Source organism: Alcanivorax sp. 1008 (genome assembly GCF_020667895.1).
Classification (GTDB): domain Bacteria; phylum Pseudomonadota; class Gammaproteobacteria; order Pseudomonadales; family Alcanivoracaceae; genus PGZG01.
The window spans coordinates 1-57,671 of record NZ_JAFMPS010000007.1 but is presented as its reverse complement, the minus strand read 5'-3'; the positions used below and the strand labels follow the sequence as shown (position 1 = coordinate 57,671).

General features: G+C 55.1%; 53 protein-coding genes (1 of these 53 running past the window's edge). 23 read left to right on the top strand and 30 right to left on the bottom strand.

Annotation, left to right across the window (positions count from 1 at the left end):
• The 4 genes in view from J1C54_RS09855 to J1C54_RS09840 are tightly spaced (at most 35 nt apart) and all read left to right on the top strand, a layout consistent with a single transcriptional unit that may run on beyond the window.
• A protein-coding gene (locus tag J1C54_RS09855; RefSeq protein WP_229146961.1) for a MotA/TolQ/ExbB proton channel family protein crosses the window boundary here: on the top strand, nt 1–53 show its final stretch. The gene continues 664 nt to the left of window position 1, outside the view; 53 of the gene's 717 nt are visible here — the last part of the coding sequence; its start codon lies beyond the left edge, outside the window; it ends in the stop codon at nt 51–53.
• 35 nt (nt 54–88) lie between these two features.
• A complete protein-coding gene (locus J1C54_RS09850; protein ID WP_229146960.1) occupies nt 89–610 on the top strand; it encodes a biopolymer transporter ExbD in 522 nt (173 codons plus the stop codon).
• Nucleotides 607–1,116 carry a biopolymer transporter ExbD gene (locus tag J1C54_RS09845; protein WP_229146959.1) on the top strand — a complete coding sequence of 170 codons (510 nt, stop codon included), beginning with the start codon at nt 607–609 and terminating at the stop codon, nt 1,114–1,116. Before J1C54_RS09850 ends, J1C54_RS09845 begins: the two co-directional genes overlap by 4 nt.
• A complete protein-coding gene (locus J1C54_RS09840; protein ID WP_229146957.1) occupies nt 1,113–2,054 on the top strand; it encodes a TonB family protein in 942 nt (313 codons plus the stop codon). Before J1C54_RS09845 ends, J1C54_RS09840 begins: the two co-directional genes overlap by 4 nt.
• A gap of 73 nt (nt 2,055–2,127) precedes the next feature.
• Here J1C54_RS09840 and J1C54_RS09835 read toward each other — a convergent pair whose 3' ends face one another.
• Complete coding sequence (locus J1C54_RS09835) at nt 2,128–2,706, bottom strand: elongation factor P hydroxylase (protein ID WP_229146956.1); 579 nt, start codon at nt 2,704–2,706, stop codon at nt 2,128–2,130.
• 16 nt (nt 2,707–2,722) lie between these two features.
• On the opposite strand from J1C54_RS09835, the gene J1C54_RS09830 reads away from it, so the two are divergent.
• Complete coding sequence (locus J1C54_RS09830; protein WP_229146955.1) at nt 2,723–4,096, top strand: MATE family efflux transporter; 1,374 nt, start codon at nt 2,723–2,725, stop codon at nt 4,094–4,096.
• Nucleotides 4,097–4,204: 108 nt separating this feature from the next.
• Entirely contained in the window at nt 4,205–4,912 is a 708-nt protein-coding gene (locus J1C54_RS09825; protein ID WP_229146954.1) for a hypothetical protein, read from the top strand.
• Here the strand turns inward: J1C54_RS09825 and J1C54_RS09820 are convergent.
• Genes J1C54_RS09820 through J1C54_RS09810 form a run of 3 tightly spaced genes read right to left on the bottom strand, consistent with a single transcriptional unit; the run spans nt 4,906 to nt 7,445 of the window.
• Complete coding sequence (locus J1C54_RS09820; protein WP_229146952.1) at nt 4,906–5,988, bottom strand: calcium/sodium antiporter; 1,083 nt, start codon at nt 5,986–5,988, stop codon at nt 4,906–4,908. The two genes, J1C54_RS09825 and J1C54_RS09820, sit on opposite strands and share 7 nt — an antisense overlap.
• Before the next feature lie 4 nt (nt 5,989–5,992).
• A complete protein-coding gene (gene tusA / locus J1C54_RS09815; RefSeq protein WP_229146948.1) occupies nt 5,993–6,235 on the bottom strand; it encodes a sulfurtransferase TusA in 243 nt (80 codons plus the stop codon).
• Nucleotides 6,225–7,445, bottom strand: a complete 1,221-nt coding sequence (locus J1C54_RS09810; RefSeq protein WP_229146947.1) for an MFS transporter — start codon at nt 7,443–7,445, stop codon at nt 6,225–6,227. The genes tusA and J1C54_RS09810 overlap by 11 nt, the downstream gene beginning before the upstream one ends.
• 93 nt (nt 7,446–7,538) lie before the next feature.
• Between J1C54_RS09810 and J1C54_RS09805 the strand changes: the two genes are divergently transcribed.
• Nucleotides 7,539–7,829 carry an antibiotic biosynthesis monooxygenase gene (locus J1C54_RS09805; RefSeq protein ID WP_229146946.1) on the top strand — a complete coding sequence of 97 codons (291 nt, stop codon included), beginning with the start codon at nt 7,539–7,541 and terminating at the stop codon, nt 7,827–7,829.
• A gap of 94 nt (nt 7,830–7,923) precedes the next feature.
• Nucleotides 7,924–8,580: a hypothetical protein gene (locus tag J1C54_RS09800; RefSeq protein WP_229146945.1), complete on the top strand. Its 657-nt coding sequence runs from the start codon at nt 7,924–7,926 to the stop codon at nt 8,578–8,580.
• A gap of 24 nt (nt 8,581–8,604) precedes the next feature.
• Here J1C54_RS09800 and purU read toward each other — a convergent pair whose 3' ends face one another.
• The gene (gene purU / locus J1C54_RS09795) at nt 8,605–9,498 is read right to left on the bottom strand and encodes a formyltetrahydrofolate deformylase (protein ID WP_229146943.1); all 894 of its coding nucleotides are present in this window, start codon (nt 9,496–9,498) and stop codon (nt 8,605–8,607) included.
• A complete protein-coding gene (locus J1C54_RS09790; protein ID WP_229146941.1) occupies nt 9,495–10,514 on the bottom strand; it encodes an AraC family transcriptional regulator in 1,020 nt (339 codons plus the stop codon). The genes purU and J1C54_RS09790 overlap by 4 nt, the downstream gene beginning before the upstream one ends.
• Nucleotides 10,515–10,733: 219 nt before the next feature.
• Between J1C54_RS09790 and J1C54_RS09785 the strand changes: the two genes are divergently transcribed.
• The 4 genes from J1C54_RS09785 to J1C54_RS09770 all read left to right on the top strand — a co-directional run bounded on the left by J1C54_RS09785 (nt 10,734) and on the right by J1C54_RS09770 (nt 14,301).
• On the top strand, nt 10,734–11,636 hold the full coding sequence (locus tag J1C54_RS09785; protein WP_229146940.1) for an SDR family oxidoreductase: 903 nt from the start codon (nt 10,734–10,736) through the stop codon (nt 11,634–11,636).
• A gap of 126 nt (nt 11,637–11,762) precedes the next feature.
• Entirely contained in the window at nt 11,763–12,131 is a 369-nt protein-coding gene (locus J1C54_RS09780) for a response regulator (RefSeq protein WP_229146939.1), read from the top strand.
• A 71-nt stretch (nt 12,132–12,202) separates the two neighbouring features.
• Nucleotides 12,203–12,775, top strand: a complete 573-nt coding sequence (gene folE / locus J1C54_RS09775) for a GTP cyclohydrolase I FolE (RefSeq protein ID WP_229146938.1) — start codon at nt 12,203–12,205, stop codon at nt 12,773–12,775.
• Nucleotides 12,772–14,301, top strand: coding sequence for a cryptochrome/photolyase family protein (locus J1C54_RS09770; protein WP_229146934.1), 1,530 nt, complete (start codon nt 12,772–12,774; stop codon nt 14,299–14,301). The genes folE and J1C54_RS09770 overlap by 4 nt, the downstream gene beginning before the upstream one ends.
• Before the next feature lie 7 nt (nt 14,302–14,308).
• Here J1C54_RS09770 and J1C54_RS09765 read toward each other — a convergent pair whose 3' ends face one another.
• The 4 genes from J1C54_RS09765 to J1C54_RS09750 form a co-directional block, all read right to left on the bottom strand.
• Nucleotides 14,309–14,611: a DUF6482 family protein gene (locus tag J1C54_RS09765; RefSeq protein WP_229146931.1), complete on the bottom strand. Its 303-nt coding sequence runs from the start codon at nt 14,609–14,611 to the stop codon at nt 14,309–14,311.
• Between the two features lie 44 nt (nt 14,612–14,655).
• Nucleotides 14,656–14,853, bottom strand: a complete 198-nt coding sequence (locus tag J1C54_RS09760; RefSeq protein WP_229146929.1) for a DUF6316 family protein — start codon at nt 14,851–14,853, stop codon at nt 14,656–14,658.
• 283 nt (nt 14,854–15,136) lie between these two features.
• Nucleotides 15,137–17,299: a 3-hydroxyacyl-CoA dehydrogenase NAD-binding domain-containing protein gene (locus J1C54_RS09755; protein ID WP_229146927.1), complete on the bottom strand. Its 2,163-nt coding sequence runs from the start codon at nt 17,297–17,299 to the stop codon at nt 15,137–15,139.
• A gap of 28 nt (nt 17,300–17,327) precedes the next feature.
• Complete coding sequence (locus J1C54_RS09750) at nt 17,328–18,539, bottom strand: acetyl-CoA C-acetyltransferase (protein WP_229146924.1); 1,212 nt, start codon at nt 18,537–18,539, stop codon at nt 17,328–17,330.
• A 227-nt stretch (nt 18,540–18,766) separates the two neighbouring features.
• Between J1C54_RS09750 and J1C54_RS09745 the strand changes: the two genes are divergently transcribed.
• Nucleotides 18,767–19,525: a glutathione S-transferase N-terminal domain-containing protein gene (locus J1C54_RS09745; protein ID WP_229146921.1), complete on the top strand. Its 759-nt coding sequence runs from the start codon at nt 18,767–18,769 to the stop codon at nt 19,523–19,525.
• Nucleotides 19,526–19,589: 64 nt separating this feature from the next.
• Here the strand turns inward: J1C54_RS09745 and J1C54_RS09740 are convergent, their stop codons facing one another.
• The 8 genes from J1C54_RS09740 to ccmA form a co-directional block, all read right to left on the bottom strand.
• Complete coding sequence (locus J1C54_RS09740) at nt 19,590–23,309, bottom strand: hypothetical protein (RefSeq protein WP_229146918.1); 3,720 nt, start codon at nt 23,307–23,309, stop codon at nt 19,590–19,592.
• Nucleotides 23,310–23,470: 161 nt separating this feature from the next.
• A complete protein-coding gene (locus tag J1C54_RS09735; RefSeq protein ID WP_229146916.1) occupies nt 23,471–24,877 on the bottom strand; it encodes an MFS transporter in 1,407 nt (468 codons plus the stop codon).
• An 83-nt stretch (nt 24,878–24,960) separates the two neighbouring features.
• Entirely contained in the window at nt 24,961–26,442 is a 1,482-nt protein-coding gene (locus tag J1C54_RS09730; protein ID WP_229146913.1) for a RimK family protein, read from the bottom strand.
• Between the two features lie 136 nt (nt 26,443–26,578).
• Complete coding sequence (gene ccmE / locus J1C54_RS09725; RefSeq protein ID WP_229146911.1) at nt 26,579–27,046, bottom strand: cytochrome c maturation protein CcmE; 468 nt, start codon at nt 27,044–27,046, stop codon at nt 26,579–26,581.
• A gap of 24 nt (nt 27,047–27,070) precedes the next feature.
• Nucleotides 27,071–27,250 (bottom strand): heme exporter protein CcmD, encoded by a 180-nt coding sequence (gene ccmD, locus J1C54_RS09720; protein WP_229146907.1) that lies wholly within the window; start codon nt 27,248–27,250, stop codon nt 27,071–27,073.
• A complete protein-coding gene (gene ccmC / locus J1C54_RS09715; RefSeq protein WP_229147125.1) occupies nt 27,250–27,993 on the bottom strand; it encodes a heme ABC transporter permease CcmC in 744 nt (247 codons plus the stop codon). The genes ccmD and ccmC overlap by 1 nt, the downstream gene beginning before the upstream one ends.
• 2 nt (nt 27,994–27,995) lie before the next feature.
• Entirely contained in the window at nt 27,996–28,643 is a 648-nt protein-coding gene (gene ccmB / locus J1C54_RS09710; protein ID WP_229147123.1) for a heme exporter protein CcmB, read from the bottom strand.
• 14 nt (nt 28,644–28,657) lie between these two features.
• Nucleotides 28,658–29,293, bottom strand: coding sequence for a cytochrome c biogenesis heme-transporting ATPase CcmA (gene ccmA / locus J1C54_RS09705; protein WP_229146905.1), 636 nt, complete (start codon nt 29,291–29,293; stop codon nt 28,658–28,660).
• 96 nt (nt 29,294–29,389) lie between these two features.
• On the opposite strand from ccmA, the gene J1C54_RS09700 reads away from it, so the two are divergent.
• From J1C54_RS09700 to J1C54_RS09665, 8 genes are all read left to right on the top strand, one after another.
• Nucleotides 29,390–29,824, top strand: coding sequence for a DUF4279 domain-containing protein (locus tag J1C54_RS09700; protein WP_229146902.1), 435 nt, complete (start codon nt 29,390–29,392; stop codon nt 29,822–29,824).
• Nucleotides 29,825–29,827: 3 nt separating this feature from the next.
• Nucleotides 29,828–30,289, top strand: a complete 462-nt coding sequence (locus J1C54_RS09695; RefSeq protein ID WP_229146901.1) for a CYTH domain-containing protein — start codon at nt 29,828–29,830, stop codon at nt 30,287–30,289.
• A gap of 111 nt (nt 30,290–30,400) precedes the next feature.
• A complete protein-coding gene (locus tag J1C54_RS09690) occupies nt 30,401–31,255 on the top strand; it encodes a CHAD domain-containing protein (RefSeq protein ID WP_229146900.1) in 855 nt (284 codons plus the stop codon).
• 86 nt (nt 31,256–31,341) lie between these two features.
• Nucleotides 31,342–32,166, top strand: coding sequence for a DUF6502 family protein (locus J1C54_RS09685; RefSeq protein WP_229146899.1), 825 nt, complete (start codon nt 31,342–31,344; stop codon nt 32,164–32,166).
• Nucleotides 32,163–33,710, top strand: a complete 1,548-nt coding sequence (locus tag J1C54_RS09680; protein WP_229146898.1) for a DUF5666 domain-containing protein — start codon at nt 32,163–32,165, stop codon at nt 33,708–33,710. Before J1C54_RS09685 ends, J1C54_RS09680 begins: the two co-directional genes overlap by 4 nt.
• 166 nt (nt 33,711–33,876) lie before the next feature.
• Nucleotides 33,877–34,734 carry a metal-dependent hydrolase gene (locus J1C54_RS09675; protein WP_229146896.1) on the top strand — a complete coding sequence of 286 codons (858 nt, stop codon included), beginning with the start codon at nt 33,877–33,879 and terminating at the stop codon, nt 34,732–34,734.
• Between the two features lie 89 nt (nt 34,735–34,823).
• A complete protein-coding gene (locus J1C54_RS09670) occupies nt 34,824–37,082 on the top strand; it encodes an acyl-CoA dehydrogenase (protein ID WP_229146893.1) in 2,259 nt (752 codons plus the stop codon).
• 86 nt (nt 37,083–37,168) lie between these two features.
• On the top strand, nt 37,169–38,065 hold the full coding sequence (locus J1C54_RS09665) for an alpha/beta hydrolase (protein WP_229146890.1): 897 nt from the start codon (nt 37,169–37,171) through the stop codon (nt 38,063–38,065).
• A 37-nt stretch (nt 38,066–38,102) separates the two neighbouring features.
• On the opposite strand, the gene J1C54_RS09660 is transcribed toward J1C54_RS09665, so the two are convergent.
• Genes J1C54_RS09660 through J1C54_RS09640 form a run of 5 tightly spaced genes read right to left on the bottom strand, consistent with a single transcriptional unit; the run spans nt 38,103 to nt 45,576 of the window.
• Nucleotides 38,103–39,257, bottom strand: a complete 1,155-nt coding sequence (locus tag J1C54_RS09660) for an alpha/beta hydrolase (RefSeq protein WP_229146888.1) — start codon at nt 39,255–39,257, stop codon at nt 38,103–38,105.
• A 7-nt stretch (nt 39,258–39,264) separates the two neighbouring features.
• Nucleotides 39,265–40,086: an SDR family oxidoreductase gene (locus J1C54_RS09655; protein WP_229146885.1), complete on the bottom strand. Its 822-nt coding sequence runs from the start codon at nt 40,084–40,086 to the stop codon at nt 39,265–39,267.
• A 47-nt stretch (nt 40,087–40,133) separates the two neighbouring features.
• Nucleotides 40,134–41,315, bottom strand: coding sequence for a lipid-transfer protein (locus tag J1C54_RS09650; protein WP_229146882.1), 1,182 nt, complete (start codon nt 41,313–41,315; stop codon nt 40,134–40,136).
• Between the two features lie 30 nt (nt 41,316–41,345).
• A complete protein-coding gene (locus J1C54_RS09645) occupies nt 41,346–44,342 on the bottom strand; it encodes an SDR family NAD(P)-dependent oxidoreductase (RefSeq protein ID WP_229146879.1) in 2,997 nt (998 codons plus the stop codon).
• A gap of 58 nt (nt 44,343–44,400) precedes the next feature.
• Entirely contained in the window at nt 44,401–45,576 is a 1,176-nt protein-coding gene (locus tag J1C54_RS09640) for an acyl-CoA dehydrogenase family protein (protein ID WP_370635641.1), read from the bottom strand.
• A gap of 185 nt (nt 45,577–45,761) precedes the next feature.
• Between J1C54_RS09640 and J1C54_RS09635 the strand changes: the two genes are divergently transcribed.
• Nucleotides 45,762–46,451, top strand: a complete 690-nt coding sequence (locus J1C54_RS09635) for a TetR/AcrR family transcriptional regulator (RefSeq protein WP_229146877.1) — start codon at nt 45,762–45,764, stop codon at nt 46,449–46,451.
• Nucleotides 46,448–48,187, top strand: coding sequence for an AMP-binding protein (locus tag J1C54_RS09630; RefSeq protein ID WP_229146876.1), 1,740 nt, complete (start codon nt 46,448–46,450; stop codon nt 48,185–48,187). The genes J1C54_RS09635 and J1C54_RS09630 overlap by 4 nt, the downstream gene beginning before the upstream one ends.
• Nucleotides 48,188–48,349: 162 nt before the next feature.
• Here the strand turns inward: J1C54_RS09630 and J1C54_RS09625 are convergent, their stop codons facing one another.
• From J1C54_RS09625 to J1C54_RS09595, 7 genes are all read right to left on the bottom strand, one after another.
• Complete coding sequence (locus J1C54_RS09625) at nt 48,350–48,766, bottom strand: hypothetical protein (protein WP_229146875.1); 417 nt, start codon at nt 48,764–48,766, stop codon at nt 48,350–48,352.
• A gap of 416 nt (nt 48,767–49,182) precedes the next feature.
• Nucleotides 49,183–51,453 carry a hypothetical protein gene (locus J1C54_RS09620; protein ID WP_229146874.1) on the bottom strand — a complete coding sequence of 757 codons (2,271 nt, stop codon included), beginning with the start codon at nt 51,451–51,453 and terminating at the stop codon, nt 49,183–49,185.
• A complete protein-coding gene (locus J1C54_RS09615) occupies nt 51,453–52,562 on the bottom strand; it encodes a hypothetical protein (RefSeq protein ID WP_229146873.1) in 1,110 nt (369 codons plus the stop codon). Before J1C54_RS09615 ends, J1C54_RS09620 begins: the two co-directional genes overlap by 1 nt.
• Nucleotides 52,552–53,187 (bottom strand): hypothetical protein, encoded by a 636-nt coding sequence (locus J1C54_RS09610; protein ID WP_229146872.1) that lies wholly within the window; start codon nt 53,185–53,187, stop codon nt 52,552–52,554. Before J1C54_RS09610 ends, J1C54_RS09615 begins: the two co-directional genes overlap by 11 nt.
• Entirely contained in the window at nt 53,187–54,596 is a 1,410-nt protein-coding gene (locus J1C54_RS09605) for a hypothetical protein (RefSeq protein ID WP_229146869.1), read from the bottom strand. The genes J1C54_RS09610 and J1C54_RS09605 overlap by 1 nt, the downstream gene beginning before the upstream one ends.
• 331 nt (nt 54,597–54,927) lie before the next feature.
• A complete protein-coding gene (locus tag J1C54_RS09600; RefSeq protein ID WP_229146867.1) occupies nt 54,928–55,968 on the bottom strand; it encodes an AraC family transcriptional regulator in 1,041 nt (346 codons plus the stop codon).
• 378 nt (nt 55,969–56,346) lie between these two features.
• On the bottom strand, nt 56,347–57,033 hold the full coding sequence (locus J1C54_RS09595; protein WP_229146864.1) for a hypothetical protein: 687 nt from the start codon (nt 57,031–57,033) through the stop codon (nt 56,347–56,349).
• Nucleotides 57,034–57,671: the final 638 nt, after the last annotated feature.

Below are 57,671 nucleotides of genomic sequence, written 5' to 3'. Positions count from 1 at the left end.
TATTCCGTCAGGTGGTGACTCAACAGGATCAACGTAACGGCGACGGTCAATAATCCGTCAACTTTCGTTAACCTGTTAAGGAGCCGGTATGCGATCAAGAAAGCGTACAGGGCACGAAGATGTCGAACTGAACATTACCGCCTTCCTCAATTTGATGGTGGTACTGATTCCGTTCCTGCTACTCAATGCGGTATTCGCCCAGGTTTCCATCCTGCAGCTGAACTTGCCGTCCAACGAGGAAGCACCTCCTTCGGACCCGGAAGAGAATAATAAGCCCGTACTGGAGGTTCTGATTTATCAGGACCGCTACGAGATTGGCGAAAGGAAAAGCGGCAAAATTGTCGCTATCGTACCCGTAGCTGAAGACGGCAAGCATGACCGTGAAAAGCTGCGCGGGTATCTTGCGGAAATCAAAGCCCAGTTCCCGGAAGTCACCAATATCACCCTGCTGTGTGAGGATGACACCGACTATGAGCTGATGATCTACACCATGGATGCGGTTCGTTACCGAATCGAGATCAATAATGGCATAGGCATCAAAAAAGAACTGTTCCCGGAAATCGGCATTGGCTCAGCGCCACCGGACGCTCGTCGTGGAGGTGATGCATGAAAAAGTCATCCCGCGGTAAGCGTATGGCCCGACGGCATGCACGCCATAAGGGCGTTGCAGTGCTGAACCTGACTTCACTGATGGATATCTTCACCATTCTGGTGTTCTTTCTGCTGGTTAATTCATCGAACTCCCAGCAGCCGCCGGATAACAAGGACATTGTTCTGCCTGAGTCCAGCGCCAATACGGTGCCTGGCGAGGTTCTGAAGATCCAGATCAGTGCTCGCAACATTCTGGTTCAAGACGTGGCCGTTGATCCGACTGCCGCCGAGAACGAAGATGGCGCCATGGTGATACCGGCCTTGGTTGCAGAGCTGCAATGGCGTGCGGATCGCAGTCTTCCAGTACTGAACGAAGATGGCATACCTGAGCGTGAGGTCATGATTCTGGCGGACCGCAAGGTACCCTATTCCACCATTCGCAATGTGATGGTCAGTGCCAACCAGACTGACTATTCCAAAATCTCCTTTGCCGTGCTGCAAAAGGCTGAGGAGGGCGTCGAATGAGCGAGAATAACAAGAAGCCTCTGATGATATTTGTCGATGGTCTGCTTCCTTGGGACAACCTCCCCGGGGATCGCCGTCGTCAGTGGATCATTTTGGCCGTGCTGGCATTACTGTGCCTGTTTTTCATCATCCTGATTGAGAGCACCACCATTCCGAAGAAGGACCGCAGCGAAGCGGAACAGATTCCGGAGCGGCTGGCCAAGCTGGTGATGGAGAAGAAAAAGGAAGAGCCGCCGCCACCGCCTCCTGAGCCGGAGCCAGAACCCGAGCCAGAACCTGAGCCAGAGCCAGAGCCTGAGCCAGAGCCGGAAAAGCCGAAGGAAGAGCCGACTCCTGAACGAGTAGAAAAAGCTCGTGAAGTAGCGAAGAAAGAACTGAAAGTGTTCGAAGATTCGCTCGCTGGTCTGCAGGATCTGGCGCCGGTCGTCAATCGCCAACCACTGCGCACTGGTGGTGCCGAGTCTGCCAAGGTCGAGCGCAATCTGATTACCAGTCGTGCCGGCAGCGGCTCGGGCGGTATTGCCGTGGCCAGCGTATCCAGCGGTGGCGGTGGCGGCGGCACTCTGGAAGGCGCAGAGGTTGCCCAGGTTGAGAGTAAGATTGCCACTGAAGCTGCTACCACCGTACGCAAAAATGCGGAGGGCAAAAGTGTCCGTACGGAAGAACAAATCCGTCAGACCTTTAACCGTAGTCAGGGCCGCATCAATAGCGCCTACCAACGTGCTCTGCGGCAAAACCCTGCATTGCGTGGGACTGTGGTGCTGACTATGACGATTGCCCCATCCGGTGAAGTGAGTAACGTGGTAATCAAGTCGTCTGAAGTGGGTGATGATGAGTTGGAGCGGCGTATTCTGCTTATCGTCAAATCGATGGACTTTGGTGCCCTGCCCGTGGAAGTCTGGACTGGCGACTATGCACTGAACCTGTTCCCCTCTTGATCCTTACCATTGCGTTGTAAACATAAATGCCGGGCTTGCCCGGCATTTATGTTTATCCATACACAACAAGCCGTTACCAATGCTCAAATACCTGCATCAGATGGGCAGGCCGCAGCTCTGAGCCGCGGTAATGCTGCGCCAGCACTTCACACCAACGTTTGCTTCTTCCCCGCAGACCGGTTTCCGCCAATAGCACAGCACGGTCCCATACCGCCTGTTCGAAGGGAGCAGGATCCACTGCCTCTCCGCTAAGATTATCCTGGGACACTCGGAAACGATGCCCTGCCGCGGCACAGAACAGTAACTCCAAAGCTTGCGGCTCCAACTCCACCCGTAAAAAGGCGGCCTGCTGCTGCGCATTACGGCCATCTGCCGCATACCAATAACCAAAATCCACTAGCTTTCGGCGAGCGGGCCCGGCCACACACCAGTGAGCGATCTCATGCAATGCGGAGCGAAAATAGTCCCGGGTATAAAAAATCTGCGCCGGCAGGCCATCACAGGCAGGCAGATACAAGGGCTCTTCCGCCTGACCAACCAGCCGGGTGTTTTCAGTCACCAGAAAACAATCAGCGAATAACTTTTCCAGCTCCACACTGGTTAGGGTGCGCTGCATTTCAGAGTCGCTTTGCGGTAAGGTAGCGCGCCTCATTCAGGAACCTCTTAACGTGAAAAGCCGTTCATCCCCACTACGCCAGGAAGCCCGCAGCCAGCTGCTACTGGCACTGCCAATTCTCGGTGGGCAACTGGCGCAAACCGCGAACGGGTTTGTCGACACGGTGATGGCCGGAAGAGTCAGCCCGGTGGATCTCGCTGCGGTCGCTGTTGGCGCCAGCATCTGGGTTCCGATCTACCTCTTTATGACCGGGGTGCTGATGAGCGCCACCCCCATATTGTCCCGTAAACTTGGCGCGCAAGCCTACCACCGCATCAATCCGATTGCCCAGCAAGGCTTGTGGCTGGCACTGGGTCTTGGCCTGCTGGCCGCATTGGCGTTGCGCAGTATGGCCCCCGTGCTGGCATGGATGGAGGTTGATGCTGCACTACAACCTAAAGTAGCGGGTTACCTCAGCGCACTCAGCTGGGGCATGCCCGGCGCCGCCATCTTTCTGACCTTACGCAGTTACACAGAGGCCATGTCTCACACCCGCCCGGTCTTGTGGATCAGCGTTATCGGCCTGCTGATCAATATTCCCAGTAATTACATTCTGATCTACGGCAAACTTGGCATGCCCGCTCTGGGTGGTGTTGGCTGTGGCTGGGCCACCTCGCTGGTGTTCTGGTGTATGGCCCTGATGATGAGCGGCTATATCCAACGCCACCCGGTATATGCAGCCGCCCGCCTTCACCTCAAGAAGACTCATATTGAAGCACGAACAGCCTGGTATATTTTCCTGTTGGGCCTTCCGGTCGGCCTATCGATTTTTTTTGAGGTCAGTATCTTTGCCATGATTGCTCTGCTGATTAGCAGCCTTGGCCCAACTGTCGTCGCCGGCCATCAGGTGGCACTTAATTTCACCGGATTGCTGTTTATGATTCCGCTCAGCCTGGCCATTGCCACCACTGTGCGTGTTGGCCACGGGCGCGGTCAGGGAAATATTGCTGCGGTACGGCTGGCGGTTAAAAGTGCCATGTTTATGACGGTGGTGATTGGCGTGGTCGCTGGTAGCCTACTGTTTCTGTTACGCCACCAGGTTCCCTGGCTGTACAGCAGCGACAGCGAAGTACGAGCCATCGCTTCCAGTCTGCTTCTGTTCGCTGCCCTGTACCAGCTGTCAGATGCCTGGCAAGTAACAGTCAGCGGTGCCCTGCGTGGCTTTGAGGACACTACGGTGCCCATGTTCATCACCCTGCTGGCTTACTGGGGAATTGGCCTGCCAGTGGGTTATGCGCTGGCCCTGACTGATCTGCTGGTACCAGCGATGGGGCCTGAGGGCTTCTGGGTCGGCTTGCTTAGCGGCCTCACCGCTGCAGCGCTGATGCTCAGCCTGCGCCTCGGCTATCGCCTGAAGACATTCTCAGCCACTGTTGGCGAACGCTGAGACTGCATAATCAGCCGCCGGTCCATGAAATGCCTGATACAGACTTGCCCGGCCGATAACTGCGGACTAGTGTGATAGTGTCATCTGCTGCTATTACCGGAGGTTCCAATGGGTTTCCGGCCACACTCAGCACCGCCTGGCACCACCTCGCATCACAATGTGGTGCCACTAACCCCGCGCCCTAAACCAGCAAAGCCCCGCATCGTAAGGATTTCCCCAGAGAATGATGGGCTCGAGCTGCTATACGCCAATGACCGCCACCCGGACACGCTGTTCTCCGTCCGAATTCTGTGCTGGGCGCTGCTGGATAACGATCAGGTAGTTGCCATGGTACCGTGGCTAAATGCGGTATCGTCCTGCGCTGATCTGGCAGACCCTCTGAATGGCCGCTGGCAGGGCTACCGTTTGCCGCACAGTCACTACCTTTTCACCGAGGTTCCCCAACATAAAGCGGATGAGCTCAGATCCGCAGTGAAATTTTTTGGCTCCGCCAATGCGAAACAGGAAGTGGTTCAGGAAATCCCTGACAGTATTGGCACCCACGCTGTGTTTTCCACGGACGGGTTTCAGAGCATTAATTTACAGGAGGTTATCAGCTGGCGTCTGTACGGCGATGGCCAGCTGCAAGCCATGGTGATAGAACCTGGGGAAGTAACCAACACACCAGTGCTCCCCGGAGATCCCTGCCTGCATGCGGCCCAGCAGCATGCCAGTTTCCGCTACTTTTTCCAGCATCAAGTGGCCAACCGGATAAAGGAAAGGGACCCGGATACTTTAGCAGCCATCTCCGTTCTGGCACGCCAGCGTGATCAGTGATCTGATGTACTGGCTTTCTCGGCACTGACGTAGCGAACAAAAGATACCATGGTGAACAAAATCGCCATTGGAATCAGTCCGCTGAGCAGCGACACCGACATCCACGAGGGGGGCGTGCCGCTGTTGTCGACCACCAACCAGCCAATGTAGGCGGCATAGCAAAGCAGGAAAAATGCTCCATTTGCCCGGGTCACTATGAAGCCCGCCCTAAAGATCGGCATACACAGCAATGCCACGCCGAGCATCACCGGAATATCCAGCGTCAGCGCAGCCGGTGCCACCGGTAGCTGGCCAAGTGAAACCAGCCCGGTAAAGCCAAGCACGGAAAGCAGGTTAAAAATATTTGAACCCACCACATTGCCCACTGCGATATCTCGCTCACCGCGCACCGCCGCGACAACCGATGTGGCCAGCTCGGGCAAGGAAGTACCAATCGCCAGCACGGTAAGACCAATCATCAACTCACTGACACCAAAAGCGCGGGCCAGAGAAACAGCACCCTCCACCAACATCTGGGCGCCAGCCACCAGCCCAACCAGTCCCGCCACCATCCATACAATATCCATGGGGATACTGCCGCCGGACTCCATCGCTCCTTCATATTCGGCTAGTACCGCCTCGCTTTTCTCGCGGCGGCTCTGGCGGATCAGAAACGTCACATAAAGCACGATGCCGCCAGCCAAGATGGCGCCGTCGGCCATACTTATACGTCCATCCAGAGCGAGCGTATAAAACAATACGGAGGCACCGAGCATGATCGGTACATCTAGACGTACTAACTGTTGATGTACCACCAGAGGCGCAACAACGGCGGACAGGCCAAGAATCAACAGAATATTGGCCACATTCGACCCAATGACGTTGCCCACCGCCAAGTCAGCCTGGCCAGACCAGGCTGAGGCGACGCTCACCGCGAGCTCCGGCGCACTGGTGCCAAAAGCCACCACCGTCAAACCTACCACAAGAGGAGTCATACCCAGCGACAGCGCCAGCCGTGAGGCCCCCTTTACCAGCCAGTCTGCGCCGAACACCAGCACCACGAACCCGCCAATAATCAAGCCTATATTCAGCAGCATCAACTCAGGCTCCCTTCTTGCGAATCAAATACCGAAACAGGTCGCCATCACGCTCCTGACTAACCAGTTTGTGACCCAGAAACTGACAGAACTTGGGCACGTCGCGCTCAGTGGATGGGTCCGTCGCCAGCATCTCCAACTCATCACCGGGAGCCATGGCCCGCACCCGGCTATGCAGCAGCATTACCGGCTCTGGACAAACCAGACCACGAGCATCCAGCTGATTTGCCGCATTACTATCTGTCATCTTTCACCTGCCCTGAGCGGCTCCAGAAAAGCGCCGGTATTATAGCGGCCAGTGCCAGTGCTGCGGCCAGCATAAAATGCAGCGAATAGCCGAAATAAGCCGCACTATAGCCGCTAAACAGAGTGAACAACCCCGCCGCCATCAGCATCACTGACGCCTGCACTGTGTAGTCTGAACCTTCGTGACCAGTTCGGCAGTTATCCATCATGACTGTGAATAGTGCCACTGTCGCCAAACCATCGGCGCATTGTTCAGCAATCGCCATGGTCCAGACCAGCGAGCTATGCGGGTTTTGCGCCAACCATGCCCAGCCCAAAAAAGCCCCAGCCTGAAGTATGGAGAAACTGACCAGCGCCGCCAGTCGCGATAGCTTCAGCAGCAGCAGCCCCGCCGCCGCCACTGCCGCCAGACCGGCCAAAGATGCTGCCAGGTCCAGCGCTGCCAGCTGGGCCAACGTCCAGTTCTGATCGATCAGAAACGGCTTGATCATGCGAGTGCCGAAGCTGTCGCCGACCTTGTAGATCAACAACAACACCAACCACCAAACCATTCCTGAGCGACCCCAGAAACGCCAGAGCTCGGCAGTCCACCAACGCCAGCTATAGGATATCGGTGCTGCGACGGGCTCCTCGGGCTCCGGATAACGGCTTAATGGGATCAGCAACAGCAGCAACGCGGCAATGGCCAGCCAAACCGTGGGCATCCAGCCAATTTCACCCACCAGCCAGAGCAGCACCGCGCCGCCAGTAAGCAAGCCAACCTTGTAACCGCCGGTCTGAACGCTATTGCCAATACCACGCAGAGCCGCAGGCAGCAGGCGCACCGCCAAACCATCGGTAGCAATATCATGGGTGGCAAAAAACAGGTTTAAAAGGAACAGTAGCGCCAGCAAAAGAACAAAAAATGGAACACTCAGCTCACTCATGGGCAGCAGCGACATGGCCGCCAAAACCATCACCGCAGCCAGCTGGCAGGAGATAATCCAACGCTTGCGATGGTTGCTATAGCCCTGCCCAAGGCGATCTACCCACGGCGCCCAGACAAACTTCAGCGCCCACGGCAAGGCGGCCAACGACAGCAGACCAATGTACTGCAGAGACAGGCCAGCATCCCTGGCAATGGCCGGCAGGGCCCGGGTTATCAAGCCAAATGGCAGCCCCTGAGCGAAGTACAGCGCTGCCAGCATGACCAGAAGCTTTCTTTGCGGCATGGATTCTGTCACTTGCGCTGTACAGCGCTCGCTCTACACTGCGGGTCAAGCATGGGTATCATGTCATTTACCTCAACATCAGGAAGCAGGCACGTGATTCGGGTATTGATTGAGCGACAAATCATAGAAGGTCTGGAACAACCTTACAGCAGTGCGATTACCACCATGATGCAGGCCATCGTGCAGGCACCCGGCTTCGTCTCAGGGGAGTCTCTGCGTGAACTGGATCGTCCCAACCACCATCTGGTGCTATCGGCCTGGTCAAGCCGTCATGCCTGGCAGCGCTGGGCCGTGTCTCGAGAACGCCAGAACGCCTTGGATGCGATCAGCCCGTTTATGGCAGAACCGGAGCGCATCACCATGCTCGAGCCGCTTTCCCGTTGATACATACCAAATTAGCCCGGTAACGCTTCTCATACACGCCGACCGCCAGGTTTTCAGTACAATCGCCGGGTATTCCGGCATTCCTGTGGACATCATGAAGAAAACTATCGGTATCGCTCTTCTGGCCCTGACACCGCTTGCTCAAGCCATTGAGTATCGGGAAGAGCTTGCCCCGCCGAATGTGGCCTTCTTTGTGGAGTTGCTGGGCACCCGGACTGACTACAATAATCTGGGCGGTGATGACGCGGGTGGCTTTCGCCTGCGCCTCGGTCTCGACCTGAAAGATGTCAAGGTTGGCGGCTGGATGCTGCGGGCAGAAGGCGCACTGAATCAGTTTGGACAGACCCGAAAAACCATCACATCAAGCATTGACCCTATCCCCGGAATAGATCCACCCAATGTTGACCAGATCATCGTTGATGTTACCAATCAATTACGCCTTAGCGGTATTGAAGGTGGCCTGCGGCTATACGACAACCGATTCTTTTACGTGCGAGGCGGAGCCTTCGTTTACAGCTTGAAGAGTCGCCGCGAGGAGACCCGTACCGACGTTGATATTAACGGCGATCCAATCAGCACCAATGAGCAAACACCTCAGGAAGAAACCATTTCAGGCATCGGTCCCTATCTGGGTGCTGGTGTAGAGTTCCAGCTAGTGGAATCCGTCAAGGGAGTGGCCGAATTCAACGTCTATCAGGCTGATGGCGAGATGCTCAACAACCTTAGCCTTGGTTTCCGCTTCAGCTTCTAGACAAGCCGGCTTAAGCGCTCTGGCTTATTTTACAAACACGACGGTCTTATTACCGTCGACAATTACCCGATCTTCCAAATGCCACTGCACAGCGCGCAGCAGCACGCTGCGCTCCACATCCTGACCCAGCGCCTTGAGCTCCTCCGCCGAGTGCCGGTGTGAAACCCGTTGCACGTTCTGCTCGATAATCGGCCCCTGATCCAGCTCATCGGTAACATAGTGGCTGGTTGCGCCGATCAGCTTGACGCCGCGCTGCCAAGCCTGCAGATAGGGATTGGCACCTACAAAAGCCGGCAAAAACGAGTGATGGATATTGATGATCTGCTGGGGGAAACGACCGACAAATTCCGGCGACAGCACCTGCATGTAACGGGCCAGCACAATCAAATCAACCTTGCCGTCCAGCATGTCCGCCATGGCAGCATAGGAATCCACCTTGGTATCCTTGCTCACCGGCACATGGTGGTATGGAATGCCGAAGCGCTCCACCTCTCCGCGCAGGTCCTCATGGTTACTAATCACCATTGGAATGGTAGCTGGCAAATTGCCGCGCATGGTGCGCCACAGTAACTCCATCAATGCGTGATCGTGTTTGGACACCAAAATGGCCATACGCTTCTTGTCGCTGGCATAGGACAGCCGCCAATCCATACGATATTTGTCAGCGACCCGGTTACGGAAATTTGTCTCCAGAGCATCCAGTGAGCAGTCCAGACCAGGGGTCTGAAACTCCAACCGCAGGAAAAACCGACCGCCATTAAGATCGCTCGAGTGCTGATCCAGATCTGTGATATTGGCGCCATGATGGTAAAGAAAAGTACTGACTGCACTGATGATGCCGGGCTGATCCGGACAGGTCACCAGTAGACGGGCTGTGGTAGCACTGGCCGGAGCTGCATCCATGGATTCCGATATCATGCAAGATCTCCGAAGTATTCACGCCGGTAAACGGAAGGCGTCTTACCGGTCCACTTTTTGAACGCCCGGTGAAAAGAGCTAGCCTCACTGAAGCCCATCAACAAGGCAATTTCATCAATCGACAGCTCAGGCTTGGACAGATAGTAGATCGAGGCATCCTTGCGGATGGTATCTTTGATCTCCTGATAGCTGGTATTCCCCTCTTTCAGACGCCGGCGCAGGGTCTGCGGTGTCATGTTCAGCTTTTCGCAAATTTCAGAAAAGTCGGGGAAGTTATTGCCATATTCCTTGGAAATAATGGCGCGAATCTGGGCTGGCAGGCCAACATTGTGAATGTTTCCTTCCAACAACTGGGCCAGCGAGTCCTTGAGGAACTTGGACAGAGAGATTTCGTTCTGTACCAGCGGCAGATCAAGGTAATCACGGCGAAACACCAGACGGCTGATGTCCTGTTCATATTCCACTGGGCAGTTAAACAGGGAACGGTAATCGTCTTCCTTGCCACCGCGCTCAAAATCCAGATCAACCCGCTCTGGCTCTACGGCTTTACCAGCCAACCAGCTCATAAAGCGCAGCGATAGAAATACCAGTGACTCGATAATCACTTCGCGAAAATCAAGACGTGGATTGGCGGTTACCCGCAGCTCTGCCATTTCGCCATCACGAACCAGAGTACAGCGCACATCAAGATCGAATAACTCGTAGAACTTCAAGCCACGCAAAACGGCCTTTTCAAGGCTGGAACAGTTGATCACCGCATGGGCCATCATGCTGAAGGTGCCTGGCTTGGATTTGCGCCCCTGACCAAAACCGAGAAACTCATCCTCTGTCTGCTGCATGACAGCCAGCATCAGGCGAATAAAGACCTCACGTTCGATGCGCGCATCCGGATCATCCAACAATGACCTGGGAATGCCCGCCGTCGACAACAGCGACGGGATATCCGCGCCGGACCGGGCTGCTCCCTGCAGCACCCTCACTACCTGACGAACAGCAATGTTTTTACGATGAATCATGGTCAGCGTTACCCGTACCCCGGAATAAGAATGCAGCCGTACTCGGCGTGCCGCCAATGATAGTTAATGTCAGCCAGATTGGCACATTGCGTCATTGAGAGGCCGCAGAGCGGCTCGAATAATGGCCCGACCTGCCGGTCATGTCCATGGATTCGTGGCTCTGTGTGCCTCAAGCACCCTTACCGGCTCTCAGGACAGCAGTAAACAACAGGAAATACTATGTCTGAACTCAGATTTGACGATCGTGTGGTAGTGGTCACCGGCGCTGGCAACGGCTTGGGTAAAAGTCATGCGCTGGAGTTTGCCCGGCGCGGCGCACGAGTGATAGTCAACGACCTGGGCGGTTCAGCGTTTGGTGACGGCGCCAGCAAGACGGCCGCCGATCAAGTCGTCGAGGAGATCGCTGCGGCGGGTGGTGAGGCCGTCGCTAACCATGACTCGGTTACCTATGGCGACCGGATAATCGAGTGCGCTCTGGATAACTTCGGCCGTATTGATGTGGTCATCAATAATGCCGGCATCCTGCGTGACAAGTCCTTTCACAATATGACCGAGGAGGACTGGGATCTGGTCTACAACGTCCATGTCAAAGGCGCCTTCAAGATCAGTCACGCTGCCTGGCCACACCTGCGCGAGCAGGAATATGGTCGGCTTGTCTTTACCGCCTCGGCCGCCGGCATCTACGGTAACTTCGGTCAGGCCAACTACGCCATGGCCAAACTGGGGCTTCATGGTCTGGCGCAAACCCTTGCCATTGAAGGGGCAAAGAAAAACATTGTGGTCAACACAATCGCTCCAATTGCTGGTAGCCGCCTGACCGCCACCATCATGCCGCCGCAGATCCTTGAACAGCTGAAGCCGGAGTTCGTGACGCCTTTGCTGGTAAAACTGTGCCACGAGAACCACACCGACACGGGTGGCTTGTATGAGGTCGGTGCCGGCTGGGCCGGCAAACTGCGCTGGGAGCGCTCCCGTGGCCACGGCTTCCCCATCAACTCCCCGCTCAGCGCAGAACAGATTGATGGCAAGTGGGCAGAGATCACCGATTTCACCGATGCGGACCACCCAGCCAGCGGCCAGCAAGCATTAATGGCGATTATGGCTAATCTGCAGAATAGCTGAACCGAGGCAGCAAATTAGCGCTGCTGAATAGTTCCACCTGACTGCGGTTTGCCGCTAGACTCAGTCAGACTGCAGACCAGCACCGGCAATCAGCATTGCTGAAAGATGCCGGCTCAGGGAATTGCCATGAATGTTCTGATTGTTGAAGACAACAAGCCCGTTAGCCTGTTGCTGTCTCGCATTGTCGAAGAAGCCGGACTGGGGTACGTGATAGCGGCTGACGGAGAGGCCGCACTGCGCCTGTTCAGTCAGCGCGATATCCGCATGGCCATAATAGATGTGGAGCTACCAGGCCTCGACGGCTATCAGGTGGCCCGGGATATCCGCAATCAGTCCCCTTCCCTGCCACTACTGATTATCTCTGGCAATAGCGGCGAATCCTGGCGGCAGCAGGCCTTTGATGCCGGCGCTGACCAGTTCCTTGCCAAGCCGGTGCGTCCCAGTGAACTCACCGCATTGCTGCATCGTTACTGCAGCATGCCAGCCTCAAGCTAGTCGCGGCAACGATTGACGCGTTGTTGATCAACTTCTGTTGATGATGGTCCGTCACCTGAAGGAGAGCCATCATGGCGCCACTGGATCACACCACATCCCTGCAGTCGCTATATCAAGACATTCTAATTCAACTGGGTGAAGATCCAGGCCGCGAGGGCCTGCTGGATACTCCCAAGCGAGCAGCCAAAGCGATGGCATTCCTAACCAATGGCTATCGCCAGAACCTTGAAGATATCGTCAATGGTGCTGTGTTCGCGTCAGACAACGACGAGATGGTGGTGGTCCGCAATATAGAGCTGTATTCACTCTGCGAGCACCATATGCTGCCATTCACAGGGGTTTGCCATATTGCCTACATCCCCAGTGGCAAGGTGCTGGGCCTGTCGAAATTCGCCCGCATCGTTGACATGTATGCACGACGCCTGCAGATTCAGGAAAATATGACCCACCAGATTGCCCATGCGGTCCAGCAGGTCACCGGGGCACTTGGCGTCGGTGTCATCGTAGAAGCAAGGCATATGTGCATGATGATGCGGGGAGTAGAAAAGCAAAACTCCTCCATGACCACGTCAGTAATGCTGGGTACGCTGCGCGAATCCGACGCAGCACGTAGAGAGTTTCTCGCCCTCGTCACCAATCGATGAGCCGTCTTGTTCTGGTGCTGGGCGACCAGCTCAGCGCCAGTCTTTCTTCTCTAAACGCCGCTGATCGACTCTGCGACACAGTTGTTATGGCCGAGGTACGGGAGGAAGCCAGTTACGTTCCTCACCACCCCAAGAAGATCATTTTCATGTTCTCCGCCATGCGCCACTTTGCGGCACAGCTGCGCCAACAAGGCTGGCAGGTGGACTACTACCCTTACCAGATGGGTCTTGCCTCCCTCTGTGATGCTCTACAGCAAAGTGCAGCAAACCGTCAGCCTCAGGAAGTGCTGATTACCCGCTGCGGCGAATGGCGCCTAGACCAGCAAATGCGTCAGCAATGGCCGTCGAAACTGGGCGTGCCCGTTACCCTGCTTGAAGACCAGCGCTTTCTCTGCAGTCACGCTGATTTCCAGCGCTGGGCCGCAGGGAGGAAACAACTACGCATGGAATATTTCTATCGGGAAATGCGCCAACGCAGTGGCCTGCTGATGACGGCTATGGGTGAGCCCGAGGGCGGGAGGTGGAACTTTGATAGCGAAAACCGGGCTCGATATGAGGGCAAACCAGCCTGCCCCGCTCCCCTTCACTTTGCTCCAGACCCAATCACCGCGGAGGTGGCTGAGCTGGTCAAACAGGAATTCTCACACCACTTTGGCGATGCAGAACCATTTGTGTTTGCGGTAACCCGTGAGCAGGCCCTGACCGCTCTGAGCTATTTTATCGACAATGCACTGCCATGGTTTGGTGATTATCAGGATGCCATGAGTCTGCATCATGACCACCTGTTTCATTCGTTGTTGTCGGTATACCTGAATGCGGGATTGCTCTTGCCTCTGGAGACCTGCCAGGCCGCAGAGCAAGCCTGGCGTGATGGCAAGGCACCACTGAACGCTGCGGAAGGGTTTATCCGCCAGATTCTCGGCTGGCGCGAGTATGTAAGAGGCATTTACTGGCTAAAAATGCCGGACTACTCAAAACAAAATGCACTGGCCAGCCAGCGGCCTCTGCCACCTCTTTATTGGGGCGCACCAACGCAAATGCGCTGTGTTAGCGAAGCAGTGCGAGCCACCCGGGAACACGCGCATGCGCATCATATCCAGCGCCTGATGGTGACAGGAAATCTTGCCCTGTTATTGGGTGTTGATGTGAAGGAAATCCATAGCTGGTACTTGGCGGTGTATGCGGATGCCTATGAATGGGTAGAACTGCCAAACACTCTGGGTATGGTGATGCACGCCGACGGCGGCATGCTCGGCTCAAAACCCTATGCAGCCAGCGGCAAGTACATTCAACGGATGTCCGACTACTGTAGTCAATGTCATTACAATGTGACCACATCAGAGAACAGCGATAGCTGCCCCCTGAACGCTCTTTACTGGCACTTTATCAGCCGCCATCAGGAACGTTTCTCACGCCACCCGCGTATGGCCATGATTTACCGCAACTGGCAAAGGATGGATGAAGATAAACGGAGAAGAATTTTTGCTCGCGGCGAGTGGCTAGTGGAGCACCCGGAAACACTATAACGGCGTTTCAGTGACCATCTGCTGGCCAACTTATTGGAACTTCCAATGGCCCCGGCCTGCTTTCCTCTGCACCTATCATCTCGTGATAAGCGGAGGCATGGTGCAGTACCGCACGCCGCACCTTCAAATGACTCAGGCGGCGACGGGCCCACTCCATTCCTGTGAAGCGCAACACCTCCCCCTGATCGTCACAGACCACAGCCCAGCCGTCACTGAGGGTGACTTCCACGGTATATAAACCGAGACCGAGGGAGCGAATTCTCAGCAAGGGGATGTCCACATTATCGAGACTGGAAATGAACACTTTCATGCCACGAGCTTGCACTCAGACATGTAGTGGTGACGTGAAAAGGCTCAAGGGTTCAGACCGAACTTAGCCCGCTCCTCAAGGGCACGCAGATAAAGCATCAGCTCCTGCTCTGCATCTTTGCGGCTATCAAACGGCCCCTTCAGCTGGCCCTCGCGAGTGGTGAAAAACCACTTGCCGCCCTCATTGAAGAACCGGTCGCTGTTGAAAAAGGTCTTGTTATCATCACCCTGACGCTTGCCCATCTTCAGCCCCCAACAGTTGTTATTCTTTCTTCTAGTCCGGCGCCCCAGACACCAGATATGTTTCGCAACGGCCCCATACACCGCATGGCTCAAGCCCAGCAATGGGCCTCGCTGTCAGCCGAGCTCGTCCCGCCATAGTGCTTGCTGTCTTCACGGCCAGTATGCAGCGATTCCCGTGGGCTCGGCAACCGGTCGCATGCCGTAGCAGGCCGGCCCCACTGTGACCAAAAAAAAGGCCGGGCATGCGTGCCCGGCCTTTTTTGTTTGCCAGAAAGCCACCAGATCAGACGAAAATCTCGCCCTTGGCAGCCTTGTCAGCTAGCAGCTTCGGCACGGCAAAACGATCACCATACTTAGCCTGCAGTTCATTGGCACGCTTGACGAAGCCGGCCAAGCCGCCCTCGTACTGGTTAATGAACTGGATTACGCCACCGGTCCAGGCCGGGAAGCCGATTCCGAAGATAGAGCCGATATTGGCATCAGCCACTGCTTCGATGACGCCCTCCTCGAAACACTTCACCGCCTCGATGGCCTCGACGAACATCAGACGCTCCTTCATGTCCTCGAAGGGAATGTCCTTGTCACCGCCAAAGGCATCTTTCAGACCCGGCCAGAGGCTCTTCTTGCCTCCTTCCGGATAATCGTAAAAGCCCTTGCCCTGAACTTTGCCCGGACGGCCCAGCTCTTCGACCATCTTCTTCATTACCTTCTCGGCGGGATGCTCAGGCATGGGCTCTTTGCCTTCGGCCTTGGCATCATCACGGGCCGCCTTGCCGATACGCAGTGCGGTTTCCATGTTGATCTCGTCAATCAGATTCAGGGTGCCCACCGGATAGCCAGCCTGCATGGCAGCCTGCTCGATGGACTGGGCACTCAGGCCTTCACCCAGCATGGCGATACCTTCATTGGCGAAGGTGCCGATCACACGGGTGGTAAAGAAGCCGCGGGCATCGTTAACCACGATTGGCGTCTTCTTGATCTGTTGCACGTAATCGTAGGTCTTGGCCAGCGCTTCCGGGCTAGTCTCCTCGCCACAGATGATTTCAACCAGCGGCATTTTGTCGACCGGGCTAAAGAAGTGAATGCCGATAAAATCCGCTTGACGCTTGACGCCCTTGGCCAGATTGGTGATTGGCAGCGACGAGGTGTTAGAGCCAAGCACCGCGTCCGGCTTGACCACGCCTTCAATTTCCTGAAAGACCTTGTGCTTCAGCTCAGTGCTTTCAAACACTGCTTCAATAACAAAGTCGACACCTTCGAAGTCCTTGGGGTCTGCGGTGGCAATAATGCGCGACAGGATTTCTTCTTTCTTCTCGGCAGTCATCTTGCCGCGGGATACTTCTTTGTCGAGCAGTTTGCGCGAGTAGTCCTTACCCTTCTCGGCGTTCTCGGCAGAAATATCCTTAAGCACGGCCACGGAGCCAGAGCGCGCAGTGACATAGGCGATACCCGCACCCATCATACCAGCGCCAAGAATACCGACCTTCTCAGCCTTGAACTTGGGCACATCTTTGGGACGGCTAGCACCTGCGTTGATAGCCTGCAGGTTGAAGAAGAACGCAGTAGTCATGTTCTTCGCAACCTGACCGGTAACCAGACTGATGAAATAGCGCTCTTCGATTTTGAAGGCGTTATCCACGTCCACTTGGGTACTTTCAACTGCGGCGGACATAATCGCCTTCGGAGCCGGGTAGTTAGCGCCCTTGATCTGCTTGCGCAGGTTGGCCGGGAATGCCGGCAGGTTCATGGCAAATGCTGGTACGCTCGGCGTGCCACCGGGGATTTTGTAGCCTTTAACATCGAACGGCTGCTGGCTCTTCGGGTTAGCCTTGATCCACTCTTTCGCCTTGGCAATCATCTCTTCCGGGGTATCGACGATCTCATCGATCAAGCCGACCTGCTTGGCCTTATCCGCCTTCATGCGCTGACCTTGCAGCAGCACATTCATAAGTGCGTTCTGCACACCCATCATGCGCACGGTGCGGACGATACCGCCGGCGCCAGGCAGCAGGCCCAGAGACACTTCCGGCAAGCCGAACTGAGCCTTCGGATTGTTCAACGCAATACGACGATGACATGCCAGAGCAATTTCCAGGCCACCACCGAGAGCGGTACCGTTCAGCGCAGCAACCACCGGAATACCAAGGGTCTCCAGCTTGCGCAGGTCGCCCTTGAGGATGCGACCACCTTCAGCCATCTTGCCTGCATCGGCCTTGGTGACCTTAATCAGGTCCTTCAGGTCACCACCAGCAAAGAATGTGCTCTTTGCCGAGGTGATGATGACGCCGGCGATGTCGGCTTTCTCTTTCTCAAGACGCGCCACCGTCTCGTTCATCGAGCGGGTGTAGCGCTCGTTCATGGTGTTGGCGGACTGCTGCGGGTCATCCAGGATCAGGGTGACAATGTTATCCGCGTCTTTTTCCCAGCGAATGGTTGATTCTGTCATTTCAAAATTCTCCGTGTCCGGTGGCCGCTCAGAGGCGCTCAACGATGGTGGCGATACCCATGCCTGCGCCCACGCACAGGGTGCACAGGCCGAAACGTTTGTTACGACGCTCCAGCTCGTCCAGCACGGTTCCGACAATCATGGCGCCGGTGGCGCCGAGCGGATGCCCCATGGCGATGGAGCCGCCATTGACGTTGGTAATGTCATGGCTGATGCCCATGTCTTTCATGTAGCGCATGGCCACGGAGGCAAAGGCTTCGTTGATTTCAAACAGGTCAATATCGCTGACTTTCATGCCAGCCTTGGCCAGTGCCTTGAAGGACGCTGGCGCCGGGCCGGTCAACATAATAGTCGGGTCGGCCCCGCTTACTGCGGTGGCGACAATGCGGCCACGCGGCTTGGCACCAATCTTGTCACCAATTTCCTTCGATCCGATCAGCACCAGAGTGGCGCCATCAACAATACCGGAGGAGTTGCCCGGGGTGTGGACGTGATCAATCTTCTCAACCCAGTGGTATTTCTGCAGAGCGACCGCATCAAAGCCACCCATCTCACCCATCATGGCGAACGACGGATTCAGACCAGCCAGCGTGTCAGCTGTGGTGCCAGCGCGTACGTGCTCGTCACGGTCAAGAACCACCAAACCGTTCATATCTTTAACTGGTACTACGGATTTGGCGAAGTAGCCTTTGTCCCAGGCCGCAGCGGCACGGTTCTGCGAAGAAGCTGCGAACTCGTCCACGTCACGGCGGGAAAAACCTTCGATAGTGGCGATCAGGTCGGCACCAATACCCTGCGGAATAAATCCGGTTTCATAGTTGGTCTCCGGATCCATGGCCCAGGGTGTACCGTCGGAGCCCATCGGCACCCGACTCATCACTTCGACACCACCTGCCAACACCAGATCTTCCATGCCTGAACGTACTTTCTGGGTAGCCAGATTCACAGCTTCCAGACCAGAGGCGCAGAAACGGTTGACCTGCAAACCAGATACCGTTTCCGGCAGGCCGGCCTTGAGCGCGGCAATCTTCGGCAGCACGCCGCCCTGATCACCCAGCGGCGACACAATACCCATCACCACATCATCAATCAGCGCCGGGTCCATGTTCGGGAAACGGGCCTTGATCTCATGAATCAGGCCTACCACCAGATCAATCGGCTTAACGGTATGCAGGGAACCATCTTTCTTGCCCCGGCCACGCGGGGTGCGAATCGCATCGTAAATATAGGCTTCGGTCATGGAGACGACTCCTCTCGCCTTATCAAAAGCTTGCAGAAACCGGCTGATGCCGGGGGAGGCGCTAGACTGCCTGAACCTCAGTCCGGCGGACAATGACAGGAATGCTCAAAGGGCTTGACCTTATAATCAACTCTGGTCACTAGCCCGGTTGCTGCTTTCCGGCCTGTTACGCCGTTGACCTTGCCGCCCCGCCCCTCTACCTTGCCGACATCCAACGGGAGACCTATATGAACCACGCCTTTGAAGTCGCCACCTCACTACTCGCCTCCGTTGCCGGCCAGGGCCGCGGCATCCGTATTGGCAGCGCCGGACGCCAGCCTGAGGAAATGCTGGAAATCTACGATATGGAAGGCTGCCCATTTTGCCGGGTAGTGCGTGAAGCCTTGACTGACCTCGATATAGACGCGCTGATCTACCCCTGCCCGAAGAATGGCAGCGTATTCCGGCCGCTGGTTGAGCGTCTGGGCGGCAAGCAGCAGTTCCCGTTCCTGTTCGACCCAAACACAGACGAGGCTATGTATGAGTCCGCCGACATCGTCGAATACCTATACTCAACATATGGCAATCAGCCGGCCCCCCAGCGCTGGAAACTGAAGGCCATGCGCACCCCGGCTTCTTTTGCCGCATCGGCATTACGCCGTGGCAGAGGCGTTCGAGCCGACGGCAACGTCCGTCAGGCAGAGCAGCCACTGGAGCTGTTCAGCTTTGAAGCGAGCCCATTTGCCCGTCTGGTGCGCGAGCGAATGACTGAACTTGAGCTGCCGCACATTCTCCGTCAGGTTGGCCGCGACCAGCCTGCCGACTGGCTTATGCCGCCAATGCGGCGAAAGCTTATGCCGGATTACCAGCCGACCCAGCGCAATCGGCAAGCCCTGATTGAGCGTGCCGGCCGTGTCGCGGTACCCTATCTGATTGACCCAAATACCGGGACAGAACTGTTCGAGTCAAAAGCGATTATTGAATATCTGGATCGCACCTACGGTTAATCCGCAGTTGCCTCCCATAAAAAACGCCGCATCATGCGGCGTTTTTTATCGTCTGTTGCCAATCTCAGCGCGCCAATAACTCCCCAGAGTCATCAAACAGAGCCAGTCCCGAACGCGGTGCGTCAACCACGCCACTGAGGCGGGTAAAGCCACCGGTTACCGAAATCAAACCATCGGCCGCCTGGACAGAGTATGGCTGAACAATATCGGCAGGATTCCAGTCAAGCAGGGCAGCCAGTGAGTCCAGCGCTGCCAGACCGACTCTTGGCTGTCCCGCCACCTGAGTAAAGTCACCCACCGCGTAGATCACATCATCCGCAGCGGATAGCCCGACAACGCTGCCATTTGCCCCGGGACTCCATGCCAGCAGACCACCAAGCGAATCAAACGCCGCCAGATTTTCCCGCGCAGTATCAGCAACCGCTGCTCCCGCATTGGCAAAGTCGCCGCCGACATAAATGTCGCCGTTGAGCAATGCCATGCTGCGCACACGGCCATCCACCGCTGGATTCCATCCAAGCAGATCTCCATCTGTATCAAACGCCGCCAGATAGGAGCGTGCAGTATCTGCAACACCGCCACCGGCTAAAGTGAATTGGCCACCCGCATATATAGCACCGCCATCCGCCAGCAAGACATCAACACTACCGTTGGCCCCCGGGTTCCAGACAAGCGGAACACCAGTCAGGTCAATGGCTACAAGGTTCTGGCGAGATAGCCCTCCAACGTCACTGAAGTTACCGCCGGCATAAATCACAGCACCCGCACTAAGCAGCGCATTGACCTCACCATCGGCGCCCGGATTCCATGGCAGCAAGGTGCCATCCTGACGATCCAGTGCGCCCAGATAAGCGCGCCCTGTGTCCGCCACTGACTCACCCATCTGATCGAAACGTCCGCCGGCATATACTGCATCACCGTGAACGACCAATGACAACACATCATTATTCGCTGCCGGCGCCCACGGCAGCAGATTGCCATCCGCATCAAAGGCAGCCAGACGTTCTCTTGGCTGCGCCGATGCACCGCGAATTTGGCCCGCCACGGTGACCACACTATTCTCTGTGATGAGAGCATCGACCTCACCACTTAAGCCGGGGTTCCAGTCCAACAAATTATCGGCTTCATCGAAGGCCGCCAATGAAGTACGCGACTGGGTACCATTGATACCGGTCGCCAAGCCATAATCACCGCCAAGGTAAATAATTCCATCGGACAGAACCACCGCATTCACCACCCCATCGACTGCAATCGCAGAGTCGAGCACGCCGTCATCCGCATCAATCACGGCAAAGCCGCCCCGTGGGCTGCCATCAATAGCAGTGAAAGACCCTCCGACCAGCAGCCGGCCATCAGCTTCCAGCAGAGCATTTACTGCCATCCCAGACGGACCGGTAAATGACCAAGAGCGCGACGGCAGAGAGAAAGTTTCAGAAAGTTCAAATTCCGCCAGCAGACTTTGGGGCTGAGTGTCACCATTAACGGTAACCGCTGTGAATTCGCCACCAACAACGAGCTGACTGTCAGTAATAAGCAAGGTATTCACGGGGCCATTGAAGGAGCCCTGCGCCTGGACTGCGGTCCCGTCCGACGAAATCAGGCCAATGCCACCGGCATCAACAGAGCCAATCATGGTAAAACTGCCGCCCACAAGAATGGCATCATTGAAAGTTGTGATGGCCCGAACCTCTCCGTTAACAACCGGTGCAAAGATGCTATCCAGCTCGCCGCTTTCATTAAACAAAGCCAGATTACTACGTGGGGCTCCTGCCTCGCCTGCTTCCGCCGCACTGCTAAAGAGCCCTCCAACCACCAACTGGAGACCGCTACTGTACAGCGATTTCACCACCGCCCCTGGACCGCCCACGGAGCTGGCCCAGTCCAGCAAATTTCCCGCACTGTCAATGCGGGCTAGGTTCTGGCGCGGCTCGCCATTTACAGAGGAAAACTGACCGCCGATGTACCAGCCACCTACCCCATCTGCGGCAACGGCGTAAACCACGCCATTAACATCCGGAAAGGCCAATCCATGATCTGGCAGCGAGGTAAACGTCGCAGACGGCAGGCTTAAAGCACCTCCAACATTCTGAATCACCCGGGCGAAGTTTCCGCCAACAAAACGCTGCCCCAGCGGGTCACGTGCCTGCGCGAAAACGGATCCATTCAGGCCCCAGCTACGCGGTACGAAGCTGGTCCATGCGCTAAGAACGTCATTAGCCTGCAAAGCGAGATATACGGGCTGCTCAGCGGTCAGGCCGTTGATAGTCAGCGGTGGCACCACATCAGCCATCAAGGTGGCACCAAACAACGCGTACTGATCCAGCACAGTTTCTGGGTCAGTAGCGATATATAAATCATAGGTTGTATCTGGCTGAGTCGGCCAATCAAGCTCAACACGGGTAGGCCCCTGAACCCGAACACTGATATCACCATCATGAAGGCCCTGCGACCAAGGTACTGATTCAGGTCTGGCCGAAAAAGATGCCGTTAATGTGGCACTTGATGTCACCACTCTATCGGTACGTTGCGGGGTCAAAAGGCCATCGCTCCAGCGAACGAAATCGTAGCCAGCCGTCGGCGCAGCCACGACTTCAGTGGCATCTTCACCGTAGAAAACCGTTTGCTCTGTATCGCCCGTGATGGTGCCACCGGTTTCTGCCTGGTACGTCAGCGTTAATTGTTGGCGCTGGAAGATCGCCGTAACAGTCAAATCCTCCGTAATATTAGTATCACTACGCTTAACCGGAGGCACATTTTCTGGGTCACTATCAACCCAACCATCACTCCAAGCGACAAACTCATAGCCAGTATCAGGGGTTGCAATGACCTCGCTGGAGTCAAATCCATAGCTAACCGACTGTTCCGCGTCTCCAGTGATAGAACCGTTTTCTCCAGCAACATATTTGACAGAAAACTTCTCCAAACCAAACCAGACTTCAACCTGACACACACCAGTCACAGCGCTGGCACTGATAATTGGCGCCGTGGTGTAAACAGTACCGTCCAAACTACCGCCACAACCGCGAGTGCTCTCCACCACATAGTTGGCATCCGGCACCATATTGAATTGCGCCACACCTCCCATGGGAACATCCACATAGTCCGGGCCAGCGGTTCCGCCAAGCGTTCTCTGACGCAGTAAAACTCGATACACCGGCGTCCCCTCAGGGGCGGCGCCAACGAACGGAGCATTCACCCATGCGGCCATTGAGTCCAGCCAACTGGATAAACCCGCGCCACCATTGATAGCTGCACGTGCTGCATCAAGATCAAAGAAGTAAAGAGGCACCGAGTCAGGCTCGGCGTTATCCGAAACGAAGGGGTCTTCATCCAGACCGAAAACATCAAACACCTTCTGCGCCGCTTGCTGCACAGAAAGCTCCGGGTCCGCATCAACAAGCTGTGCAATAAGGCTGCTGTAGGGCGTGACATGACAGCTTAGCGTTGCGCTATCTTCATCAACTGAGCAATAGGCACGCAATTGTGCCGAATAAGGGACACCATCAAGCGTGCCGCCATCAGACACCACTAGTAGAGGCGAGACCGGATTGGTCAGCTGTATACTAAAGTTGCCCTGCGCATCCGTGATGGCTGAACCAAGCACCGTGTCAGTCCCATCAGTAATGGAAACTGTGGCGCCAACCAGCGGACCATTAATCACCTGCCCCTGAACCACCACCAGAGTGTCTTCGTCAGCACCACCGCCGCCGCTGCCGCCGCCACAACTGATCAAACCAAGCATGCCCAACAGCAACAGCATGCTCCGCAAAATTCTGATAATCATTTGAACGATCCTCTGGGCTGCCGCCACAACGTCTGGGCGCAGTATTTCTATCGGGCATAGACTGCCACTGATCCACTATAGGAAATCCGCCTGAGGCATCCAAGACAAGGTACAAAGAGACAACAGAAACGCTGTACTCAGAAGCATTAGCTTTACCGGGATTAACCCCTGTTTCCCGGCTCATCGTTGGCCAATTCTATGGGGGAGACTCCTGTTTCCGGGAGCCCCCCCTCTGCAGCCCCATCCTCGGCCTGCACATACTCCTGATCAGGCAGCAACATCTCGATATGATCAGCAATATCCCAGTCCGCTGGCTCGCCGGGGTGATGAGGCTCGAACTCTTCGTTACGAGGGTCCAGCTCAACAATTACTGGTGAAGATACCGGCACTACTGGAGCATAGTCGCCCTGCTCGCCCAGCGGGACCATATCGGCCGCGCGGAAGCGGTATTGCACCGCAAGCGCGCCAACAAGTAGGCAAACAGAGATAAAGACAAACAAGGCCGCTGCGCCAAATACCCCCATCAGCCAGGCCCCGATCAGTGGGCCAGCAATAGTGCCAACGCCATAAATTCTCAACAGCCCGGCACAGGCGGCCACTAGCTGATCGTTGGGCAGCTGGTCATTGGTCAGCGCCACACTGACCGGATACATACTGGTGGCCACAGCGAAAAACAGACCACTAGACAGAAACATCAAAGGAGTAGAAACACTGCCAAAGAATGCCACTAACATAGCTGCCACGCTGCCCGCACCCAGCAGCCCTGCCAATACCGTCAGCCTGCCGAGGCGGTCCGATAACCAACCAGCAGGCCACTGCAGCAATATCGCACAAACCACCGAAAAGCCCATGTACCGTGATAGCTCAGCGGTATCCAGCCCTCCACGCATGGCGTACAAAGGAGCAAGAGAGATAAATGCACCTATCGCGATTCCGGCAACCAGGACGCCGGTAACCCCCGCCGGCGCATCGCGAGACAAAGCTCGCATACTGAGCACGGCAGTATGTGAAGGCGACATTGGCACCAAACCACGAGTCAACGACAGGGGCACCAGCGATAACACAACCAGAATAGCCACCACACTGAACGCCACCGCCTTGGTGGGATCACTGGCACCAACAAGCAGCTGGCCTAACGCCGAAGCCATATAGAAGTTAATCGTGTAGAGCCCTAACAGCTTGCCTCGGGACTCATTGGTTGCGCGGTCATTAATCCAGCTCTCTGTAACAGTCATCAAGCCGGCCAGACAGAAACCCATCACCAGCCGCATGGCCGCCCAGGCATACTCAGACACCCATAGTGGATGCAAAAGGGTCACCGCACAGGCAATCGCAGCATAGGTTGAAAAGGCCCGAATATGGCCGACACTGCGAATCACCGCACTGCCCCAGGTCGCCCCCATAACGAAACCAATGGAGTAAAACGCCAGAATCAAACCAATGGAGGTTTCGGCAAAGCCCTCAAACTCCAACCGCAGAGACACCAGCGTGCCCAGCATGGCGCTGCCACCAATTAGCAGAGCGATGCTGAGAAATAATGCCGCCAGAGAGAGAACCACGTTAACCATGGGCGGCAGTCTAACAAGGAGCCGCTGGAATGCCAGTGCAGCAAATCAGTCCGCAACAAATGCAAAACAAATTTTACCTTCCTCTAGACCGGCAAGCCGAGACGACGAGCCTCCATCCTGCGCAAGAACTCCAGCATGATCTGCCGGTATAGATCCTCGCCAAGCCATTTATCTTCGACTCCGGAGTCGATATTCGGGTTATCGTTGACCTCCACCACCACGACTCGGTCGCCGCTCTGCTTCATATCAACACCATACAAGCCATTACCCATCAATCGAGCCGCCTTGGTGGCAACACGCAAAACCTTGGCCGGAACCTCCTGTATGGCCATGGTTTTATAACCACCACTGACCGTTTTCCCTTGTGAATGATTGTATATCTGCCAGTGCCCCTTGCTCATAAAATACTGGCAGGCGTAAAGAGGCTTTTTGTTGAGCACACCAATACGCCAGTCGTAATCGGTATACATATACTCCTGAGCCAACACCACTGCACTTTGCTTGAAGTACTCCACCAGTGCGTTATCCAGCTTCTCAACGCTATCTACCTTGCTGATTCCTCGTGAAAAAGAGCCGTCAGGAATCTTTAACACTACGGGCAAGCCCAAATCTTCCACCAACGCCTCAGCGTCCACCCGGCTATCCTTGAACAGGAAACGGGTTTTCGGCACCGGCACCTTATGCGCCTGCATTAGCTCGGCAAAATAGATCTTGTTGGTGCAACGCAAGATGGACCCAGGGTCGTCCATGACCACCATGCCTTCCTTTTCTGCCTTGCGGGCAAACTGATACGTGTGATGGTCCAGCGCTGTGGTTTCGCGAATAAACAGGCCATCATATTCCGCCAGGCGGGGGTAGTCTTCTCGACCAATCAACTCAACATTGATGCCAAGTTCGGCTCCCGCTTTGATAAAGCGCTTTAAAGCAACCGGGTCAGACGGCGGCAGCTTTTCGTTCTCGTTGACCAACACTGCAAGATCGTAACGAAATTTTCGGCGGCTACTGGACTTACGCCATACCCGAGCGTTGAACGCCTCGATTGCTGCGGCGAAAGCATCCTCTTCCTTGCCCTTAAGCTGGTGCAAGCCGACGGATTTTACTGATTCGATATTCCACTCTTCGCGGCGCCGAAACTCGAGCTGCAAAATTGGTGCGGGCAACTGATCAAAAATCTGCCGGGCAAGCTCCTGAATGCCTTGATGCTCAGTCTGCCCGAAGTAAAGCTTTATAGAGAAACGATCCTTGGATTCACTATGCTTTTTCATTGCCTTGTCGAGGGCCGCATCAAAGGACTCAAAGTGAAGCCCGTAAAGAGACTTGCGCGACAGGTCGTTAACGGTCCGTACGGACGGAAGCACCCTGTGCCCACGAGCCTCTGCTAGCAGCGAGGTATAATAGCCGGGACTGAGGTAGCGGTAATTTCTGCACAAATTGATGACTTGCACCCTGCCCGGAGGAAACTGGGTGCCACCATCAAGATATTCATTGGCGGTCATCAAATGGCGCGCGGGGTAGTAAGCGGCCCAATCCTTGATATCCTCAACGACCAGAACGACGTGGGTCATATTGCTTCCTGTGGGCAACTTGGTAATAACGACACTTTAGCGGCTGAAGCAGTTTTATCGCCAGTGGTTAGAGAAAAAGACTGCAACGAAAAAGCGCCCCTGCCGGGGCGCCATAGCCTGCTTCGGCAAAGGCGGCTCAGTAGCCGTCTTTCTCGGCCTGCTCAGGCTTGGCTCCCGGATGCCCCGCCTTCTCCAGTGCCTGCTGTACTTCCGGCGGCATATAGAGCTCATCATGCTTGGCCAGCACTTCTTCCGCCTCAAAGTAGTCCTGCCGAACAAGTGTCCCGTTGGCAACAATGCCCTGCCCCTCACGGAACAGGTCAGGCAGTATCCCCTCGTAGCGGACCGTAAAAGTGCCGACGCCATCAGTCAGATCAAATAGCACACCAAGACCATCCTTATCACGTCGTACCGAGCCGTCCACCACCAGCCCACCGACCCGCATCTGGGCACCCTCTGGCGCCTCACCGCTGACAATTTGTTGGGGCGTATAGAAAAGATTGATGTTCTGGCTCAATGAATACAGCACCAGGCCTACGGCGATGCCCAGACCGGCTAACACACCGACGATAATCAGCAACCGTTGCTTGCGAAGCGGGTTCATTCAGTTCCTCCAGTCATGCAGCCGTTACAAACTGCCCTGATCCCGTCGCGCCAACCGACGGATTTCGTTCAACACCAAACGCTGACGCCGATACGCCAACCACATATTAGTGGCTATTAGCAGTGCAGAAATCCCGTAGGCAGACCAAACAAAAGGCCCATGAGTTCCCATCTGCAGAAAAGCAGCAAAAGATTCAAAGTACATCACACCAGCTCCTTCACCCATGCGCTCTTACGTTCGCGCCAAAGCAACTCAGCGCGAGCTCGCCACAGCACCGAAACCGCGAACAGCAAATAAATGCCAAGCATGCTGATCAGCAACGGGGTCAGCATCTCTGCCGGCATGGTGCTACCCCCGGTTAGCTTGATGGTGCTGCCCTGATGCAGGCTCTGCCACCACTCCACCGAGTATTTGACGATCACCACATTGATCACACCCACCACAGATAGCAGACCTGCAGCACGGCCAGCCTGGCGAGGGTCCGGAATGGCATTGATTAACGCCATCACACCGAGATACAGAAATAGCATGATCAGCATGGAGGTCAGGCGTGCATCCCAAACCCAGTAAGTGCCCCATGTGGGCTTACCCCAAATTGCCCCGGTAATCAGGGCAATGGCCGCAAGCACAGCGCCAAAGGGAGCAATCGCCTTGATCATCACTTCGGCCATTTTCATTCGCCAAACCAGATTCACCAACCCAGCCACACCCATTGCGACATAACCGAGTAATGCACCACCAGCTGCCGGCACGTGAATAAAAATAATTCGATAGCTATTGCCCTGCTGATAGTCCTCCGGCGCAAACGCCAGCCCCCATACCAACCCGACGGCCGTAGTAAGCAGGGCTATCGGCCATAACCAAGGCAGCAAAACCTCACTAAACCGATAGAAGTAACGGGGCGATCCGAGCTGGTGATACCAGCGTGTCAGGGTTTTCCAGACCATCATCAATTTCCCGAACTGATTCGTAAACCGGCCGCCACCGCCGCCGGCGCCAGAGTGAACGAGGCCAGCATCATGGCACCGAGCAAAGCCAGAACACCGGATACCGGTAAACCTTTTGCGGCGTAGCTGACCACCCCGGCACCGAACACCAGCACCGGCACGTATAGCGGCAGCACCAGTAATGACAACAGAATACCGCCACTGCGCAGAGATACCGTCAATGCCGCACCAATGGCGCCAATGGCAACTAATGTGGGCGTACCCAGCAGCACCGCGATGAACAGCACACCGATTGCCTGCTCCGGCAAATGCAACATATAACCGAGCAATGGTGCCATCACCACTAGTGGCAGCCCGGTCAGCATCCAGTGCGCCGCCAGCTTGGCCAGCACCGGCACATACAGGCTCTGCGGCGCAGTCAAGAGCTGCTCCAGCGCGCCGCTATCGTGGTCGGCACGAAACAGCCCATCCACTGACAGCAATACCGCCAGCAACGCCGCCACCCAGACCACTCCCGGAGCCAGCGTTGCCAGCAACTCAGGCCGTGGCGACACTCCCAAGGGAAACAGCGCCACCACCATGACGAAGAAAAAAAGCGGGTTGATAATTTCCGCAGGACGTCGCCATGCCAGCAACAGCTCCCGCTGCATGGTCGCAGTAAAACTCACCTTACCTCTCCGCGGCCGTCGCCGAGCCGAATCTGACGCGCGTCACCGTTAACCCTGTGGTGCGAGCTATACAGCACCAGCGCGCCAGCATCTGCCAGCTCTCGCAAGCGCGCTTCAATCAACGCCACGCCATCGACATCCAGAGCAGTAAAAGGTTCGTCCAGCAACCACACAGACTTGTTTACCAACCAAAGCATAGAAAGCGCCACGCGGCGGGTCTGACCAGCAGACATTTGCGCCACTGGCACAGTTTCATAGCCGGCCAGACCCACACGGGACAGCGCTTGCTCGGCCTGAGCCACGTCAAGAACACACTGATGCAGAGCCAACCACCAACGCAGGTTTTCCAGCGCTGTCAGTTCGACTCTCAGCCCAGGGCGATGGCCAATAGTGAGCAGCTGCTGACGGGGATCCTGCCCAGCGGAGCGGGCCGCCGGCCAATCCACGTGCCCGGAGAAGTCACCATGCAGGCCGGCAATAATACGCATCAAGGTAGTTTTGCCAGAGCCGTTCGGCCCGGCCAACTGCCATACCTCTCCAGCCCGGGCAGCGAATGACAGGCCATCAAACAGGACACGATCGTCGCGTTCGCAGGTCAACTTGTCAGCTTGCAACAACGGCAGGTCGGTCACGGCGTTCCGTATTGGCAGGATTCAGAGGGCGCGAAGTATAGCATGAGGTGTTACCGTATCCTGCTGTATAAAACAGGACCCGGCAGGGGCTGCGGGATGACTGAACATCATGTTTACTTTGCTGTATTCGGCTACCAGGACGAGCCTCTGGCTATTACCCTGCTGGCTGGCCGGGAACCGGATGAGATCTGGCGTAAGGGCGAGAGCTATTCCGCAGTTCTGCCGGAGGCAACGCGCACCGAGAACCGATGGATTATCAGTAGCGGTCTGGACCACTACGCCAGTCATAGCGATCACTTTGAGAAACTGATACTAAAACTTGAGCGGCTCGGCCCGACATTACAGCAGCTACAGCAGCGCTATCGCTGTGGCGTTGGCGTGTCACAGTACTATTTTATGGATGATCCGGCGTTCTATTTGCCGGACCAGCTGATCTCCCGGTTTCGCCAACTTGGAATCCACGTCGCATTCAACCAGCTGGCACTGGACAATAGTGGCGACGACACTCTGCCAGACAACCATCTGGAGTGAACCATGGCCACAGAAATCGAGCGCAAGTTTCTACTGCGTGAAACTGCATTTCTGGAGAATCTGGAAGGTCAACGGATCTGTCAGGGCTATCTAAGCCACTCTCCTGAAGCCACCGTGCGGATTCGCCTGGCGGGAGATCAGGCCTTTCTCACCATTAAAGGGCGCAGCACCGGTATCCGCCGGGCGGAGTTCGAGTACCCGATCCCGGCCGAGGATGCTCTGGCCATGCTGGCCCTTTGTGGTCAGGGCCGCATCGACAAAACCCGCTACCGGGTCAAGGTCGGCAACCACACCTGGGAAGTGGATGTGTTCGCCGGAGACAACCAGGGGCTGATAGTGGCAGAAATCGAACTGGCCAGTGAACAGGAAACCTTTGTCAGCCCAGACTGGCTGGGTGAGGAAGTCAGCGATGATCCCCGCTACTTCAACAGCCAGCTAAGCCAGAAACCTTACCGCAGTTGGTAATATTGCTACTGTCATAAAAGTTTCTTTTGATGCCAATGCATGCACCGGGCAAGGTTGCCCCCGTAGGGATAAAGGTCCGTGCGAAGGATTCGCCCGCAGCGAGAATACGTAATGTCCAAATCCGCGATTGAGCCCCTTGTCCAACACGCCTTGCAGGTTCACGACGATGTCTCCGAAATGCTCGCTGACGATGAGATACTCGGAGATGACGTCATTCATGGCATCCGGGTGGCAAGCAAGGAACTGCGCGCCCTGTGGCAAGTGATCAAACCTCTGCTTGATGACAATCGTGCGAAACAGTCTATTAACGAACTACGTGATGCAGCGGCCACTCTGAGCGAAGCACGTGATCGCTATGTCATCATCCAAACCCTTGAGCGCCTTTGCCAGAAAGCGCCAAGCAAGGATGCCCGTAAAGCCTTAACTGCCACTCTGGACAAGCTCTGCAGCCAGAAGCAAGAAGCAGACCGCGGCACCGCAACCGCGGCACAGCTGCATGAGTGCTGGCAACAAGACAGGCAGCGCTGGCAATCTCTCGACATTAGTGTGGATAGCAACATACTGCTCGCCGAGGGCTATGGCCGACTCTATCGCAAAGCCCATAGACTGACCCGCACAGCACTGCGTAGCGACGATATTCAGCACTGGCATGCACTGCGCAAGTGGACCAAATACCTGAGCCTGACCCTGCCCGTCTATGCCCAATCGGCAAAACTTGAACGGCTCACCGATGACATCACCCGGCTTGGCAAGAAGCTTGGTCGACTGCACGATCTCGACCGTCTGCTGCTAGCAGTGAATGAGCTTGACTGGACTGATGATGACCCCGAGCGAGGTGCCTATGTCTCGCATCTGGTTCGTCGGGAAATCGGCAATGTGGTTAGTCAGTGCAGTAAACTTGCGAAAGCTCTGTTCAACGATGAGCCACGCCAGTTCGTCGTAATGGTGAAACGTCTACGCCGTTAATCCGTCAGGAGTCGCTTGACGGATGAACCACCGGTCATCAGATTCGCCTTGCATCCAGCCATAAGGTTGGTCATATTTTCCCAAATATGGAAAATACAACCTCTACTATCCTGCTCGCACTGGCCCGACTGCTACGCCCGATCGTTCGGGTTTTGCTGCATAACAAGGTGTCCTACGCGACCTTCGACCAGATCGCCCGGCAGGTATTTGTCGAGGTGGCAGACCAGCATTTTCGTCTTGATGAGCGCAAGCAGACCAACAGTCGCATTGCCGTAGTTACTGGCCTGTCGCGTAAGGAAGTACTTCGTATCAAGCGTGAGCCGGAGCTCACAGACCGTGATCTGGGCAAGCAATTTCACCGCGCGGCACGGCTGGTCTCCACCTGGAACAACGAAGCACCGTTTGCCAGCCAACCAGGCCAACCCAAGGTGCTGCCGTTTGACGGCCAGCCTCTATCGTTTAGCGCTCTGGTAGACCACTGTGGCGGCGACCTGCCACCGCGGGCCGTACTCGACGAGCTGGCCCAAGCAGGCATTACCAGCATTGACGAACAACGTCAGGTTACCCTGCATGCCCGCAGCTATGTCCCTGGCCGTGATGAAGCACAGATCATGAGCATTCTCGGTACCGACGTAGGCGATCTGGCAGAAACCATTTCCTACAACCTGAATGCGCCGCCGGGCGGCAGCCGCTTCCAGATGAAAGTCTCCTATAACAATCTGCCGGTAGAATCTCTCGACCAGTTTCATCGCTTGGCCTCAGAGCGAGGTCACGAGCTATTGGTAGAGTTTGACCAATGGCTGCGTCAGCGCGACCGTGACACCAATCCTGCCGTTCAGGGCACTGGTCAGGCACGCGCTGGAGTCGGGATCTATTACTTCCAGTCCCTTCCGGAGGAGGGACAGCAATGAGCTTCAAGTGCCTTTCCTCAACTGTTCTCAGCAGCCTGCTATTGATGCTGGTGGGATGCAGTGACCCAGGCTCCACGCGGGTCACGGAGGGAGGCATCGGTGGCTCCGGTGACGGCGACGTGGCTGAGGGTGGTATTGGCGGCTCTGGCTCCGGCACCACTACGGGATACGGCTCCCTTTATGTCAACGAACACCGCTATTACCAGATCGCCGAAGACGCCTTGATTTGGCTCGACGGCGAGTTGGTAGCTCCGAATACCATTAACCCGACGGGTCAGGGCTTACCTCTGGGCCTTGTGGCCGAGTTTGTCCTTGGCGAAGACGCGAACGTAGAAATGACCAGCGGTACAATCCGCAAACTGGTGGCCAACCACAATGTGATTGGCCCGATCACATCACTGGAGCCGCTGGCGGTACTCGGCCAGCCGGTGCGCACTTCCGCCGATACCCTGCTGGATAACGTCGTACTGGCGAATTTACTCGCGGGACAGGATATCAAGGTGGCCGGCCAGCGAGATCAGACCGGCCAGATCCGCGCCAGCCGTATTGCCAGCGCCCCGGCAGCGCCGTTCTGGCAGCTCACAGGCCGGATAGAAGACAAGGATATGCATGGCTTCAGCATTGGCGATCAACGAATTGAAATCCTGTCGCCAGCTATTACTTGTGATGGACCTCTGACTAATGGTCAGCAGGTGCTGGTGCGAGCCCAGCCACAGGCTGGTTTTAGCAAGGGCGATGCGCTCTCCGGCGTCACTGAGGTCCTGTGCCTGGCCGATGGCCTGAGCCTGTTCGGTGAAGATGCCCCAGCCACCCTGCCGGCGACCGCCGATGGCTATATCACCGGGATTCACCTTAGTGCGGGTAGCGGTTTGCCAGTTCAAATCAGTCTTAATGGCCAGATAGTCGATCTGACCAATGTCCTGCCGGTATTGTTTGCAACTCTGGCGTCATTGGAACTAGGTACCCGCCTGGAGGTGGACGGCGTGCTGGATACCGCAACTGGTGTGCTGGAGGCGCGCCGGCTGCAGCTTCGCGACGAACTAGACCTATTCGAAATTATCGCTCCGCTGGTGCGCCTTGAGGACGGCACGGTAATGGTGCTCGGCCAACCACTTATAGGCCTACCAGTTGGCGATGGTTCGGTGCTGGACGGACTGACCGATGGGAGTACCGCCCTGCTGACTGGCTTTATAAACGGCGACGGCCTTGTTGTAGTTAAGGGAGAAACCGTAGCCGACCAACTGGTATCACTGCGCGGAGCCATTCAAACCATCGACGCTCCGGCTGGCCAGTTTATCGTCGCCGGGATCCCGTTCCTGCTCGACAGTGCAAACTCCATCAACCTTCTTGGCGAGGACGGTGTACTGGTCAGTCTGCTCGATACCATCCTCTGCAATGACCTGTTGCCGCTGTTATGTCCACCGGGCAGCGGCCCGCAAGTGGATGACTCCCTGATCGGCATGCTGGCTGATATCAGCGATTCAAGTGCTGTTACAGGTGGGCTGGAAGGTGGTGACTTGATTCTCGCTAACCCTGCCCCCTAAACGACTGGCAGTGCCGACCAAGCGATTGCTTGGTTGACATCTGCGCCCATTCGAATCGGTCATTCCGGTCAAGCCGAGTAGCAATAAAGTATTAGACAAGTGCTGGCATCCCTCTTTTGACGACTGTACCATCGGTCAATGTAATCATTTGAGAGGCACCGTCGCTATGGCTATTGCAGTTCAACCAATTCGTCGCGATATCCGTTTCAAGCTGCCCGCCGACCGCGTCACTGACTGGCACGGTAGCGGCATGCATGTGAGCCAGTTTCTGAACACCATGAGCCTATTCTTTCCCGTGGGAGAGCGCTTCTTCATTGATTCAGTGCGTCACTTCCGCGACCACGCCACGGATGATGCCGAGCTGAAATCAGCGATCACCGCGTTTATTGGTCAGGAGGCCATGCACGGTCGCGAACACGAAGAAATGAATGAAATGATGGAGCAGGCGGGTATGCCAGCTATGGCTCAGGAGAAGTTCGTTCTTGATCTACTCAATTTCATCCAGAAACGAACACCGAAAATCTTCCAGCTATCGGCCACCGTGTCGCTAGAGCATTTGACCGCTATTCTCGGTGGAGCCCTGCTGGATAACAGCGACGTATTTTTTGAAGGTGCCGAGCCACGCTACAAGGCTATCTGGCAATGGCACGCACTGGAAGAAACAGAGCACAAAGCAGTGGCCTTTGACCTGTACAGCAAGGTGATGGGGAAAACCCTGCAGGCCTATGCGCTACGAACCATTACCCTGCCAATTGCCACTGGCATTTTTCTTGCGATTCTATACCCGTACTACATGGAAAACCTGCGCCGTACTGGCGGACTCAAGGGCGGCAGAAAAGCCATTAAAGGTCTATGGACCAGCTTTCAGCACCAGTGGGGCAAACCAGGGATTCTGCGGCAAGTAGTCAAACCGTGGCTGGACTGGTTTAAACCAGGCTTCCACCCGTGGGATCACGACAACAGCCAATACCTGAAAGAGCTCGACAGTATGCTGTCCGATGTTCTCGAGAAAAAAGCGGCCTGACCAGTCAGTCCAGAAGAATAAAGGCCGCTCACGCGGCCTTTGTTTTTTGTCTGTTACAGTGGCTGCACAATTTGCACAGGAGTGTAGCCATGTTTTCTCTACTACTAGACTGGATGCGGGATAATCAAATCCTGCCTCAGATCTCGGATACCGAACGTCAGGCACTGGAAGCCGGTGACGTCTGGATTGACGGCGACTTTTTCTCTGGCCGTCCTGACTTCGAAAAAATACTCAAAGAAAATTACGACAAGCTGCCACAAAACGAGCAGGATTTTCTTGACGGCCCGGTGGAAGAGCTCCTGCGCCTTTGTGACACCTACAAACTGTCACGGCAGCGCAAAGTGCCAGATGAAGTTATGCAGTTTCTGGCCAAGAACGGTTTCTTTGCCATGCAGATCGATAAGGAATACGGGGGCATGCCTTTCTCCACGCTGGGCAAGTCCTCTGTCATGGCGAAGATCACTCCCTACTCTGGCATTCTGAGTGCTCTGGTAGTTATTCCTAACTCACTGGGTGCCGCTGAGCTACTGCATCACTACGGCACCGAAGAGCAAAAAAAGTATTACCTGCCGAAACTCGCTAGTGGTGAGTTTATTCCCTGCTTTGGTTTAACAGAACCTACCGCCGGGTCGGACGCTGCCTCTATTAAGGCGGATGGTGAAGTGTTTCGCGATGAGGATGGTGAAATTAAATTTCGCCTGAATTTCCGCAAACGCTATATCACTCTGGCACCGATCTCCAACCTGATTTCTCTCGCAGTACGATTACGGGATCCGGATAATCTGCTAGGCAAGGGTGAGGATGTGGGCATCACTGTGGTGCTGATCGAGAAAGGAGTGGCGGGGCTGCACATTGGCGACCATCACGAACCCATCGGTGATGCCTTTCCAAACGGCCCCATCGTTGGCCGTGACGTCGTTGTCCCTGCAACAGACATTCTTGGCGGTATCGACTATGCCGGCAAGGGCTGGAAGATGCTGATGGAATCTCTGGCCGGCGGTCGCATGGTATCGTTGCCCGCCTCCGCCATCGGCTCCATGAGCGTTGCGGCTTCCGCCATGGGCGCCTATTCCATGGTGCGCCAGCAGTTCGGTATTCCAATTGGCAAAATGGATGGCATCTCCGCCAAGGTCGGCAAGGTTGCCGCACTGAGCTACATGTTCGAAGGCGCTCGCGTGTTCGGTTGCTCTGCGCTTGATGCCGGGATTCAGCCACCAGTGGCCTCTGCAATTATGAAGGCGTGGTCCACCGAAGTTACTCGCGAGTGCGGCATCGATGCCATGGATGTGCTTGCCGGCGCTGCGGTGATGCAGGGGCCCAATAATGTGGTAGGGCGTAACTACTGTTCCGCACCGGTGGCCATTACTGTGGAAGGGGCCAACATCATGACCCGCACACTGATGGTGTTCGGACAGGGCGCCACCCGTTGCCATCCGTATGCCTATAAAGTGGTACAGGCGGTGGAAAGCAATGATGTATCCGGGTTTCGGAGCAACCTGCTGGGCTGGATCTGGCAATTTGTCTCCGGCTTCCTGATGACTTTGCTACGTGGCGTAACCCGAGGTCACTTCACCGTATCAATACCAGATGTGGCACCAGAAACGCGGCACTGGTATCGCCGCCTTGGCTGGGCGGCAAGCCGCTTTGGTCTGATGACGAACCTTGCCATGTTTCTGATATCCGGCAAGTTGAAATCCCGCGGCAATCTGACCGGGCGCTATGCTGATGCAGTGGCCTGGATGCTATTAACCGTATCCGCCCTGAGACGCTACGAGGCCGAAGGCCGACGCCGAGAGGATCTACCCCTGCTCGACTACGCCTGCCAACACGCCATGGCACAGGTGCAAACCGCCTTCGAAGGCATCTATGAAAACTTCGGCGGGCCGATGGGCTTTATTCTGCGCACAGTGGGGCGCTGGTGGTTAATGATCAATCCACTGGCCCATCACCCTTCGGATGCACAAAGCGCTGCCGCTGCAGCAACCGTACAAAAACTTGATGAGCAGTATCTACGCCTGAATAAAGGCAACTACCTGCCAGCGGAAAGCGAACCAGGTTTTGGCCGTCTGCTGAAAGCATTTCGTCTGACCGGCGAGGCTGATCCGTTGCGCGAACTAATCCGTAAAGCTCAGTACAGCAAGCAATTGCCACGTGGCAATACCGACGATCTGGCTGAGCTTGCGGCGGAGAAAGGTGTGATTAGCGAGACCCAAAAAGCCCGGCTGATTGAGGCTCGCGTGGCCGGCCTGGAAGCCATTGAAGTGGATGTGTTTACCGCCGAGGAGTTCTATGGCACTGCACCGGCCTCCAGCCTTACTGCCAGCGGTGATGGAGGGCAGTCCCGCTGATGTCTCAATCTGACTTACTGTACTGAAAAGGAAGCGGCTAACATGGCCGCTTTCCTGTTTTCAGAACAGCGTTGAAGGATTGAGATATGCCGAGTGTTACCGCCCGTATTATCAAAATGTTTGCCCGCCGCACCATCAAACGCGATGGCCTTGATCATGATCAGCTGGTTCGCCACCTGCGCAGCCACTTCAATCACACCCCGACAGTAACCATATTGCCGCGGGGTGTGCGCTGCAGAACTCTGCAAACGCAGGGCTTCGAGGGTGATCTGGTCACTGTGAAAACGCCGCTCATGACTGTTTTCTATATTCACGGCGGCGCCTACATCGCTGGTGTCACCCGCACCTATCACAATCTGGCCGGACGGCTGGCCAAAGAGTTGAATGCCGCCGTCTACCTACCACGCTATCCATTTGCCCCGGAAGCACCGTTCCCAGCAGCGGTGAACCGGATGATCGAGGGTTATCGCTTCCTCCTCGATGAAGGCCATGATCCAGCCAACATCGTGGTCAGTGGTGATTCCGCCGGCGGTGGTTTATCTCTTGCTCTGCTGATCGCCATACGAGATCAAGGCCTGCCGGCGCCTCGTTGTGCGGTGTTGTTCTCACCAGGGTCCAACGCTCTTGCTGATGGCGAAAGTGTGCAGCGCAATAGCGACAGTGACGCCATGCTATCCGCTGATATGATTCATGCCGTTACCGAAATCTATGTGCCAAACAGGAAAGATCGTATTCATCCCTACGCCTCCCCGGGGCGTGCTGATTACAGCGGCCTGCCGCCCATGTTTATCAGCGTCGCCACCGATGAAGTGTTGTATAGCGATGCGGTTTCGGTACGTAATCAGGCAGAGAAGGCTGGCCTTAAGGTAGAGTGGCTCGAGCGCGACGGACTATTCCATGTCTGGCCGATCATGCTGCCGTTCCTCAAGGAAGCGCGCGAAGATTTGCCCAAGTATGTCGATTTCATTCGTCGCTGTGGCTGAACAGCATCGCCAATCTGACGCTCCATGGGGATGTCCGTCACGATAGCTTACTCAGGGATCTGCGCATCAGTGTACGCATCAGCTGCAGATAGTCTCTTTGCTGCAGATGCATAACGTGATTGCCGGGAAACCAGTGCAAATCACTACCCGGCCAGTGTTCATGCAGCAGCTGCTGATAGCGTGGCGCGGTAAAACGATCGCCTGCACCAGCAATAATCAGCAGCCTGTCCGCCGGCACCTGCGGCTGCCAGGTTAACGGGCAGTGTATTGCCGTGGCATGCCTGATATCGGTGAGATCAAGACCAGCCTTCGGTAACATGCGTTGAAAGGCTTCACGAAGTGGCGCCCACTCCATCAGCATGTCAGTCGGCGAGACCACTGCTGCATTGGGCATGGCAAACGCAAGATCTTTTTCCACCGCAGCCATCAAGGCAGAAAGATAACCGCCCAGACTCAACCCACTGATACCGATGCTCGGTACTCCCAACTCACGAAGGTAACGCATAAAAGTACGCACCTCATGGATCGCCTGGAGCATGGTTTCGTTGGTCTCGGCAAAGCCGTGGCTGAAATAGCCAAATCCGCTAAACGGTTCGAAGCGCTCGCGCCGGCTGCCATGAAAAGGCAAGGTATACAGCAGAACATCCCAGCCTTGGTCATAGAACCAGCGCAGTGAGAACATGGCACTGTTAATCCAGTAGGCATCCATAGAGTAGCCATGTAGAAAAACCAGCGTCGGCCTTGGGCCCCCTGGATGGGTCCAGTGACGGGCTTCGGCAATTCGATTTTTACCATGGCTGGCAACTCGATCTCGCAATGCCGGGTTGAGCGCCTCAAAGGTGCTATCAAAGCGCAGTGTTCGGCTGTCGATACCAGGCACTGGCTTTTTCGGTCGACTGATACGCACTGCCACCTGATCGGTGGGCGGCATAAATACCTGCGATGGATCACCGCGATCTGCCAGGTCACGATAAAAACCCATTTCACCAATCTGCTCTGCCAAAGGGCGTTTGCGCAGGTTATTGGCCATCGCCGCAAGTACTCCAGCAGCCAGACCATTCTTGAGCACATGATCCACTGCTGCTGAAGCGCCCACCTTGAAGCGGTGCTGGCGATCGAGCGGCGTATCTACTGGGCGGCGGTGATAGTCCACCGGCAGGGCCAGCCACCACGGCTGATTCGAGGAAGTCATGACTCGTTTATTTACCACGCATAATTTTAAGGCCGGGGGCCACCGCCAGCTCCCAAACTCGCCGGGCATTATGGAATGTGGATACAGACAACTTACCGTGTAACGGAAAGATAATTTCAGGAAGATTCTTTACAACACCGGCAAGTATGGCCTGCGCCGCCTGATCCGGAGAGATAGGTCTGACTGGCGTTCTTTTGCGAATAAAATCGAACGGGCTGTCGTTGCCCAGTTTCAGCTTCTGCATCTGCTCAACACCAACAATATTGGTTTCGACGATACCGGGGCAAACCGCACTAACACGTACACCATATACCTTGGCTTCCTCACGCAGTGACAGGCTAAGGCCCACCACCGCATGTTTGGTCATGGCGTAAAGCGCCAACATCGGGGCCGGCATCAGACCGGCGATTGAGGCCGTATTCACGATATGACCAAAGCCCTGCGCTCGCATTACCTCATAGGCAGCCAACGTGCCATACAGCACACCCATCTGGTTAATATCGATGGTACGCTGCCAATCAGATTGCACGTTGTCTTTCAACTCGCCCGTGATGGCGATGCCGGCATTGTTGAACAGGTAGTCCAGCGAACCCTTTGCTGCAACATCGTGAATCAGCGCAGTAAAGGCTACCTGATTGGTGACATCCAGTTGCTGTGTGGTCAGCTTGCCATTACCAGAGTGGCCAGAAACCAAGGCCTTGAGGCCGTCATCATTCACATCAGTGGCGACCACATGGGCACCGAATGACAGTAACTTTTGGGTTAGCGCCCGGCCCATACCAGAGGCTGCACCGGTGACCACCGCCGTCTTGCCGTTGAACGCCTTCATATTCCCCCCGACCCCTGTTGTTATAAGTGTGACATCATCGTACCGAATCAGTCGCGACGATAAAGGGTGACCACGCAGGCACCACCCAGACCAAGGTTATGCTGCAGCGCAATCCGCGCATTCTCCACCTGACGCTTGTCCGCCTGACCGCGCAACTGCCAGACCAGCTCGGTGCACTGGGCTAGCCCAGTGGCGCCAAGCGGATGGCCTTTCGACAACAGGCCGCCAGACGGGTTGGTCACCACCTTGCCACCGTAGGTGTTGTCAGCATCCCAAATAAACTTCTCGGCGCCACCCTCAGGACACAGGCCAAGACCTTCATAGGTGAGCAGTTCATTGGCGGTAAAGCAGTCATGCAGCTCAACCACATCAACGTCCTCGGCGCCGATACCGGCCTCCTCGTAAACCTTTTTCGCTGCCGCCTTGGTCATATCATAGCCGACCATCTTGATCAGCGACTTCTCCTCGAAGCTGCTGGCGAAGTCGGTGGTCATGGCCTGCGCTGCGATATACACCGGATTGTTGATACCGTGCTTTTTCGCGAATTCATCCGAACAGAGAATCGCAGCACCAGCACCGCAGGTCGGTGGGCAACACTGGAACCGGGTCAACGGATCAAACACCTCCTCGGATGCCATGATCTCTTCCAAGGACAAAACCTGATTGAACAGTGCATAGGGATTATTGGCGGCATGTTTGCGCGCCTTCTCCGCAATTTTCCCAAAGGTTTCCCGCTTGGTGCCATGCTGCCAGCGATACTCACGACCGGCGCCACCAAACATCTGTGCTGCCGGTGGTGCCTGGGTGAAGCCCTGCTCAGTGATCATCAGCTGGGCATGCTGGCCCATAGGGTTTTCGCGATCATTGAACTTGGAGCCAAGGGCGCCCCGTTCCATTTTTTCAAAGCCGACTGCGATAACGCATTCGGCCAAGCCGCCCTCAATAGCCTGACGGGCAAGAAATAACGCTGACGATCCCGTAGAGCAATTATTATTAACATTAACCACCGGAATGCCGGTCAGCCCCAGCTCATATACTGCACGCTGACCACAGGTGGAATCGCCATAGACATAACCACAGAATGCCTGCTCGACCTCGTTATAATCTATCCCGGCATCCGCCAATGCCTTCTTTCCCGCCTCCGCTGCCATAACATGGTAATCATCACTGGCGCCAGGTTTGGCGAACTTGGTCATGCCGACACCGATTACATTCACTCGACGTTTCATCTTCGTTCTCCTGTTGTCTGTGTCAGCACTTCACAGTGCATCTTCAATCTGGCGAACCAGCGTGACGTTACCATCGACACGCACATCACCCTTCTGATACAGCTCGCGCAAACCATGCTTGCCATCGACCCAGTCAGCCAGCTGGCTGTCGCCAACAGTGACCGTGGCAGCGGCACTGTCCGCCTTGCCGGTTGACAGCTTCGGCGGCGTGACACTGAAATCCATCACCCAGTCCCCGTCCGGATCACGCACCCGGAAGTGAACCGCGCCAGAAAGCCCCGTGGCTTTGGCCAGCTTCTGCTCCAGTGCCGCCATGGACTCTGCCGCACGTGCCTGTTTCGGCGCCGCTTTGGCTGCCGGCGCCGCTGCTTTCGTTGCACCGGAGGCAAGACGTTTGTCACGGGCCTGGTCGACCAGTTTCGGATCCATGCCCTGCAATACCGACAGCTTGTTTGAGGCCATGATATTGCCGTGCACTTTCAGCTGGCCGCTGAAGTAGAGCTTCTGCACTTCCGCCACATCACCGCCAAACAACACTTTGACCAGAGCGCTATCCAGTTCCAGCGTCACATCGGGCTTGTCAGCCATGCCACTGCCGGCAGAACCATTGCCATTTTTCAGGTCGATAAAGAAACTTTGCTCCGGGTTATGGAAAACGAACTGGAACACGGTACTGGTTTTCCCGACCAGTTCCGGTTTGGCGGCGATATAGGCCGATATGCCGTTGAACACATCATCAAGCGTCGGCTCCTGCGAAGCAGCCGGCGCCGATGCCGAAGATGCTGAGCTGGAACCGCCTGCGGCAACACGTTTGGCCCGGGCTTCTTCCACCAGCTTCGGATCCATGCCCTGCAGCACGGACAGCTTGTTCGAGGCCATCACATTACCGCCGATCTTCAGCTCGCCACCAAAGTACAACTTCTGCACCGCTGCGAGATCACCGCCAAACAGGGTCTGCACATGCCTGGTGTCCAGCTCCAGGGTCACATCCGCCTTGTCAACGCTACCAGCGCCGGCGCTGCCAGGAGCAGATTTCAGATCAATAAAGAAACTCTTATCCGGATTGCTGAAGTTGAACTGGAACGAGGTCTTGGCCTTGTCCACCAGTGCCGGCGTTGCTGCCACATAGCTGGCAATCGCCGAGAACACATCTTCCAGGGTGACCGAGGTATCGGCGGTGGCAGAAGTTTCTGCCGGTGCTGCGGCCTTCGGCTTGACCTCAACCTTCGGCACTTCGCGATACAGCTCCACTGCTGCGTTCTTCAGCACCACTTCGTCGCGTTCCTTCACCCGGGTTTCCAGAATGATGCGGTCGTCAGACTCCTTCCACATCTTCGTCACCAGGGTTTCGCCGGGGAACACGCTTTTAGCAAAGCGCACCTTGATGCTCTTCATCAGCCGGCCATCGTTATTGCAGAATGCCTTGATTACGTGGCGGCCGGCATAGCCGTAGGTGCACAGGCCATGCAGGATCGGCCGGTCATAGCCGAATGCCTTGGCAAAAGCCGGATCTGCATGCAGCGGATTCCAGTCCCCACACAGGCGATACAACAGGGTCTGATTGGCGTCGGTCTTTTCTTCGATCACCGCATCCGGGGCACGCTCCGGCGGCACATTGATATCCGCACTCGGGCCGCGATCGCCACCCCAGCCACCAGCGCCTTTCACAAAGGAAGTCATCTCGTTATAGGCAATCTCATCGCCGTTTTCATCAACAGTGGAAATGGCAAAGGTGACCACCGCATTCGGATCTTTATCAAATGCTTCCTTGAAACGGAAGATATGCTTCAGCTTTGCATTGCGCGGCAGCGGCCGGCGAATCTCGGTGAGCTGCTCGCCGTGCAACAATCGGTCAAAGCCGAAGTTCATGCCCGGCAGGGCGAACTTTCCTTCTTTCGCAGCCTTCAGCATAGCGCCGATCTGGGGCATCACACCAAAGGTCGGCAGCGCCTGAAAATCGCCACCTAACTCATAGACAAACTTAAGCTCATCCTTGTCCATAGGATCGCGCGCGGCACCGACACTCAACGCATACAGCGCCAGATCATTCTCATCGTACTCAGATTCCAGTTCCAGCTTCGCCTTGCTGGCCACGTCCAGATCAATAAACTCATTACCACCCAGGCTCGGGTTATTGATGTTGTTGAGAATCGGCATAAAGGATTCGTTGATACTGGTCGGGTGCTCGGCATCAGTGAAGTCCGTTATCTTTGACCAGCGAGAAGCAACATCGTCAATGCTGAATTTTTTACCCAGCGCAAACACATTGCCCTGCGCCCGCTCCCAGCGCAGCTTGGCGATATAGCCCGCGCCAACTTCAAAAACGCCTTTGGTTTCCTGACAGCTTTCATGGCTCAACCATGCCACCAGTGGGCTGACCGCATCCGGGTTCAGGTGCTTGAGCAGCTCCGGCGGCATCACTGTTTCGGTCAGACGTGAGGCAGCAATGGGGGCAATGGTGTTAACAAAGATATTCTTGCCGCGACCTTCTTCGGCAAGACAATTGGCAAGTCCAGCAATACCCAGTTTGGCAGCACAGTAGTTGGCTTGGCCAAAATTTCCATAAATGCCTGCCGCGGAAGTGGTCATAATGATTCGACCATAGCCCTTCTCGCGCATGATCGGCCAGGCAGCATGACTGACGCTCATGGACCCGGTCAGATGCACTTTCAAAATCAGGTCCCAGTCAGCCTGGGTCATCTTGGCAAAGCTAACGTCTCGCAGAATACCGGCGTTGTTAATAACGATATCTACGGTACCGAAGGCATCAAGTGCGCTCTTGACAATGCTCTCACCATGCTCGACGGAGTCATAGTTAGCCACGGCTTCACCGCCGAGCGCCTTGATTTCTTCCACCACCTTATCTGCTGCTGCCGAGGATTTGCCACCACCGGTAGCGGTACCGCCAAGGTCATTGACTACCACTTTGGCGCCCAGACTGCCAAGCAGCAGAGCATGGGAACGACCCAGGCCACCACCGGCCCCGGTCACGATCGCGACACGACCATCAAAACGCAGCTTGCTCATTATTCTTCTCCCTGTTTCAGATAACAAAACGGCCCCGAAGGGCCGTTTATTTCCATGATCAGATACCGCGGGAAATCAACTCTTTCATGATTTCATTGGTGCCGCCGTAGATCCGGTTGGCGCGATTATCGATATAGGCGCGAGCAATCGGATACTCGAGCATATAGCCGTAACCACCGTGCAGCTGAACGCACTCATCGACAACCTTGCTAAGCAGATCAGAGACCCAGTACTTAGCGGCGCAGGCCGCTTCCGGAGTCAATTTGTTTTCCAGCACCAGCTCCATGCACTTATCCACATAAACGCGGGCGATCTGGATCTCGGAGCGCATTTCAGCAAGCTTGAATCGGGTATTTTGATAAGCCGAAACCGGCTTGCCGAAAACCTGGCGGTCTTTAACGTACTCAACCGTGGTGGCTAGTGCATGCTCAGCACCGGAAACACAGATAATGGCAATCATCATCCGCTCCCAAGCCAGCTCCTTCATCAACATGATAAAGCCCATACCTTCCATGCCGAGCAGATTGGATTGCGGCACCCGGACGTTGTCAAAAAACAGCTCGCAAGTATCCTGACCCTTCATGCCCACTTTCTTCAGTGGCTTACCCTTGGTGAATCCAGGGCGATCAGCCTCGATGATCAACAGGGAAACATCCTGAGCACCCTTGCCAGAATCACCGGTGCGCACTGCTACAACTGCCATATCGCAAAGGTAGCCATTGGTGATAAAAATCTTCGACCCGTTAACAATATAATCATCACCGTCTTTTTTTGCCGTGGTCTTGATGCTCTGCAGATCTGAACCGGTACCTGGCTCAGTCATGGCAATGGCGGTGACGGCTTCACCACTGGCCATTTTCGGCAGCCAATTCTGCTTCTGAGCTTCGTTGCCAAAGTTAAGAATGTAGTTGGCAACAATGTCTGAGTGCAGGGAAAAACCGCTAGCGGAATCGCCGACGCGCGCCTGCTCTTCCATCATGATCATGCTGAAAAGGCGGTCCACAGCGGAGCCACCGTATTCCTCTGGCATGGTTGGACACAGCAAGCCCAGCTCGCCCGCTTTGTTCCAGAGACTCCGATCAAGATGCTGCTGCTCTTCCCACTTTTCGTGGTGCGGCGCGATCTCGGTCTCAAAGAAGCGGCGCGCAGTAGCACGAAACGCCTCATGATCCTCATTGAACAGGGTGCGCGGCATCATCGGGTTAACCGGCTTGGGGACGTGGACATCTGCCATGGAAAAACTTCCTGTGTAACGGGTTAAGGGGAGTGGCCTGATCACAGGCCATTTACAATACGGACGTTCAGCATGTTTAATGAAGGCCGCGCCGAGGTCAATGCCGGAAACGCCCGCTTAGGTGACATTTCCGCTCACCTCTGGCAAACCCTGTCACCCGAGAAGGCCGCAAAAGACCGATGTCCGTGTCCAAGCCACATACTGACGCACCAAAGCCCCGGCGCACCCAGGCCGAGCGCAGCGAATCCATGCGCCAGCGTATCCTTGATGCGACGCTGGAATGCCTGCAAACAGATGGCTACAGCGGCACCACGGTCAGCCGCATCATCGAAGTCGCCGGGGTGTCGCGCGGCGCTCCACTACACCACTTTCCCAGCAAGAGCGCGTTGATTGCCGCCGCAGCGGAGCAACTGATTCGCCGGGTCTACATCCAGATGGGCAAGGCGGTGGCAAAGCTGCAGGGCTCGGAAGACCGTCTGCACGACCTGATCTACAGCGCCTGGAAGAATGTTTTCAACCGGCCCGAGCATATCGCACTGCATGAGCTGCTGGTGGCCAGTCAGCGCGATGCCGAGCTGGCAGCTATCCTGCAGAAAGTCTGGACCGCTGGCTATTTCACCCTCGGCAATGCCGCCGATCACTATCTGGAACCGATACGTGATCAGGCCAACGTCCGCGAGATGATGATGCTGACCCAGTGGCTGCTGCGCGGCATGGCGGAGGACCTGCACATTGTTGCGGATCGCAATTTATTTGATCGATATCTCAAGCTCTGGTGTGAAATGCTGGCGGTGCACTTGCGCGCCCGGGCCGGCATTAGTGAACCGCCACCACGGCCGCCACAATGGGACAGCTCACTGAGGAAGCTGTCATGAAAGCCGTTGTAATGCCTCTGCGCGGAGCCTTGGCTCCGGCCCGGCAACTCGGCGCCGGCCGACTGTTGCGGGCGCTGCTACCGGCGCTGCTACGCGGCAAGCCGATTCAGATCAGCCGCCACACCCTGCTGTCGCTGTGGCAACAGTATGGCCAGCGCGAAGCGGTTATTGCCGGTGACGAGCGCGTCAGCTTCGCCGAGTTCGCCGATCGCGCCGTGCGCCTTGCCAATGTGCTGCACGACCATGGCCTCGGCGCCGGCGACAGCATGGCATTGTTAACCGGCAACAATGCACTCTGGTTCGAAGCGATGGCCGCAACCACCCTGCTCGGCATGAAGATGCCACTGATCAACTGGCATCTTAACGACACTGAAACTGCCGCCTGCATCCGCCTTTCCGGTGCCCGGGCACTACTGGTTAGCGATCTGTTTCTGGGCAAGATCGAACCGGCATTACGCAACTCTCTGCCGCTGATTCTGGTGGCCGGTGACAACAGTGATGGGTTGCCGACGCTGGATGCGGCATTGGCCGGCGCTGGCACCAGTCTGCCAGATGGCGAGATCGGTTTCTCACCGAAACTGTTCAGCGGTGGTACCACCGGCACGCCCAAATTTATCGAGCTGGATCGCGGCAAATTGCGTCGGCGCCAGTCCAGCGGACTGGCCCCGGGGAAAACAACGCTGTTGCGACTGGTCTGGCAATTGCTGTCGGTGCCGGCGCTGCTGCAGCTCGACCGCATTCGTGATCCGCACAGCCATAATCTGCGCTCACTGGTATGCAGCCCGCTTTATCATGCCGGCGGCCAGGCCGCCGCTTTTCCAATATTCCTCGGTGGCACCATCGTGACCATGGAAAAGTTTTCGCCACAGGAATTCCTGCGTCTGATCGAAAAAGAGCGAATCAACTGGACCTTTGTTGCGCCAACCATGCTCGAACGGGTGCTGGCACTGCCAGAGGCCGAGCGGCGCCGCTATAACCTGTCCAGCATGCGCGTGCTGATCTGCAGTGCGGCGCCCTGCCCGGCCAACGTCAAGCGCGATATCAATGCCCTGTTTCGCCGCCAAGGCAACTCTGACGATGTATTTCATGAGTTCTACGGCAGTTCTGAGTCCGGCCCGGTGACCGTGCTGGTGCCGCAGGACTACGCTGATCATCCGCAGCGCTACCACAGTGTCGGCAAGCCCCGCGGCGGCGACTGCCGGGTCTTTGACACGGCTATGCAGCGCTGGGCCGAGCCAGGCCAGACCGGCAAGATTCTGCTGCGCAGCCCGGCGGTCTATGCACTAGCGTACGGTGGCAAATCAGAAGCGGAAATGCGCAAGCATTTTGTCGAGGTCGACGGCGAGCTTTGGTACGACGATGGTCTGGCCGGCTATCTGGATGGTGATGGTTATCTGTTTATTACTGGCCGCGACAAGGAAATGCTGATTGTCGGCGGGGTGAACATTTACCCGAATGAGATCGAGTTTGTACTCAAACAACACCCCGGCATTCTTGATGCCGCTGTAGTCGGCATACCGGCCGGCGATCTCGGCGAAGTACCGGCAGCCGTGGTCAGCTGGCGCAGCAATGTGGCGAAGGACGATGAAGCCAAGCTGATCGAATTCTGCAAAGCAAAGGGACTTTACGGATTCAAACTGCCACGCCGAATCATCATTACCGATGACCTGCCACGCGATGGCGCCGGCAAGTTGCGCAAGACTGAAATTCGTAGCAACTACGGGCTAATCGACTGAGCGATAAACCAATGCGGCCCGCGTTGCCGCATTGGCATGACCATTGCTAATGGACTGACCATGATACTCAGCGCAAACCGGCTTCAAAAGAACCACCGGTGCCCGCTTACATCACTACAGAGATGCGCATCTCATTCTTCTCTGGCCTTAACGCCAAATGCTTCAGTACTGGGCAAACAGCTTGCGGGCTACTTCATTGCCAAAAATTGAATTCTGCAGAAACCTGCAAAGCTCTTCATCGCTTATTGTGCTTTTTGCGGATGTAGAACCATAATCATCGGAAGATCGGGCTACAGCAAGCGCCCAGATATATCTCTCATATTTGTCGATCAAATCTCCAAATTGAGTCGCAGCCGTAGCGCCCAAGCTGGAGTGAACCGCATCTACCAGATGCGGCTTTTCGTTGATTGCTCCTTTAAGTGAAAGTGTTTCAAAGATCCTTTCAATTATTGATAGGACTTTTCCGTTTATTTTTATGCTATCGCCTTCAGTTTCTATTTCAAAAAGACCGAAAAATACCAGCATTGTATCAGGACTTAAACCTTCAAGAAGAGCTTGCTTCTTATCTCTCTGATTCATAATCAATGCTCACTTTTTCTCACAGCAATGGGAAGCCTGATCTGCAACGTTCCTGAAGCATAAATACCCTGGCCATGACAGTCCAAGGTGAAGATTCCAGGTAGCGATGAGTGACTAACTCCAAGCCCATTATTGCGATCATGCAATACAGCTCCATTGCATTATACCGCACTGATCGAGAGCTCTATTTTTTGGCCAGTCCTCATCCTTTTTGATAACTCAACTTAGACTGCAAGAGAGGGTAGCGGACAAAGTATGCGTCGGGGCATGCAGCGAAGGACAGAATGCTTTCTTAAACGGACACTCATCGTGCCAACAATCATAGCACTATGATTCAAAAACCTGTTTGACCAGAGGTAGACGGTGGCAGCAAGCAACTCACAACACGGAATTCAAATTTGGCAGCCACACTGAGCTTACTGCTTCTTGATGGAAATCCTGCTTTCCCATGTGCCGCCAGGGATAGCTGTGTGTAGCCAGGGAGCCCCACTGAACGTAAATGTCCCGGTAAGATCGGTGCCAGCCGTAGGACCAGCCTGCCCGGCAACGACACTACGACCGATATCAATCTTGTTCGCGATAACCAATGCCGGACGGTTATCTGCGGTTGCCGATGAAGAAAGGACTTGAATGCGACCATCGCGCCAACGGATGGTCCCGTCAACATTACCTAGTCTAAGGTCTGCAGCCGGTTGTGATGGTTCGGCCAGTGAGATGTAGGCATCGCCAGAAAAGTCCAGCCGACCGTCAAAAGCAATAAAGGTTTCACCGGGATTAGCACTGGCGTTTCCAGGGCTCAACGCAAAAATGAAGTTGTCCGTATCGAGGTTAACATCCAGCAATGAAATGTTAATTGTTCGACTTAAGTCGTCAAGGCTGCCCGCGCCCAGTGCGCCCCTGAAGCCGAACTTTGACCCGACTGAAGTCTGCACCCACAAACCGCCTGGAAAGTCGGCATAGGCGCCGTCAGGCTCTGTGACACGAAAGTACAGATCGTTGGCCTTCCAGATCAAATCAGCATTTAATAATCCGAAAGCGTATGCCGATGAAGTGCCGCCAGATGGGGTTGGGAAAGCCTCGCTGGTGAGGGTATCAGCGATGCCGAAATGCGTATGTGTAGCCCAGTTGTCTCGAACACTGCCATTGCTGGAAAACGCACTTTGCGCAGCGGCCCAATATCCCGGTGATTGCGCAGTCACAAGAACATCCGCTTTCAAGCCAGTTGTCGTAGTCTGATAGGCCGAGCCATTCCAACTAATACCTTCCGGATACAGCATGACGTTAGCGTCAAGCTTTCCATATGTATATAGCAAAGACCAGTTGAATATTTCGGATTCTATGGCCGCACCTGGATCAATGACTTCGACCTGGGAATTGTACGCATGCAAACCGGCGTCACGAATCAAGACGCCAAGCGCAGACGAGCTGTCCAACGCGAGACTCTCCGAGGCACCACCAGCGCCGGCACATGCCCCAGAAGTCAAATTCCCGGAAGCTGGCAGTACACCGCCAAAGCAAATCCCCGCTGCAGGATTTGCCTGCGTAAAGACATCAACAATCAGCGGGATTCTGAAATCGTGTGGGGCGCCCGACAGCCTCTTCCAGTCAAAGAACCGGATAGTGGTGCGGTTGCCCCCCGCCTGCCCTAGCAACCAAGCGAAATCGGAGTCGTAATCCCATTCAGCCAAAACGTTAAGGCCCTGGCTACGGGCTGTAAGACCGCTGCCGTCATAGTCGTTGAACTGGCTTCCCGCTATGGTCTCCTCACCATAGCCATAGCCGCCGGCAGATATTGTCACGCCCCCATTTCGCTCGAAAGTGCCGTCTTCGTCTTCATCAATGCCTGTAACTCCGCCGGCCCAACCGAACAAGATCATTTCCCCCCGCCCAGTGGTGTCATAGATTCGTGACGGAGAGCCTTTGTACAACAAATCGAAATTCAGTGTGAGGTCTATGTACGGCGCAGTCGCAACAAATCCATTGCTGCTCAAACCAACCGTCCCCAAGCCCAGGCTAGTATTCGCCCCCTTCACGAAGGCGTAGCTGAAGTCCAGGTTGCCGAAACTCAGCTCTGGCGCCAAGGCGGTGCCAGCGGCTTGGGAGTAGAACCAGTTACCGATAGTTTTAAGCTCGAGGGATGCGTCATCGTAAGCTATGTTCAGCAAGCCTTGATTGACAAGCCTGAAGTATCCCGCGCCCACCAAACCCATTCGGCCCCAGGAATTTGATGTAACGCCCAGCGCATTGCCCGGCAAAACAGCGCCGCCGCCAAAATCAAGCACGAGATCTCGCCTTGACGCCCAAGCGCTCTGATCGGTAAGCGGGATTTCAGCGGGATTTGTCAGGTTCCTCCAATCGAGAAATATGGAAACTCCGGGATCACCACTGTCGGACCCGACATCAATCTGCGTATCGATCTTAAACGCTCCACCATCATGGGAGTAAAGCGCTACATCAGTAATCCGGTGGGTCGCCTCGAGAGCGGGTGTTTCACTATCGTAAACAACATTAACGGAATCAGCCGTGATGACATTCTCTCCGACCCCGGCCGAGAGCGAAATCGCTATACCACTCTGGGCTGTGTGCTCGGACAAGTCGCTGTCAGACAGCGGGGTCAAGGCCCAACTGGGGGTAGCAATAAGAGCAGATACTAATAATAGCAGCACATAGGTCATGATTCTGGCCATCAACAGAACACCGCCGCACCCCAGCAATTATCCGCTGGTCGCTGCCCAATATCCTTGTTGTTGAACGGGACCGTTCCGACTAATCCAACACCCGCCTGAAGGATATTGAGTGTCCCCGCGTCAATACTCACGCCAGAGATATTGACGCTGTTGGGTGCTACCAACCACCAGCCCGTGTTGGCCGGATACAGATAACCGTTATTAAAACCGCCGGTTTTAGAGAATGTCGGCCAGGAAACACGCTCTCGCTGAAAAGAGAGGCCAAAATCAGTGGTATCGGCAAGGTCAATATTATGCAGGAAGCGCAAGTCCTCCTTGAGGACCGCAGTCAGCCGAGCCCGCCGAAGCAGCGGAAGGTCTATGACGGTTGATTTTGCAATCAACACGGGTTCATCAATACGGGAACCACGTACATCAGTGGTTTCATCAATCGCCAAGTTTTGTGGAATTGGAACAAAACAAAAAGGAGTGATGCACACCGTAGCGCTCGCGTTGCCTTGCAGCCGCAGCTTCAAGTCGCCGGAAAAGGTGTTGATGCCAGTATGACAGGCAACATTGTCGGGATTACTGTTGCATGAGTTACTATTACGAAAACTGCCCGCTGAAAGTACACCGTTAGCAAGCTCCGAGCCCAGGCGAAATCCAACAATTTCACGATTCACGCTGCCATCATTCTTGACGGCGAACTCAACATAGGGCCGCTTCAACGAAAAGGTGCTCAACACTGGATCGCCCGTGACGTCCGCACCAGCAACCGGATTAGAGCTGCCGGGGCCATCCGGGCCCATCAAGCGGAGATAATCCACATCAATGTCACAGGCGTTCGCCTTGATACCTTCATTAAAGCCCCCGCATCCCAGCTGAAGCTTGTCAATATTCATATTGAATTCCACCAAGGCATCTATGGAGAGACGATAGTATGCGAATTCATTGTGTGCCACGCCATCCGGACCCACACCATTGATGTAGTCCGCCTGGAACAGAGCCTGGCCTGAGAGTTCTGCTAGTTCTTTATCGGAGAGCTCCTCCATCGCCAATACGGCATACGGAAGCAGCAGCCCGACAACTGTGAAAAACGGGCGGAACCACGAGGAAATATTAGAAACCAAAGACACCGATCCTGCCCTCCATGCGAATAGAAGCGGGCTGAAACGTGTTCAGCGCGCCATCACTTCCCTGACCGACCTTTACCCCGACAATATTGACCAAACTGTTGTCCTGCGCGTAGCCCTGGGGACCATACTCGATGCCGATACTCTCGATCGTTAGCGCCAATCTAAGTGGATCACTAAGCTGGAACTGTACCAGCGGCAGGTTATAGACTGAACCGCCGGGGCTGCCCAGCAGCGGGTCTCGCAAGTCGTTGCCATTAGAATCTTCAAACTGTGATCCGTCGCCCGCGTGGGCTGTCGGGCCAGAACTGGATACAGCAACATCGATGAAGAGATTGGAAACCTCAATCACACCGTAGTAGTTTTTCAATGTCAGCCACTCATCGGTACGACCTTCAAACCGCAGTCCAAGGCGGCGCAGGCCCTCCGGCACGGTCATATCAGGTCGCCCAGAGCCATCAGAATCCGCGTTGATGCCGAGGTATAAATCAAGCGCGATGCCTTGTTGGGCAGCGACGTCGGCCAAGTCCGCCTCGGACATGGCATCCATGGCGAAAAGGCGCCCCGTGGTGGGAAGGGAAGCAAAGACCAGCATCGCTACTGCTAGAAACCGGATCATCATCACGTCCCTGACAGCGTTGTAATTTTGAGATTTTGAATCAGGATACCCTGAACATTTACCTCGCCAAGATTAACCGTTGACAGGTTCTGGTTGTTAGGGTTCTTTTGGGTCGGAGGCGGCGGGACAAGATTAAAAAAGCCTAGTTCTGACAGCTCCCATGCGTCCTGATCCTCACTGCGCCGATCGGAAAAAGCAGCAAATCCGCCCGGCTCCTCAGACATAAAGTAAATACCGTCTCCGGTACCGCTGATGCCGTTGTTTCCAAAATTCTGATCGCCAATTCTCCAGAAGCCATGGGTTTCGTAGTAGCGCTCTGGACGATTGGTTCGCTTGTAGCCAAGTCCCGCAGCGAGACCGCCAGGACCCGCACCCGGGGAAATACTGTAATAATCGTTGTAAAGCGCCGGCACTTCGGGAAGTGTGGTTAACTCTATTGTGAAGTTACCGTCCTGGGCCGGCACATCATCGAGAATCAGCGACATATAGTGCATAACCCCCAGATGAAGAACGGTATCTACACCCTTGAAGTACATCCCTGCGGTCTCGGTGAAGCTTGGTACGCTTTCCAATGCATTTGCGCTGCCTGCTTTCTGGCGCGCCGAGAAGTGCATATCGCCACTGACAGCGATGGTTCCACCGAGGCCATAGGTAGCAGGAATTCCAGGGAGAGGACCATAGGTCGTGCTGTACGCTGGACGAGTGGGATACTGGTACATGCGCCATACCGTGCCGAATTTCTTTGGTGTGACCGGGTTATTGTTCATGTCGATGGACGTGTACAGCTCGACTTCATCCATGATCACCCGAGACTGGAGGAACTGAAACCCCGTATCGACTCGCGAACCATGGTAACCACCGTCAAGACCCACCAGCAGTTCCGACCAGAAAGATGCCTTTAACTTGTCGTGCGAGGTTGGCGCAAGCAACTCAAAAACCGTAGGCTGGTCGACGATCGACCCATCCGGGTTATAGTAATCGCGCGTACCTTCGCTCACATAATCGAATACGCGAATAATAAACGGGTTATCCACTGCAGCGGCCAGCGGAATTGCCGAACCGATAGGACAGCCAATCCCCACAACACAACTTGTGCCGTCGTAGCTCTCGTCGGCTGTCGATATCGATGACGCAGCAGAGTAGGAGATGCCGTACCAGCGCGCATCACCGCGCTGGGATGTACTGCCAACGGGCGGCGGATCCCCGGTAACCTCCAGATAGCTGCCAGGAGAAGCGAGGAAGCGCCAATCCTCAAGACTTAGGACCAGGCCTGCACCGGAAACAGCCGCCATCTCGTCTTCATCCATTGCTTGCAACGCGTGCGTCCCGGAGCACGCCAGCGCCAAGCAAAAGGCGACCTGCAGACGGACTATCTTGAGTAAGGCTGGCCACATAAAGGTTTCCGCATTCAACTAGAGTCTATAACCACGTCAGCGGCACCAATACCCCTTGCCGACGCGGCTCGCCTGTCATGACCATCAACGATAGTCACATACGGTATTACGGACCAGAATAGCTGTATTCAGTGTGCCTGAGGAGGACGGGGGCGAAAGCTGTCCATAACAGCAAGAATTTTGTCTACAACTGCGTTGCATTGACGTTGGATCACTGGGCATTTACACCATCGGCCCGGCGAGAAATCCCTCCCCGAAAACTCCAATGGCAAGCCAACAAACGGACGACCTAACCACCAGCAGGAAGGCCGAAAGATTGACACGGGCAAGAAGAGAGCCCGCGCTACGTTTAGCTATTGGCAGACCGCCAACTGGCGGGCGTCTTGCCTGTATAATTCTTGAAAGCGCGTATAAATGCATTGCTATCTTGATAGCCAACCTTCAAAGCAATCAGACTGATACTCAATCTGCTATTTTTTAGTAGTTTCTGCGCACTTTCAAACCTGACCTTGTTCATCAGGTCTTTGAAGCTTGTCTTTTCCGTAGCCAATTTTCGGGAAAGAGTACGTGCTGTTACATTAAGAACAGAAGCCAATTGCTTCTGGCTGAGATAGATATCACTGGCAGCTCCATTTCTCATGACACTGAGGACTTTGGCTGACATTGATTCGGTTGGAGAAAGCCACTCTGCTTCTTCCCTTAATATTGCAAGGGCCTTTTCAAAAGTCGGTTTGTTCGAATTCTTTAAAGGAAGGTTCCATAGCTCATTAGGCGCTGAAGCACCCGAGAAGCTGCTATTAAATCGAACATCGCAATCAAAAGACTCCCCGTACACCTTTTCGGCCCGCCGATCGTCCATGTTGAGCCAGCACCCGTGCGCAAAATGAAGAGTTGGCCGCGGGAGCTGCCCCACCAATTCTTCGGCCATTCTTTTCATGAAGCACGTCCCGAGCTCTATCATCGCCGGACCCATTTCCTCAAAATCTGTGGTCAGCTCGAGTATCATGCGGGACTCAGCATCTCCCTCTTCAAACCTCATAGCCACACAAGGAATAAACAGATGAGCGTGCTCAATGGAAACCAATAGGGAGTCTTTGATGGTCAGAGAACTCATGCCAGCGAGTGTCAAGACCCCAAAACCGGACCAAGAATAGTATTTCAACACGGTCTGGACAGGAAGAAGTGACTCCGGAAAGCTCTTTAGTTGCCGCAAGAAGAAAAGAAACTGATCGCCATCAATTCTGGTTGCCGGGTCGCGGAACTGCTCTTCCTTTATGTTTAACGCTTTCAGCAGCATGGGGAACACCCCTGGATAGCCAATATCCGGGAGCATCCGCTCAATAAACTGAAAATGAGAGACGGGAAACCTGAGTTTCGAGCGAGCGATCATACTACAGAAGCCTGCGTTATACCCACAGTCCTAAGTCTAAGTTCTTAGGCTGATACGGGTCAACCACAACTACTGCCGATAGCCCTGTCACGGCGCCAGTGCGCTTCCAGCAGTCCAGGCCCCTACTTTCTCTCATTTTTGTCAATACCCTTTGATTCGGCCGACTTCCGGCCATCAGAGTCAGGCTCATGCTTAACGTACCCTACCTTCAGGTACCATTGATCATCGTTTCTGGCATCCCTTATCTTTCTCTTTTCCGGCCCGACATACTGCCCGCTATGTTCGCCACGACGGTCTTTGAAAACACTCATAAGTACACCTCCAACATTGCTAATACCTGGTTACAGGTCGGATCAAAAGGTTCACACAGCAGTTGCCTTACAGACAAAATCTTCTAAGTGCCACCGACCTGTTTCCGCTACTTTTAAAATCGTAGATTCGCTTCCTTTCAGGAAATGACGGAAACACAAGGGTTCGAATATTTCTGTAATCGGCTCGACGGCGATCCACTCTGGCAGTTGAAAAAGCCTGCCTGGCGAGAAAGAAAATGTGCGACTCTATGACGTAGCAAATTAGAGTACTATATGAACAACTCTGTTCGTTCGGTGCGCGAAACTCCATTAACTTCCCGCTGCGTACAGAAAACTCCACATTTGTCATCTGCTGAATTCTCTCTTTATAGACGGCCTCATACTCTAGCAGTGCTGCATCAATTTCGTTGCTTTGACTGAAAGGGAGCATTACCTCTGAATACAAAGCGCCATAATCCAGAGGCCAAATTCCACTGTCTGACGCACGGAGCATTGCATTTCTTTTTTCGTTAAGGGAGCCAAACTCCTTTCCCGGAAAAACCATTTTCATTGCATCACTGAGTTCATATTTCTTACCAACAAGAACTTCTAAGTCGCTATATCGATTAACGTCAAGCTGCGATTCAATTAACGATTTATGCAGTGCAATAAAAGCAAAGATAAAATTCCCTACATCGCAGAATTCCATGATCCTTAACCGAATTGGTAAATATGGGATAAACGCAAAATGCGACACCTTGCTTTCAATAACCACGGACTATCAAGCTTGATCCAGGCTATCTGCATTACATAAAAGCAAACGCCGTTTATACAGCCGCGAAATCAATTTCTATTAAATAAGCGCACTGTCGAAAACGAGTTTTTCTTTTGCGCCTTACCTTAAAAAGGATGCCCTTAGAAGCGCAGCAGCTAACTCATAACAGGAGACTAGCAAATCCAGAAGGGATTGCTCACGCAGGAAGAGACAAATAGCTTGCTCGTTTAGACGAAATTCCGAGCACACCACCACGGCATTACAGCGTGATGTTCAGTTTTTGCTCTGATGATAACCCGGCTGTTCTGCTGCCCAGGCTGGCACAAATGAACAGCATCCATACAGCGCGCCCACCGTCGGGCTTCCCGGAAAACAGCTAGACGCTTGCGTAACGAATCAGGGTCAAACGAGGCGATGGCCTGGCCGGTTACAAATGAGCAACCGGCACAGGCAGTTAAGCAGGATTACTTAGAGGGTGGTAATCGGATCTTTCTTTGGCTGAGTTTTTGCGCTATCACTAACGTTAAATCGCTTCATGATGTTGATACTAAATGCCACTGCATCTTCGCTAAAGCTCGTTGCCATAAACCTTAAAGCCCAACCATCATTCAGGGCATAGTCAGCTCCAAGACCTACTC

Excerpts from the sequence above, each read along its gene's own strand:
- J1C54_RS09850 (WP_229146960.1), top strand. The coding sequence starts at position 89 with ATGCGATCAAGAAAGCGTACAGGGCACGAAGATGTCGAACTGAACATT.
- J1C54_RS09845 (WP_229146959.1), top strand. The coding sequence starts at position 607 with ATGAAAAAGTCATCCCGCGGTAAGCGTATGGCCCGACGGCATGCACGC.
- J1C54_RS09840 (WP_229146957.1), top strand. The coding sequence starts at position 1,113 with ATGAGCGAGAATAACAAGAAGCCTCTGATGATATTTGTCGATGGTCTG.
- J1C54_RS09835 (WP_229146956.1), bottom strand. The coding sequence starts at position 2,706 with ATGAGGCGCGCTACCTTACCGCAAAGCGACTCTGAAATGCAGCGCACC.
- J1C54_RS09825 (WP_229146954.1), top strand. The coding sequence starts at position 4,205 with ATGGGTTTCCGGCCACACTCAGCACCGCCTGGCACCACCTCGCATCAC.
- J1C54_RS09820 (WP_229146952.1), bottom strand. The coding sequence starts at position 5,988 with ATGCTGCTGAATATAGGCTTGATTATTGGCGGGTTCGTGGTGCTGGTG.
- tusA (WP_229146948.1), bottom strand. The coding sequence starts at position 6,235 with ATGACAGATAGTAATGCGGCAAATCAGCTGGATGCTCGTGGTCTGGTT.
- J1C54_RS09810 (WP_229146947.1), bottom strand. The coding sequence starts at position 7,445 with ATGCCGCAAAGAAAGCTTCTGGTCATGCTGGCAGCGCTGTACTTCGCT.
- J1C54_RS09800 (WP_229146945.1), top strand. The coding sequence starts at position 7,924 with ATGAAGAAAACTATCGGTATCGCTCTTCTGGCCCTGACACCGCTTGCT.
- purU (WP_229146943.1), bottom strand. The coding sequence starts at position 9,498 with ATGATATCGGAATCCATGGATGCAGCTCCGGCCAGTGCTACCACAGCC.
- J1C54_RS09790 (WP_229146941.1), bottom strand. The coding sequence starts at position 10,514 with ATGATTCATCGTAAAAACATTGCTGTTCGTCAGGTAGTGAGGGTGCTG.
- J1C54_RS09785 (WP_229146940.1), top strand. The coding sequence starts at position 10,734 with ATGTCTGAACTCAGATTTGACGATCGTGTGGTAGTGGTCACCGGCGCT.
- J1C54_RS09780 (WP_229146939.1), top strand. The coding sequence starts at position 11,763 with ATGAATGTTCTGATTGTTGAAGACAACAAGCCCGTTAGCCTGTTGCTG.
- folE (WP_229146938.1), top strand. The coding sequence starts at position 12,203 with ATGGCGCCACTGGATCACACCACATCCCTGCAGTCGCTATATCAAGAC.
- J1C54_RS09770 (WP_229146934.1), top strand. The coding sequence starts at position 12,772 with ATGAGCCGTCTTGTTCTGGTGCTGGGCGACCAGCTCAGCGCCAGTCTT.
- J1C54_RS09765 (WP_229146931.1), bottom strand. The coding sequence starts at position 14,611 with ATGAAAGTGTTCATTTCCAGTCTCGATAATGTGGACATCCCCTTGCTG.
- J1C54_RS09760 (WP_229146929.1), bottom strand. The coding sequence starts at position 14,853 with ATGGGCAAGCGTCAGGGTGATGATAACAAGACCTTTTTCAACAGCGAC.
- J1C54_RS09755 (WP_229146927.1), bottom strand. The coding sequence starts at position 17,299 with ATGACAGAATCAACCATTCGCTGGGAAAAAGACGCGGATAACATTGTC.
- J1C54_RS09750 (WP_229146924.1), bottom strand. The coding sequence starts at position 18,539 with ATGACCGAAGCCTATATTTACGATGCGATTCGCACCCCGCGTGGCCGG.
- J1C54_RS09745 (WP_229146921.1), top strand. The coding sequence starts at position 18,767 with ATGAACCACGCCTTTGAAGTCGCCACCTCACTACTCGCCTCCGTTGCC.
- J1C54_RS09740 (WP_229146918.1), bottom strand. The coding sequence starts at position 23,309 with ATGATTATCAGAATTTTGCGGAGCATGCTGTTGCTGTTGGGCATGCTT.
- J1C54_RS09735 (WP_229146916.1), bottom strand. The coding sequence starts at position 24,877 with ATGGTTAACGTGGTTCTCTCTCTGGCGGCATTATTTCTCAGCATCGCT.
- J1C54_RS09730 (WP_229146913.1), bottom strand. The coding sequence starts at position 26,442 with ATGACCCACGTCGTTCTGGTCGTTGAGGATATCAAGGATTGGGCCGCT.
- ccmE (WP_229146911.1), bottom strand. The coding sequence starts at position 27,046 with ATGAACCCGCTTCGCAAGCAACGGTTGCTGATTATCGTCGGTGTGTTA.
- ccmD (WP_229146907.1), bottom strand. The coding sequence starts at position 27,250 with ATGTACTTTGAATCTTTTGCTGCTTTTCTGCAGATGGGAACTCATGGG.
- ccmC (WP_229147125.1), bottom strand. The coding sequence starts at position 27,993 with ATGGTCTGGAAAACCCTGACACGCTGGTATCACCAGCTCGGATCGCCC.
- ccmB (WP_229147123.1), bottom strand. The coding sequence starts at position 28,643 with ATGCAGCGGGAGCTGTTGCTGGCATGGCGACGTCCTGCGGAAATTATC.
- J1C54_RS09700 (WP_229146902.1), top strand. The coding sequence starts at position 29,390 with ATGACTGAACATCATGTTTACTTTGCTGTATTCGGCTACCAGGACGAG.
- J1C54_RS09695 (WP_229146901.1), top strand. The coding sequence starts at position 29,828 with ATGGCCACAGAAATCGAGCGCAAGTTTCTACTGCGTGAAACTGCATTT.
- J1C54_RS09690 (WP_229146900.1), top strand. The coding sequence starts at position 30,401 with ATGTCCAAATCCGCGATTGAGCCCCTTGTCCAACACGCCTTGCAGGTT.
- J1C54_RS09685 (WP_229146899.1), top strand. The coding sequence starts at position 31,342 with ATGGAAAATACAACCTCTACTATCCTGCTCGCACTGGCCCGACTGCTA.
- J1C54_RS09680 (WP_229146898.1), top strand. The coding sequence starts at position 32,163 with ATGAGCTTCAAGTGCCTTTCCTCAACTGTTCTCAGCAGCCTGCTATTG.
- J1C54_RS09675 (WP_229146896.1), top strand. The coding sequence starts at position 33,877 with ATGGCTATTGCAGTTCAACCAATTCGTCGCGATATCCGTTTCAAGCTG.
- J1C54_RS09670 (WP_229146893.1), top strand. The coding sequence starts at position 34,824 with ATGTTTTCTCTACTACTAGACTGGATGCGGGATAATCAAATCCTGCCT.
- J1C54_RS09665 (WP_229146890.1), top strand. The coding sequence starts at position 37,169 with ATGCCGAGTGTTACCGCCCGTATTATCAAAATGTTTGCCCGCCGCACC.
- J1C54_RS09660 (WP_229146888.1), bottom strand. The coding sequence starts at position 39,257 with ATGACTTCCTCGAATCAGCCGTGGTGGCTGGCCCTGCCGGTGGACTAT.
- J1C54_RS09655 (WP_229146885.1), bottom strand. The coding sequence starts at position 40,086 with ATGAAGGCGTTCAACGGCAAGACGGCGGTGGTCACCGGTGCAGCCTCT.
- J1C54_RS09650 (WP_229146882.1), bottom strand. The coding sequence starts at position 41,315 with ATGAAACGTCGAGTGAATGTAATCGGTGTCGGCATGACCAAGTTCGCC.
- J1C54_RS09645 (WP_229146879.1), bottom strand. The coding sequence starts at position 44,342 with ATGAGCAAGCTGCGTTTTGATGGTCGTGTCGCGATCGTGACCGGGGCC.
- J1C54_RS09640 (WP_370635641.1), bottom strand. The coding sequence starts at position 45,576 with ATGGCAGATGTCCACGTCCCCAAGCCGGTTAACCCGATGATGCCGCGC.
- J1C54_RS09630 (WP_229146876.1), top strand. The coding sequence starts at position 46,448 with ATGAAAGCCGTTGTAATGCCTCTGCGCGGAGCCTTGGCTCCGGCCCGG.
- J1C54_RS09625 (WP_229146875.1), bottom strand. The coding sequence starts at position 48,766 with ATGAATCAGAGAGATAAGAAGCAAGCTCTTCTTGAAGGTTTAAGTCCT.
- J1C54_RS09620 (WP_229146874.1), bottom strand. The coding sequence starts at position 51,453 with ATGGCCAGAATCATGACCTATGTGCTGCTATTATTAGTATCTGCTCTT.
- J1C54_RS09610 (WP_229146872.1), bottom strand. The coding sequence starts at position 53,187 with ATGATGATCCGGTTTCTAGCAGTAGCGATGCTGGTCTTTGCTTCCCTT.
- J1C54_RS09600 (WP_229146867.1), bottom strand. The coding sequence starts at position 55,968 with ATGATCGCTCGCTCGAAACTCAGGTTTCCCGTCTCTCATTTTCAGTTT.